Annotated in this window: 50 protein-coding genes, 3 rRNA genes, 1 CRISPR repeat array and 1 riboswitch (2 of these 55 cut by a window edge); of the genes, 36 read left to right on the top strand and 17 right to left on the bottom strand. The window is 62.9% G+C overall.

The window, feature by feature from the left end; all coding sequences use genetic code 11:
• Positions 1–513: the 3' portion of a type I-E CRISPR-associated endonuclease Cas1e gene (cas1e, locus tag BN3001_RS01680; protein ID WP_058270093.1), read on the top strand. The gene continues 456 nt to the left of window position 1, outside the view; 513 of the gene's 969 nt are visible here — the last part of the coding sequence; its start codon lies beyond the left edge, outside the window; its stop codon occupies positions 511–513.
• Complete coding sequence (cas2e, locus tag BN3001_RS01685) at positions 514–927, top strand: type I-E CRISPR-associated endoribonuclease Cas2e (RefSeq protein ID WP_058270094.1); 414 nt, start codon at positions 514–516, stop codon at positions 925–927.
• Positions 928–966: 39 nt separating this feature from the next.
• Positions 967–1,863: direct repeats of the CRISPR family, unit length 28 nt; unit sequence GTGCTCCCCGCACATGCGGGGATGATCC.
• Positions 1,864–2,323: 460 nt separating this feature from the next.
• On the opposite strand, the gene BN3001_RS01690 is transcribed toward cas2e, so the two are convergent.
• On the bottom strand, positions 2,324–3,115 hold the full coding sequence (locus BN3001_RS01690; RefSeq protein WP_058270095.1) for a GntR family transcriptional regulator: 792 nt from the start codon (positions 3,113–3,115) through the stop codon (positions 2,324–2,326).
• Between the two features lie 293 nt (positions 3,116–3,408).
• Between BN3001_RS01690 and BN3001_RS01695 the strand changes: the two genes are divergently transcribed.
• From BN3001_RS01695 to BN3001_RS01750, 12 genes are all read left to right on the top strand, one after another.
• A complete protein-coding gene (locus BN3001_RS01695; RefSeq protein ID WP_197407438.1) occupies positions 3,409–5,319 on the top strand; it encodes a class I mannose-6-phosphate isomerase in 1,911 nt (636 codons plus the stop codon).
• Positions 5,320–5,332: 13 nt separating this feature from the next.
• Positions 5,333–6,112: a glucose-6-phosphate isomerase family protein gene (locus tag BN3001_RS01700; RefSeq protein ID WP_058270096.1), complete on the top strand. Its 780-nt coding sequence runs from the start codon at positions 5,333–5,335 to the stop codon at positions 6,110–6,112.
• Positions 6,113–6,212: 100 nt separating this feature from the next.
• On the top strand, positions 6,213–6,779 hold the full coding sequence (locus BN3001_RS01705) for a glucose-6-phosphate isomerase family protein (RefSeq protein ID WP_058270097.1): 567 nt from the start codon (positions 6,213–6,215) through the stop codon (positions 6,777–6,779).
• Between the two features lie 391 nt (positions 6,780–7,170).
• Positions 7,171–8,061 carry a phosphate ABC transporter substrate-binding protein PstS family protein gene (locus BN3001_RS01710; protein ID WP_235815009.1) on the top strand — a complete coding sequence of 297 codons (891 nt, stop codon included), beginning with the start codon at positions 7,171–7,173 and terminating at the stop codon, positions 8,059–8,061.
• Between the two features lie 18 nt (positions 8,062–8,079).
• On the top strand, positions 8,080–8,973 hold the full coding sequence (gene pstC / locus BN3001_RS01715) for a phosphate ABC transporter permease subunit PstC (protein WP_058270099.1): 894 nt from the start codon (positions 8,080–8,082) through the stop codon (positions 8,971–8,973).
• Complete coding sequence (gene pstA / locus BN3001_RS01720) at positions 8,966–9,865, top strand: phosphate ABC transporter permease PstA (RefSeq protein ID WP_058270100.1); 900 nt, start codon at positions 8,966–8,968, stop codon at positions 9,863–9,865. The genes pstC and pstA overlap by 8 nt, the downstream gene beginning before the upstream one ends.
• Entirely contained in the window at positions 9,862–10,683 is an 822-nt protein-coding gene (pstB, locus tag BN3001_RS01725; protein ID WP_082629907.1) for a phosphate ABC transporter ATP-binding protein PstB, read from the top strand. Before pstA ends, pstB (BN3001_RS01725) begins: the two co-directional genes overlap by 4 nt.
• Positions 10,684–10,694: 11 nt before the next feature.
• Positions 10,695–11,432: a phosphate ABC transporter ATP-binding protein PstB gene (pstB, locus tag BN3001_RS01730; RefSeq protein WP_235815010.1), complete on the top strand. Its 738-nt coding sequence runs from the start codon at positions 10,695–10,697 to the stop codon at positions 11,430–11,432.
• A complete protein-coding gene (gene phoU, locus BN3001_RS01735) occupies positions 11,432–12,103 on the top strand; it encodes a phosphate signaling complex protein PhoU (RefSeq protein ID WP_058270102.1) in 672 nt (223 codons plus the stop codon). Before pstB (BN3001_RS01730) ends, phoU begins: the two co-directional genes overlap by 1 nt.
• Positions 12,104–12,105: 2 nt before the next feature.
• Positions 12,106–12,789 carry a response regulator transcription factor gene (locus tag BN3001_RS01740; RefSeq protein WP_328585280.1) on the top strand — a complete coding sequence of 228 codons (684 nt, stop codon included), beginning with the start codon at positions 12,106–12,108 and terminating at the stop codon, positions 12,787–12,789.
• A gap of 12 nt (positions 12,790–12,801) precedes the next feature.
• On the top strand, positions 12,802–14,310 hold the full coding sequence (locus tag BN3001_RS01745; protein ID WP_082629920.1) for a sensor histidine kinase: 1,509 nt from the start codon (positions 12,802–12,804) through the stop codon (positions 14,308–14,310).
• A gap of 220 nt (positions 14,311–14,530) precedes the next feature.
• Positions 14,531–14,731 (top strand): hypothetical protein, encoded by a 201-nt coding sequence (locus BN3001_RS01750; RefSeq protein ID WP_058270104.1) that lies wholly within the window; start codon positions 14,531–14,533, stop codon positions 14,729–14,731.
• Positions 14,732–14,979: 248 nt separating this feature from the next.
• Here the strand turns inward: BN3001_RS01750 and BN3001_RS01755 are convergent, their stop codons facing one another.
• The 4 genes from BN3001_RS01755 to BN3001_RS01770 form a co-directional block, all read right to left on the bottom strand.
• Positions 14,980–15,819 carry a MetQ/NlpA family ABC transporter substrate-binding protein gene (locus BN3001_RS01755; RefSeq protein WP_058270105.1) on the bottom strand — a complete coding sequence of 280 codons (840 nt, stop codon included), beginning with the start codon at positions 15,817–15,819 and terminating at the stop codon, positions 14,980–14,982.
• Between the two features lie 101 nt (positions 15,820–15,920).
• Positions 15,921–16,595 (bottom strand): methionine ABC transporter permease, encoded by a 675-nt coding sequence (locus BN3001_RS01760; protein WP_058270106.1) that lies wholly within the window; start codon positions 16,593–16,595, stop codon positions 15,921–15,923.
• Complete coding sequence (locus BN3001_RS01765; RefSeq protein ID WP_058270107.1) at positions 16,588–17,337, bottom strand: methionine ABC transporter ATP-binding protein; 750 nt, start codon at positions 17,335–17,337, stop codon at positions 16,588–16,590. The genes BN3001_RS01760 and BN3001_RS01765 overlap by 8 nt, the downstream gene beginning before the upstream one ends.
• A gap of 228 nt (positions 17,338–17,565) precedes the next feature.
• A complete protein-coding gene (locus BN3001_RS01770) occupies positions 17,566–18,525 on the bottom strand; it encodes an AraC family transcriptional regulator (protein WP_082629921.1) in 960 nt (319 codons plus the stop codon).
• Between the two features lie 186 nt (positions 18,526–18,711).
• On the opposite strand from BN3001_RS01770, the gene BN3001_RS01775 reads away from it, so the two are divergent.
• Both BN3001_RS01775 and BN3001_RS01780 read left to right on the top strand, forming a co-directional pair.
• The gene (locus tag BN3001_RS01775) at positions 18,712–20,973 is read left to right on the top strand and encodes a glycogen/starch/alpha-glucan phosphorylase (protein ID WP_058270108.1); all 2,262 of its coding nucleotides are present in this window, start codon (positions 18,712–18,714) and stop codon (positions 20,971–20,973) included.
• 121 nt (positions 20,974–21,094) lie between these two features.
• Positions 21,095–21,667: a nitroreductase family protein gene (locus BN3001_RS01780; RefSeq protein WP_058270109.1), complete on the top strand. Its 573-nt coding sequence runs from the start codon at positions 21,095–21,097 to the stop codon at positions 21,665–21,667.
• A gap of 165 nt (positions 21,668–21,832) precedes the next feature.
• Here the strand turns inward: BN3001_RS01780 and BN3001_RS01785 are convergent, their stop codons facing one another.
• Positions 21,833–23,938 (bottom strand): heavy metal translocating P-type ATPase, encoded by a 2,106-nt coding sequence (locus BN3001_RS01785; RefSeq protein WP_058270110.1) that lies wholly within the window; start codon positions 23,936–23,938, stop codon positions 21,833–21,835.
• A gap of 59 nt (positions 23,939–23,997) precedes the next feature.
• A complete protein-coding gene (locus BN3001_RS01790; protein WP_058270111.1) occupies positions 23,998–24,294 on the bottom strand; it encodes a hypothetical protein in 297 nt (98 codons plus the stop codon).
• A gap of 931 nt (positions 24,295–25,225) precedes the next feature.
• Between BN3001_RS01790 and BN3001_RS01795 the strand changes: the two genes are divergently transcribed.
• The 7 genes from BN3001_RS01795 to BN3001_RS01825 all read left to right on the top strand — a co-directional run bounded on the left by BN3001_RS01795 (position 25,226) and on the right by BN3001_RS01825 (position 33,791).
• Positions 25,226–26,743 (top strand): 16S ribosomal RNA (locus tag BN3001_RS01795).
• Between the two features lie 249 nt (positions 26,744–26,992).
• Positions 26,993–29,928: ribosomal RNA gene (locus tag BN3001_RS01800) — 23S ribosomal RNA — on the top strand.
• A 105-nt stretch (positions 29,929–30,033) separates the two neighbouring features.
• Positions 30,034–30,149: ribosomal RNA gene (rrf, locus tag BN3001_RS01805) — 5S ribosomal RNA — on the top strand.
• The 16S, 23S and 5S rRNA genes sit together here, the layout of an rRNA operon.
• Before the next feature lie 375 nt (positions 30,150–30,524).
• Positions 30,525–30,638, top strand: a riboswitch (TPP riboswitch).
• A gap of 55 nt (positions 30,639–30,693) precedes the next feature.
• Positions 30,694–31,035, top strand: coding sequence for a thiamine-binding protein (locus BN3001_RS01810; protein WP_058270112.1), 342 nt, complete (start codon positions 30,694–30,696; stop codon positions 31,033–31,035).
• A gap of 90 nt (positions 31,036–31,125) precedes the next feature.
• Positions 31,126–31,875, top strand: a complete 750-nt coding sequence (locus BN3001_RS01815) for an ABC transporter permease (RefSeq protein ID WP_058270201.1) — start codon at positions 31,126–31,128, stop codon at positions 31,873–31,875.
• A gap of 5 nt (positions 31,876–31,880) precedes the next feature.
• Positions 31,881–32,939, top strand: coding sequence for an ABC transporter substrate-binding protein (locus BN3001_RS01820; RefSeq protein WP_235815011.1), 1,059 nt, complete (start codon positions 31,881–31,883; stop codon positions 32,937–32,939).
• The gene (locus tag BN3001_RS01825; protein ID WP_082629909.1) at positions 32,940–33,791 is read left to right on the top strand and encodes an ABC transporter ATP-binding protein; all 852 of its coding nucleotides are present in this window, start codon (positions 32,940–32,942) and stop codon (positions 33,789–33,791) included.
• A gap of 111 nt (positions 33,792–33,902) precedes the next feature.
• Here BN3001_RS01825 and BN3001_RS01830 read toward each other — a convergent pair whose 3' ends face one another.
• Positions 33,903–36,131: an LTA synthase family protein gene (locus BN3001_RS01830; protein WP_058270115.1), complete on the bottom strand. Its 2,229-nt coding sequence runs from the start codon at positions 36,129–36,131 to the stop codon at positions 33,903–33,905.
• Positions 36,132–36,414: 283 nt separating this feature from the next.
• Positions 36,415–37,056, bottom strand: a complete 642-nt coding sequence (locus tag BN3001_RS01835) for a hypothetical protein (protein ID WP_058270116.1) — start codon at positions 37,054–37,056, stop codon at positions 36,415–36,417.
• A gap of 244 nt (positions 37,057–37,300) precedes the next feature.
• Between BN3001_RS01835 and fba the strand changes: the two genes are divergently transcribed.
• The 4 genes from fba (at position 37,301) to BN3001_RS08440 (ending at position 40,131) form a co-directional block, all read left to right on the top strand.
• A complete protein-coding gene (gene fba, locus BN3001_RS01840; protein WP_058270117.1) occupies positions 37,301–38,173 on the top strand; it encodes a class II fructose-1,6-bisphosphate aldolase in 873 nt (290 codons plus the stop codon).
• A 138-nt stretch (positions 38,174–38,311) separates the two neighbouring features.
• A complete protein-coding gene (locus BN3001_RS01850; RefSeq protein ID WP_082629910.1) occupies positions 38,312–38,875 on the top strand; it encodes a prepilin peptidase in 564 nt (187 codons plus the stop codon).
• 148 nt (positions 38,876–39,023) lie between these two features.
• Positions 39,024–39,872, top strand: a complete 849-nt coding sequence (locus BN3001_RS01855) for a coiled-coil domain-containing protein (protein ID WP_058270120.1) — start codon at positions 39,024–39,026, stop codon at positions 39,870–39,872.
• Positions 39,832–40,131: a hypothetical protein gene (locus BN3001_RS08440; protein ID WP_058270121.1), complete on the top strand. Its 300-nt coding sequence runs from the start codon at positions 39,832–39,834 to the stop codon at positions 40,129–40,131. The genes BN3001_RS01855 and BN3001_RS08440 overlap by 41 nt, the downstream gene beginning before the upstream one ends.
• Before the next feature lie 38 nt (positions 40,132–40,169).
• On the opposite strand, the gene trhA is transcribed toward BN3001_RS08440, so the two are convergent.
• From trhA to BN3001_RS01875, 3 genes are all read right to left on the bottom strand, one after another.
• Positions 40,170–40,841, bottom strand: a complete 672-nt coding sequence (gene trhA, locus BN3001_RS01865; protein WP_082629911.1) for a PAQR family membrane homeostasis protein TrhA — start codon at positions 40,839–40,841, stop codon at positions 40,170–40,172.
• 52 nt (positions 40,842–40,893) lie between these two features.
• Positions 40,894–42,456 (bottom strand): C69 family dipeptidase, encoded by a 1,563-nt coding sequence (locus BN3001_RS01870; protein WP_058270123.1) that lies wholly within the window; start codon positions 42,454–42,456, stop codon positions 40,894–40,896.
• A gap of 101 nt (positions 42,457–42,557) precedes the next feature.
• Positions 42,558–43,145 carry a TMEM175 family protein gene (locus BN3001_RS01875; RefSeq protein ID WP_058270124.1) on the bottom strand — a complete coding sequence of 196 codons (588 nt, stop codon included), beginning with the start codon at positions 43,143–43,145 and terminating at the stop codon, positions 42,558–42,560.
• 269 nt (positions 43,146–43,414) lie between these two features.
• Here BN3001_RS01875 and BN3001_RS01880 point away from each other — a divergent pair, with 269 nt between their 5' ends.
• Positions 43,415–44,443, top strand: coding sequence for a 3-deoxy-7-phosphoheptulonate synthase (locus BN3001_RS01880; RefSeq protein WP_058270125.1), 1,029 nt, complete (start codon positions 43,415–43,417; stop codon positions 44,441–44,443).
• Positions 44,444–44,570: 127 nt separating this feature from the next.
• On the opposite strand, the gene BN3001_RS01885 is transcribed toward BN3001_RS01880, so the two are convergent.
• The 5 genes from BN3001_RS01885 to BN3001_RS01905 form a co-directional block, all read right to left on the bottom strand.
• Complete coding sequence (locus BN3001_RS01885) at positions 44,571–44,840, bottom strand: gamma carbonic anhydrase family protein (protein WP_058270126.1); 270 nt, start codon at positions 44,838–44,840, stop codon at positions 44,571–44,573.
• 424 nt (positions 44,841–45,264) lie between these two features.
• Complete coding sequence (locus tag BN3001_RS01890) at positions 45,265–45,660, bottom strand: DUF956 family protein (RefSeq protein WP_058270127.1); 396 nt, start codon at positions 45,658–45,660, stop codon at positions 45,265–45,267.
• A 17-nt stretch (positions 45,661–45,677) separates the two neighbouring features.
• Positions 45,678–46,679 carry a sugar kinase gene (locus BN3001_RS01895; RefSeq protein ID WP_058270128.1) on the bottom strand — a complete coding sequence of 334 codons (1,002 nt, stop codon included), beginning with the start codon at positions 46,677–46,679 and terminating at the stop codon, positions 45,678–45,680.
• A 2-nt stretch (positions 46,680–46,681) separates the two neighbouring features.
• Entirely contained in the window at positions 46,682–47,608 is a 927-nt protein-coding gene (locus BN3001_RS01900; RefSeq protein ID WP_058270129.1) for an AEC family transporter, read from the bottom strand.
• 81 nt (positions 47,609–47,689) lie between these two features.
• Positions 47,690–48,253: an STM3941 family protein gene (locus BN3001_RS01905; RefSeq protein WP_058270130.1), complete on the bottom strand. Its 564-nt coding sequence runs from the start codon at positions 48,251–48,253 to the stop codon at positions 47,690–47,692.
• A gap of 357 nt (positions 48,254–48,610) precedes the next feature.
• On the opposite strand from BN3001_RS01905, the gene BN3001_RS01910 reads away from it, so the two are divergent.
• From BN3001_RS01910 to BN3001_RS01945, 8 genes are all read left to right on the top strand, one after another.
• On the top strand, positions 48,611–48,937 hold the full coding sequence (locus BN3001_RS01910; RefSeq protein WP_058270131.1) for a PTS fructose transporter subunit IIB: 327 nt from the start codon (positions 48,611–48,613) through the stop codon (positions 48,935–48,937).
• 2 nt (positions 48,938–48,939) lie between these two features.
• Complete coding sequence (locus BN3001_RS01915) at positions 48,940–50,076, top strand: PTS fructose transporter subunit IIC (RefSeq protein ID WP_058270132.1); 1,137 nt, start codon at positions 48,940–48,942, stop codon at positions 50,074–50,076.
• A gap of 159 nt (positions 50,077–50,235) precedes the next feature.
• The gene (locus BN3001_RS01920) at positions 50,236–51,114 is read left to right on the top strand and encodes a class II fructose-bisphosphate aldolase (protein WP_235815014.1); all 879 of its coding nucleotides are present in this window, start codon (positions 50,236–50,238) and stop codon (positions 51,112–51,114) included.
• A 5-nt stretch (positions 51,115–51,119) separates the two neighbouring features.
• Positions 51,120–52,271, top strand: a complete 1,152-nt coding sequence (locus tag BN3001_RS01925) for a glycerate kinase family protein (RefSeq protein WP_058270134.1) — start codon at positions 51,120–51,122, stop codon at positions 52,269–52,271.
• Between the two features lie 89 nt (positions 52,272–52,360).
• Positions 52,361–53,914, top strand: coding sequence for a class I adenylate-forming enzyme family protein (locus BN3001_RS01930; protein ID WP_268872521.1), 1,554 nt, complete (start codon positions 52,361–52,363; stop codon positions 53,912–53,914).
• Complete coding sequence (locus BN3001_RS01935) at positions 53,904–55,499, top strand: acyl CoA:acetate/3-ketoacid CoA transferase (RefSeq protein ID WP_058270136.1); 1,596 nt, start codon at positions 53,904–53,906, stop codon at positions 55,497–55,499. The genes BN3001_RS01930 and BN3001_RS01935 overlap by 11 nt, the downstream gene beginning before the upstream one ends.
• A 123-nt stretch (positions 55,500–55,622) precedes the next feature.
• Positions 55,623–56,477 (top strand): 3-hydroxyacyl-CoA dehydrogenase family protein, encoded by an 855-nt coding sequence (locus tag BN3001_RS01940; protein ID WP_082629914.1) that lies wholly within the window; start codon positions 55,623–55,625, stop codon positions 56,475–56,477.
• Between the two features lie 74 nt (positions 56,478–56,551).
• Positions 56,552–57,671 carry the 5' portion of a thiolase family protein gene (locus tag BN3001_RS01945; protein ID WP_058270137.1) on the top strand. The gene runs 98 nt beyond the window's last position, so the window shows 1,120 of its 1,218 coding nt (coding positions 1–1,120); the start codon lies at positions 56,552–56,554; the stop codon falls past the right edge of the window.

Below are 57,671 nucleotides of genomic sequence, written 5' to 3' on the forward strand. Positions count from 1 at the left end.
GCGCGGGTTAGGAAGGTCTACCGAAACATGTCCACAGAGACGGGCGTTGAATGGAATCGCCGCGAGTACAATCCCAATGACTTTGATGACGCCTCGGAAATCAACAAGGCGCTGTCTGCGGCCCATGTCTGCCTGTATGCGCTGGCCCATTCCGTCATCGTGTCGCTCGGCTGCTCGCCAGGGCTTGGCTTTGTGCATGTGGGCCATGAGCGCTCGTTCGTCTATGACGTTGCGGACCTGTATAAGACCGAGCTCTCCATCCCTGTCGCGTTTAGGATTGCCGCGCTCAAGCCCGCAAACATTGGGTCTGCGGTGCGGCGGGGCATGAGAGACGCCGTGTATGACCTGTCGATTCTCTCCCGCATGGTCAGGGACGTCAGGTCGCTGCTCATGGGGGACGCCGCGGAGGGGGCCGTCGGGGAGAATGGGGAGGACGTCATTGCCCTTTGGGATGAGTGCGCGGGCGAGGTCCCTTCTGGACGGTCGTATGGCCGAGATTTGGAGGAGGGTTGAATGGTTGTCATAGTGCTGACCGCCTGCCCCGCAGGCCTGCGAGGTGACTTGACGAGATGGCTGCTTGAGATTTCTCCCGGCGTGTACGTGGGGCACCTCTCTGCCCGCGTTCGCGAGGAGCTTTGGAGTCGTGTGACCTCCCTGGTGAGGGAGGGAAGGGCGATGATGGTTCATTCGGCACGGAACGAGCAGCATCTGGCGTTTAGGGTCTTACGACCAGACTGGGAGCCTGTGGACTGTGAGGGTGTGACCCTGGTGTCGCGAAGGCCGGACGATGCGTACCATGGGTTTCAGGGCAAGATGAAACCCGGCTGGAGCCATGCGAGCCAATATAGAAATGCTCACAGGTTTCGTGCTCAAGGAAAGAAGAACTATTTTTTGCCAGACGAGTCAGCGGATGAGAAAGTGAACTGATAATCCGCTACGGCATGCTTGACGTGCAGGAAAATAAGCGTGCTCCCCGCACATGCGGGGATGATCCCTCGGAACTCGTGCTTCTCGTGAAGCCAGAACTTGTGCTCCCCGCACATGCGGGGATGATCCCAAGGTTGACGTGCTTGACTGGCGGTTCGGGTTCGTGCTCCCCGCACATGCGGGGATGATCCCAACAGGGCGGTAGCGAACCTGACGAACGGGTCTTGTGCTCCCCGCACATGCGGGGATGATCCCGGACTTCTACCGCCTGAGGCAGGCGGTGTCGAAGTGCTCCCCGCACATGCGGGGATGATCCTCACCGTCGAGGACGTCATGAAAGACGTGGAAGAGTGCTCCCCGCACATGCGGGGATGATCCCTTCACGCCGAAGGCCTTGGTTCCGCCGTCCATGGTGCTCCCCGCACATGCGGGGATGATCCCCCGTTGGCCGTCTTCAAGCAGACGCGACTCGCAGTGCTCCCCGCACATGCGGGGATGATCCGGCCAAGACGGTCATCATAAGCGGCTCCGACATTGTGCTCCCCGCACATGCGGGGATGATCCTGCCTCGAAGGCGCATGAGGCGACCCCGCAAGAGGTGCTCCCCGCACATGCGGGGATGATCCCCCTCAGGAATGATGCGGTCCATGCAGTCGCCCTGTGCTCCCCGCGCATGCGGGGATGATCCTCCGGGTATCCGGTTTTCAAGGTGCGCAAGGCTTGTGCTCCCCGCGCATGCGGGGATGATCCCGAAAGCTGCCCGAAGGCGATTGTCGAGGACTTCGTGCTCCCCGCGCATGCGGGGATGATCCCCTCGTGCCGGCGTCCCTGGCGCTCCGCCTGCTGGTGCTCCCCGCGCATGCGGGGATGATCCTGAGGGCGAAGCAAAAGCAGACCGAGAAGGCCTCGTGCTCCCCGCGCATGCGGGGATGATCCGCAACGTGAGGCGCTTCATATAGCAATTGAGGCCAATCCCTCCCAAATAGGTGGGTGGGAGTTGGCCTCGCCACCAATATACCCATCAGCGACACGTCGTGTCAACGTGCTCCCCGCGCATGCGGGGATGATCCGGTCGTGGCCAAAGAGCAGGTGACCGCATCCAAGTGCCCTATGATTTCCTTCCGGGCGCTCTCGGTCATGTCAGCCGCGCTGTGCTCCCCGTGTTAAGCGGCCCACCTGTCTGGGTTTCGCCAGATGATGTACGTAGGGGGCGCTTTGACGTTGGCGCCCTGCGCGCCTTTGCCGGGAAGTGGGGCGCCCCATTCATCTTCGCCTCAGCAACTCAGAATGATGTCCGTGGCCAACTGGCAAGTTAGGCGTCGTCAATGCGTATGACTTCGTCAACCAGCGCGGCGACTTCTTCAATCACATGGTGACATCGGCCATCAGAACCATTTCACGCGCTGCCCGCCCTTGCCCTGGGAATGGGACTATCTTTGCCGAAGCCGATGTAATAGCGGTAACTTTTGCCAATGTAGTAGTTCTCCGTGAGTTCGCAATAGCCGGCGCTCGTGTCGCGCGTGAGTCGCGTGCGTTTGAGCACGGGCTCCCGCCGTCCGATGCCAAGGTGCTCGCAGATGATCGCTGGGGCGCAGATGGCCTCGACGCTCTCCTGCACCAGGTGGGGTTCGATGCCTTTCCGTCGAATCATCTCATAGAGTGAGCCTTGGTACGCCTTTGGATCCAAGGTAAAGCGCTCGCACGGGGTGATGCGCGACACCATGTAGGTGAAGGGCTTCCCCGCCGTGCCTCGCAGACGTTCGAGCACCAGCAGGCTCTCGCCCTCGGGAACGTCAAGGACGCAGGAGACCAGACGGTCAGCAGGCTCCGTCCGCACTTTCGCCCAGAACGTCACGGCACTCTCGCCAAGCTCATGCACCTCGTCGGAAAAGCCCTTTACCAGCGTGAAGTGCCCGTCAAGACGACGAGTTCCGGGCCGTTGCACAAAGGTCCCACGGGCGCGGTGTCGCTCGATGAGCCCCTCGCGCACCAAGGCATCGAGCGCCTTGCGCACGGTCGTGCGACTTACGTGGTAGCGTTCGCACAGTTCGAGCTCGGGCGGGATCTGGCTGCCCACCTCCCAGCTCCCGTCTAGGATTTTGCCACGAATGGACTGCTCAACAATGGAGTAGAGCGGCGTGGTGGCTGACGTGTCGATGACGTCTCCATCACGGGGTGCGCGCGTCATGAGGCCTCCCAAATCGCCGTGCCGGTCTTCCAATACCAAACCCCGCCGTTCAAAGTGTACGTTTGAAGCCCTCTTCACAACGCTTATCTGGGCAAACGTAAAAGGTAGCCTTCGCAACGCACGCTTTGTTGCGATGTCTCCTCCAGGTCGCCCCAAGCCGTCCCGGCCATACGGCGCAAAGCCGACCTGCCCTCAGCCGGGCCTTTGTATCCTCCAGAAAGAACAGCGTCGCCCCTCCTAACCATGGGATACTTACATCATCCATTGTAATGACAATACGAAAGGGGCACGTCATGCGCAATGCGCCTCATGGAACCCTCGGCCCGACGACACATGATGCGGCCGACCCCGCCCGGCGCGCACCCAGTTCCTACGTTCAGCGTCCCAGCCTGCGCATCGAGGGGGCGACAGGGGCGGTATGCGGCCCGGGCGCCATCGTCGAGCGGCTGCGGACCCTTATCGAGCAGGCGAGCCTCGCCTCCTCGCCGCGCACCATCCTCGCGCTCGAGTGCTATCCCGGCGTCGACCTCGCCGCTCTGCGCGAGGCCATCGTCCGGCCGCTGTCGCCCGCGCTCGTGATCGACGCGGACGAGCTCATGCAGGATGCCGCCGACATCCAGGAGCGCATCGCCGACTGCGTCACCGATGATCGCGTCTTTGGCGTCATGTCCCATCACGTCATCGACGACTTTCTGGACGAGAGGCGCCTGAGCGCCGCACGCGAGCGCGCCGCCGCCGCTGAGGGCCTCGTCGTCGTGCTGGGGTTTGGCGCTACCTGCCTGGCACGTCCCGACGTCCTCGCCTACGCGGAGCTCACGCGCTGGGAGGTGCAGCTGCGCTGGCGCAGCGGCGCGCCCAACTGGAAGGCCGACAACCCTCACGAGGACCAGCTGCGTAAGTTCAAGCGCGGATACTTCTTCGAGTGGCGGGTCGCCGACCGGCTCAAGCGTCGCATCTTGCCCGACGTCGACCTGCTCATTGACGCCAACGCGCAGGATCCGTCCGGCCTCACGGCCATCCCGGGCGCCGTCTGGCGAGAGGGTCTGCGTCAGTTTGCCAGCAGGCCTTTCCGCCTTGTTCCCTACTTTGACGCGAGTCCCTGGGGCGGCACCTGGATGGAGGACCGCTTTGGCCTTGCCCCCAAAAAGGCCAACTACGGCTGGGCCTTCGACGGCGTGCCCGAGGAGAACAGCGTGATTATGGACGTGGAGGGTACGCCGGTGGAGGTTCCCGCCATGGACGTCGTGCTCTCGCAGCCCGATCTGCTGCTGGGGCCGCTCGTGCGGGCTCGCTTCGGGGCCGAGTTTCCCATTCGCTTTGACTTTTTGGACACCTGGGACGGCGGCAACCTGAGTCTGCAGGTGCATCCGCGCACGGAGTACGCCTTCGACCGCTTTGGCCTGGCCTACACTCAGGACGAGAGCTACTACATCTTTGACGCCCGCGAGGGGTCCACGGTGTACCTGGGCCTCAAGACGGGCGTGAGCAAGGGCGAATTCGTCGCCGCGCTCGAACGAGCCCAAAAGACGGGCGAAAAGCTTGACGTCGAGCGTTACGTCAACGCCATTCCGGTGTCCAGGCATGACCATGTCTCGATACCGGCGGGCACCATACATTGCTCGGGCTCCAACACGGTGGTCCTGGAGATCAGCGCCACTCCCTACATCTTTACGTTCAAGCTCTGGGACTGGGGTCGCCTGGGTCTGGACGGCAAGCCTCGGCCCATCAACATCGAGCGCGGCGCGCAGAACATCGTCGAGGGGCGCGACACCGCCTACTGCAATGAGCGCCTCGTGAACAGGATGGAGCCCGGCGAGGCGGACGCCCAGCTGGCGCCTGGCGCTCAGGGCGCCGCCTCGTTGCACGATGACGAGGGGCCCGGCACGCATACGGGCCTCAGCGAGATGGAGTTCATCGAGACCCGCCGCCTCTGGCTCGCCGACGAGCTCACGCTCGACACGCGGGGCACCGTCAACATGCTCAATCTCGTGGAGGGCAGCGCCGTGGAGGTCATGCCCCTTGGGGACGGCGCACTCTTCGCGAACGGGGCGGACGAACAGTCCCCCAAGGCGGACCCCCTGTGCGCCCACTACGGCGAGACCTTCATCGTGCCCGCGAGCGTCGGTCGCTTCCGCATCCGCAACGTGGGCAGGGGGCGCGCCGCCGTCGTGAGGGCTTGCGTCCGCAACACCGAGACACGCTAGGAGGCGCGCCAGCATGGACTTCTGTCCCGGATTTGACATCCGCCCCGACGAAACCGGCCTTTCCTTTTCCTACGGTCCCGACGTGTTTGGGCCCGTGGCCGAGCGGCGCCACCTTGATGACATCCGCATGAGCCTGCTTGACCCGGCCTGCAAGGGTCCGGTCGTTCCGTACGTCGTGGCGATGGACGTGGGCAAGGTGCGCGACCGCAGCGACCTCGTCGCGCGGAACCTCCTGTACGGCGCCATGACGTACGCGGCGGGGACCTTGGGCAGGGAGCCCGTGAGGAGCCAGGGCCACATCCACGCCGTCTCCGCGTCCTGCGGCATGTCCACGCCCGAGGTGTACGAAATCTGGGAGGGCGAGGCCATCGTTCTCATGCAGGAGACGGCCCATGAGGACCCCGGCCGCTGCCTGGCCGTTCGCGGAGGAGCGGGAGACGTCATCATCGTGCCGCCCGGCTGGGCCCACTACACCGTCAACGCCGATCCCACCCGCCGCATGTCCTTTGGGGCCTGGTGCGTGCGCGACTACGGCTTTGACTATGCCGAGATTCGCTCTCGGGGCGGTCTCGCGTACTTTCCGCTGATTGACGGCGAGGGTCACGTGACGTGGGTGGCAAACGAGCGCTACGCCCCGCGCGGGATCACGGACGTCGCGCCCCACGTCTATGTCGAGCTCGGCCTTGAGGCAGGCGTTCCCATCTATGCCCAGTACGAGCGCGATCACGGTCGCTTTGACTTCGTGGCCCGCCCCTGGCTCGCACAGGAGGTCTGGGCGGCCTTCAGGCCCTGACGCCCGCCCGACCTTCGGTCTTGTCCGCGAGCCTGGCCCACGGACGCCCGCGCCGTCCCGACCGACCGTTTGCATGCGCGCACCAGAAAGGAGATCAACCATGGACATCGTCATGCCCCCCAGCGCCATCCAGCCCCCGGGCGTCGAGCCCCTCATTGGTCCTGACGTCACGTGGAGCGAGAAGCGCGCCGTCGACCTTGCCGGCGTGTATCAGCACCCCGAGGCCCTCAAGGAGTTTGGCCCCGGCTTCGTGGCCTATAGCGTCGCGCATCAGAACTGCCATCCCGGCGACGACGAGCTCGGAAGGCTCGTGTGGGGCACCACCTACGTCAGGCCGTTCACCGTGGCAGGGGAGTGCGCCATGACCCACGGGCACTATCACCTTGACCCTCGCTGCGACGAGTACTACTTTGGCCTTGCGGGCACGGGCTTTTTGCTGCTTTGGGACGGGGCCGACGATCTGCGCGCCGAGGAGATTCGCCCGGGCTCCCTGCACTACATCGCGGGCAGGTATGCGCACCGGATCATCAACGCGGGCGACGAGGTGCTTGCCGTCGCCGCCTGCTACTTGAGCGCCACCCAGCAGGACCACCTGCGCATCGAGCGCGAGCCGTTTCCCTGCCGCTGCTTCCGTCGTGACGGCAGGATAGAGTGGGCGGCATCGTAGGACAAAGGCGGACGGCGCCATCGTAGGCGGGAGGCGGGCGTCATCGTAGGCGCACGATTCCAGGGGTGCCCCTCCGAAGGGGCGCCCCTGGCCCTCTCGGCTCGTCGGCGGGCCGTCCTTGGGGCTCCGAGGCGTCGCCTGGCCTGCGCGCCGTCGCCATCTCGCCCCCGCACGGGGCATACTTTGTAAGACGCGTGTAAGGGATGGTCACTCAACCGTAATGGCCTGCTGACGAGCGCCAAATCACCCTCCTCGGCTCACTAAGCTACAGGGTGAACAGGACCGGTGCGCCGGTCTCATCACCGAGAGGAGAGACATGCCTATCCCTACGAAGAATGCGAACCTTTCTCGCCGCAACTTTTTCCTGTTTGCCGGGTCAGCCGCAGCCGCCTTGTCCGGACTCGGACTGGTGGGTTGCTCGGGTTCGGGCGCCGCGAGCAACGGTGGCTCCACCGGCTCCGCAGACTCCTCGAGCGCCAAGAAGGTGTCGGGCAGCGTGACGGCGGTTGGCTCGACCGCGCTCCAGCCTCTCGTCGAGGCCGCTGCGGAGAAGTTCATGGAGACCAACCCCGACGTCCAGATCACCGTCCAGGGCGGCGGTTCCGGCCAGGGCATCACCCAGATCAGCCAGGGTGCCGTCCAGATCGGCAACTCCGACGTCTTTGCCGAGTCCAAGCTGAGCAACCCCGACGACGCCAAGAAGCTCATCGACAACAAGGTTGCCATCGTCGGCATGGGTCCCGTCGTCCATCCCGAGGTCTCCATCGACGACGTCACGCTTGACCAGCTCAAGGGCATCTTCACGGGCGCCATCACCAACTGGAAGGAAGTCGGCGGCCAGGACCTCGCCATCACGGTGATCAACCGCGCGTCCGGCTCGGGCACCCGTGCCACCTTCGAGGGCGCCGTCCTGGGCGGCGCCAAGGTTCCCGAGAGCTTCAAGCCCCAGGAGCAGGACTCCTCCGGCACCGTCGCAAAGATGGTCGCCGAGACCCCCGGCTCGATCAGCTACCTTGCCTTCTCCTACTTCTCCGACAAGCTCAAGGCCCTCAAGGTCGGCGGCGTCGAGCCCAAGGAGGAGACCGTCGAGACCAACGACTGGACCATCTGGGCCTACGAGCACATGTACACCTCCACCAGCCCCGACGAGGCCACGCAGGCCTTCATCGACTACATGCTCTCCGACGACGTCCAGGGCTCCCTGGTCGAGCAGACGGGCTACATCCCCGTCACGGGCATGAAGGTCACGCGCGACGCCTCTGGTAACGTCACCAAGAAATAGGAGTCATCATTGCCTGCAATGTCCAAACGGGGCATTGAGCGCAGGGGCCGGCTCATCACCGGCTCCTGCATTGCCCTAGTGGTGCTGCTCGTCGTCACGCTCATCTTCATGGTGTTCTCGCGCGGGCTCGACACCTTCTTCAAAGACGGCATCTCGCCATGGTCGTTCCTCTTTGGGACGACCTGGAACCCCCATCAGACGGGCGACGACGGGGCTGCCCTCGTGGGCGCCTTGCCCATGATCGCCGGCTCCTTTGCGGTCACCCTGCTCTCGTGTCTCATCTCCCTGCCGTTTTCGCTCGGGTCCTCGATCTTCGTGGTGGAGATAGCGCCGGGCTTTGGCAGTCGCGTCTTCAGGCCCATGATCGAGCTGCTGACCGGCATCCCCTCCGTCGTCTTTGGCGTCGTGGGCCTGACGGTGGTCGTGCCATGGATTCGTTCCTGGGCGGGCGGCACCGGATACGGCGTCCTCGCGGGCTCCATCGTGCTTGCGTTCATGATTCTGCCCACGGTGACGTCGCTCGCCACGGACGCCATCGCCGCAGTCCCGGACGCCTATCGCGACGGATCCTACGGCCTGGGCTGCACACGCTGGCAGACGATCGTGCACGTGGTGCTCCCCAGCGCCCTGCCGGGCATCCTCACGGCGGTCATCATGGGCATGACCCGCGCGTTTGGCGAGGCCCTGGCCGTGCAGATGGTGGTGGGCAACGCCGTCCAGATGCCCCGGGGGCTCTTCACGCCGGCCGCGACCCTCACGTCGGTCCTCACGATGGGAATGGGCAACGAGGCCATGGGCACCATGTACAACGACGTGCTGTGGTCGCTGGCGCTCGTGCTCCTCTTCATGAGCCTCGTCTTCATCCTCATCGTGCACCTCATCGGCAAGAAGGGGGCGGCCCGTCATGACTAGCACGCAAAGGGCCCGACTGTCCGATCACGTGGCCACGGGCATCCTCACGGCCATCGTCGCCGCCATCCTCGTGGCTCTCGTGGCCATCATCCTCTACATCCTGATCTCGGGCGCCGGCAAGGCGTTTGACATCTCGTTCCTCACGGGACGGCCCCAGCAGTTCAAGGAGGGCGGCGGCATCGGTCCCGAGCTCTTCAACTCCTTCTACCTGCTTGTGCTGACCCTGCTGATCTCGCTGCCCATATCGCTGGGCGGTGCCATCTTCCTCACGCAGTACGCGCCTCCCGGCCCGGTGACCAGCATCGCCAAGACGGCCATCGAGACGCTCTCGAGCCTGCCTTCCATCGTCGTGGGCCTCTTTGGCATGCTCACCTTCGTGCTGTCCATGGGCTGGGGCTTCTCCATCATCTCGGGTGCCCTGGCGCTCACGATGTTCAACGTGCCCATCCTCGTCCGCGTGATCCAGCAGGCGCTCGAGGCGGTCCCGCGCGACCAGCGTGACGCCGCGCTGGCCCTGGGCCTCTCGCGCTGGGAGGCGACGGTCCACATCCTGGTGCCGCGCGCCATGCCCGCCATCATCACAGGTGTGATCCTGTCGGCCGGCCGCGTCTTTGGCGAGGCTGCCGCGCTCATCTACACGGCGGGCCAGTCCGCCCCGGTGCTCGACTTCACCAACTTTGACCTCACGAGCGCCAGCTGCCCTTGGAACGTCTTCCGACCGGCGGAGACCCTCGCGGTGCACATCTGGAAAATCAACTCCGAGGGCGTGGTGCCCGACCTCGCCGCCGTCTCCACCGGCACTGCGGCCGTGCTCATGATTTGTGTTCTCGCCTTCAACATAATCGCGCGCCTTCTGGGCCGTGCCATGGAGAGGAAGGTGACGGCAGAATGACGCTCGATTCGCGCGAGGTGACACCCGAGGCCCCCGCCGCGGCGATGGGGGCCACGACGGCGGAGCCCCTGCTGTGGACCAAGGACGTGACCGTCGACTATTCGGGCAAGCGCGCCCTCAAGGGCACGTCCCTCTCGTTCGAGGCGGGCACCGTCACGGCGCTCATCGGTCCCTCCGGCTGTGGCAAGTCCACCTATCTGCGCTCCATCAACCTGATGAACCGCGAGATCGAGGGTTGCGTCATCGGGGGAGAGGTCCACTATCACGGCATCGAGGTCAACAACGCCGAAACGGACACCTACGCGCTGCGCAAGCAGATCGGCATGGTGTTTCAGCAGCCCAACCCCTTCCGCAAGTCCATCTACGAGAACGTTGCCTTCGCCCCGCGCTGCCACGGCATGACGAGGCGCTCCGAGCTTGACGAGCTCGTTCGCAAGAGTCTGAGCGCCGCCGCCATCTGGGATGAGGTCAAGGACAAGCTGGGCAAGTCCGCCCTCGCGCTGTCGGGCGGCCAGCAGCAGCGCCTCTGCATCGCGCGTACCCTGGCCATGGAGCCCGACGTCGTCCTCATGGACGAGCCATGCTCGGCCCTGGACCCCATCGCCACCTTCGCCATCGAGGAGACCATTCGCGACATGGCGGAGCGCGGCATCTGCGTGGTCATCGTCACGCATAACATGGAGCAGGCGGGTCGCGTGGCCGACCGCACGGCGTTCTTCCTGCTGGGTGACATGATAGAGTGCGGACCTACCGCCGAGCTCTTCGAGAGGCCCAAGGACAAGCGCCTCGAAGACTATCTGACGGGGAGGTTTGGCTAATGGCCGAGAGCATGTCAGTTGAGCATCTCAACCTATGGTATGGGGACAACCAGGCCCTGACGGACGTGAGCCTGGTGGCGCCCGCGAATGAGATCACGGCCTTCATCGGACCGTCCGGCTGCGGCAAGTCCACGCTGCTGCGCTGCCTCAATCGGATGAACGACCGCATCGAGGGCTGTCGGGTGGAGGGCGTCGTGAGGCTGGGCGACGAGGACGTCTCGACCTCCGACGTCTACGCGCTCCGTCGCCGGGTGGGCATGGTCTTCCAGAAGCCCAACCCGTTTCCCCTGTCCATCTATGAGAACGTGGTCTACGGCCTCAGGCGGCAGGGGCACGCCAGAAAGGTCGAGCTCGATGAGGTCGTGGAGCGCACGCTGCAGAGCGTGGGGCTGTGGGACGAGGTCAAGGACAAGCTCGGCAAGTCGGGCCTCTCACTGTCGGGCGGCCAGGCCCAGCGCCTCTGCATAGCCCGCGCCATGGCGGTCAACCCCGACGTCCTGCTCATGGACGAGCCCACGAGCGCCCTCGACCCCATCTCCACCGCCATGGTGGAGGAGCTCGCCACGCAGATCGCCAAGGAGCACACGGTCGTCATTGTCACGCACAACATGCAGCAGGCGACGCGCATCTCACAAAAATGCGCCTTCTTCTACCTGGGCGAGCTCGTCGAGTTTGCCCCGACGGCTCAGCTCTTCTCGGCGCCCAGGGACAAGCGCACGGAAGACTATCTTACGGGAAGGTTTGGCTAATGAGGACCAGGACTTCGTATCTCAAGCAGCTTGACAAGCTCGGGCGTCACGTGTCCGCCCTGGGCAAGGGCGTCGTCGACAGCATTCGCGACACGGGATTTGCCATCTCGGAGGGCAACGAGGAGGCCGCCCAGGAGGTCATCGACGGGCATTCGGTGAGCGAGCATCTGCACCGCTCCATCGAGGACTCCTGCATGAACATCATGCTTCTGCAGTCGCCCATGGCAAGCGACCTGCGCATGGTCACGGCCACGTTCCGCGCCATCAGCGACCTGGCGCGCATCGAGGAGATGGCGTACGAGACGGCCTTGCTCTCGCAGGAGACTGACCTCACGCTCGCTCCCGCGTTTGCCCAACAGCTGGGTGACATGTCACAGCGCGCTGCTACAATGCTCGAAAGGGCAATGGAGGCGTTCAACTCCTCGGACGTCGAGGGCGCCGAATCGGTGTTCCTGATGGATGACGCCGTGGACAAGATCTTTGACGCGGTCCGCGCCGACATCATCACCCTGCTGCGCCAGGGGGATGATGCCGCGACCATCGCGCCGGAGCTGCTCACCATCGCCAAGTACTACGAGCGCATGGGTGATCATGCGCAGAGCATCTGCGACTGGGCCATCTTCCGCGCCACCGGCGAGTATCGCGGAAGGTTCATGGTGGAAGAGGAGTAGCGTTGGCGCTGGTCTATTACGTCGAGGATGACGACAACATTCGTGACCTCTCGATCTACGCGCTGAGGCAGGCCGGCGTCGAGGCGCACGGCTTCACGGACGACGACGAGTTTCGTCGCGCCTGCACCGAGCGCCTGCCTGACGCCGTGCTCCTTGACATCATGCTCCCCGGAACCGACGGCCTCCAGATCTTGGGGCGCATCCGGCAGACTGCGGGCCTCTCCAAGGTCCCGGTGATGATGCTCACCGCCAAGGACACGGAGCTTGACACCGTTCGGGCGCTGGATAACGGCGCGGACGACTACCTGGCCAAGCCCTTTGGCATGATGGAGATGGTCTCGCGGGTCAAAGCCCTGCTCAGACGCTCCGGCGTGAGCCGCACGGAGAAGTCCGCCGAGATGCTCGTCATAGGCCCCATCGTCCTGTGGCCCAGTCGCCGCGAGGCGACGATGGAAGGCAAGGACCTGCAGCTGACCATGCGAGAGTTTGACCTTCTGGAGTTTCTCATGCGCTCGCCCGACGAGGTCTTCACGCGCGAGACGCTGCTGCAGCGCGTGTGGGGCTGGGATTTTGACGGGGGCTCGCGTACCGTTGACGTGCATGTTCAGCAGGTGCGCTCCAAGCTGGGCGACTGTGCGCGCCTCATCGAGACGGTCAGGGGCGTGGGCTATCGGATGCGCGGATAGGCCGTGCGCGGCATGAGGGTGGACACGACGGGTGGGCTGGGCGCGCGCGATCATGCTACGCCCGCCCGCCTGCGCGACTCTGCGGCGCTACTGCTTCCCGTCCGGCGGGCGATCTCGCTCAGGGACCGCATCTTCTGGGCGCTTGCGTCTGTCTCGGTTCTGGCGTCGCTGCTCGTGACCATCGCCTCCGCCTACGTGCTGCAGGCGACGCTGACGATTGACGCCCATGCGACGCTGTCGCGCGAGTGCAGGATCATCGGGTCGGTGCTCGACGACTCGGCCGACGCCGTGCGGACGCTTTCGACGATGATGCTGGGCAACGAGCGTTCCACCCTCATCGCGCCTGACGGCACGGTGCTCTTTGACAGCATGACGGACGCCGCCGACCTGCCTAACCATGCGGGTCGTTCCGAGGTTGCCGACGCCCTTGCGGCGGGCAGCGGATCGTCCGACCGCAAGAGCCAGACGGTGGGCTACGTCTCGATCTACGAGGCGATCAGACTGGCGGACGGCAGCGTCCTGCGCCTGTCAGAAGACCGTGCCGGCGCCATGGCCCTCCTCTGGTCGAGCCTTGCGTGGATCGTCGGCATCCTCGCGGGGCTTGTGACGCTGAGCTGGTTCACGTCGCTGTTCCTCTCACGCCGCCTCATCAGGCCCGTGCTCCGAATCGACCCGGCGCGGCCCGACTGCCAGGCGCCGTATCGGGAGCTCGAGCCCCTGGTGCAGCGCCTGAGCAGCCAGCAGGAGCTTCTCGAGGAGCAGATGGAGCGGCTGCGCGACATCGACAGCATGCGCAGGGAGTTCACGGCAAACGTGACGCATGAGCTCAAGACGCCCATCTCGTCCATCATGGGGGCCTCCGAGCTCATTCGCGACGGCATCGTCCGCCCTGAGGACGTTCGCGGGTTCGCGCGGCGCATCAACAGCGACGCGCAGCGGCTTTCGTCGCTTGTCTCTGACATTTTGACCCTCTCGAAGCTGGACGAGTCGGAGCGGTCGCTGGACCTGACGGCACTGGGCAGCTCCTCTCCCTGCGACCTGTACGAGGTGGCTCGTGACGCGTGTTCCCGCCTGCAGCCAAAGGCGGACGCGGCGCGGGTGTCGCTTTGGCTGGAGGGGGGTCCCACCGTGGTGACAGGCTACCCGCGGCTTGTGGACGAGATGGTCAGCAACCTGGTGGAGAACGCTATCAGGTACAACGTGCCGGGCGGCTCGGTGACCATGCGGGTGGGCATGCGCGGGCATGCCCCCACCGTCAGCGTCAGGGACACGGGTGTGGGCATTGCCCCCGAGAACCAGGAGAAGGTGTTCGAGAGGTTCTTCCGCGTCGATAGGAGCAGGTCGAGGGCGAGCGGCGGCACCGGTCTGGGGCTGGCCATCGTGAAGCACGTTGCCAACGTGCACGGCGCGAAGCTGTCCCTCAAGAGCAGGCCTGGCAAGGGGACCACCATAACGGTCGTCTTTCCTGCGTCGACGGACACCCAGGGCTCGCAAGATGCGCAGGGGGCGCCCGAAGCGTAAGGCACGATGCGGCTCGACCCGACGGTCTCGTTGACTCCTGCGCCGATGGGGGCTTTGCCTGCGTCGGGATGATCGCGGGGCCGTCCCTGCGCGCGCCCACAAGCCGCCCAACAATTCTGACGTGCGCCTTACCAGGACGTAACGTTGGTCCCCTATGGTTAAGGCGTGCAAAAGGCAGGCCTTGATGGGCCGGGCATCGTCGCGCGAAAGGAGGCGTCGCATGTCAGAGACTCAACGTAGCGTCATCTTCGTCGTGGTGTACTTCGTGCTGCTGGCAGGCATCTTTGTGCGTGACTGGCTGTCTGAGAGAAGCCAGGCTGGCGCGCCGTCGCAGACACGGGACCATTCGGCCGGCGAGCAGCGCCGCGTCGCGCGGTCGTCAGGAAGCCACGGTGCGTCGAGCATGATCGCGCTCGGCTAGGCATGCGACAGCCCTCTCGCGGGGCCTAGCTCGCCCGCAGGGTGACGGGTGCCGTCTCAGTGTGTACGTTTGGACGGGTCTTGATAACCGGATCCTGGGCAAACGCAAACGTTAGCCTTCGCAACGTACGCTTTGAGCGGCAGGGGGCACGTAGAGGGGGCGGGGGCGCGCCGGTTTGGCATGCCCCCGCCCCTGTGACATCACTCCGCCCGGAGGTCCGCCTCGTGCGCCGATTGGCGCACGGCGTTCTAGAAGGCGGGCAGGACGTCCTTGTCAAAGGTCTCGGAGAGGTACTTCTTGAAGTCATCCGAGGTCAGCACCGCAACCAGGGCCTTGATGCGCTCGTCGTCCTTGTTGGCGGGCGTGGTGACGAGGTAGTTGGCATACTGCTTGACAGCGACGCCTTCGGCGGACTCCACGACGAGGGCGTCACTCACGTGCAGCCCGGCGTCGATGGCGTAGTTGCCGTTGATGACGGCAAAGTTAACGTCCTGGAGCTGACGCGGCACCGCGGCCGCCTCCACCTCCACAAGCGTCACGTTGTGGGGGTTCTCGGCCACGTCGGCGGCGGTGGACTCCAGGTTGTTGGGGTCCTTGAGCGTGATGATGCCCGCCTGCTGCAGCAGAAGCAGGGCGCGGCCCTCGTTGGTGGGGTCGTTGGGGACGGCAATCTGTGCCCCGTCGGTGATGCCAGCGAGGTCCTTTGACGTGCCGGGGTAGATGCCAAAGGGCTCGTAGTGAATCGCGGCCACGCCCACAAGGTCGGTGCCGTTCTCCTTGTTGTAGTTGTCAAGGTACTTGATGTGCTGGTAGTAGTTGGCGTCCACCTCACCCGATGAGGTCACCTGGTTGGGAATGATGTAGTCCGTGTATTCCTTCACCACAAGCTCGATGTTCTGGTCCTTGAGCCTAGGAGCGGCAAAGGCGGTGAGGATCTCGGCGTGCGGCGAGGGGGAGGCGGCGACCTTGAGCGTCTTCTGCTCCGTGGAGCCGGCAGCGGCAGATGAAGCGCCAGTGCCGCAGGCCGCCAGCGCGCCGGCGGACAGGACGAGGGCGGATGCGGACAGGAAGTTCCTTCTGGAGATCATGACGAATCCTTTCGTGTGAGGGGGCCTCCGGAGACTCCGGTGGCCAAGATGCCTGGTGGGTTGTAAGGGCTGCCGATAAGCGGTGGGTAGGAACCTGGTTCCTAGCGGTGGTCGATGTGCTTCGCGATAAGGTCGCAGCTGCTCTGGATGACCTGAACGACAACGACGAGCAGGACGATGGTGGCAATCATGGCCTGGTCCTCGTAGCGATAGTAGCCGTAGCGGATGGCGATGTCGCCCAGGCCCCCCGCGCCGACTGCGCCGGCGATGGCCGTGTAGCCCAGGACCGAGATGAGGGTGATGGACACCCCGCGCACGATGGAGGGCATGGCCTCGGGCAAAAGCGCAGAGAGCACAATCCTCGGCAGGGAGGCGCCGCAGGCCTCGGCAGCCTCGATGGCGTCACGCGGCACCTCGTTCAGCGACTGCTCGATCATGCGGGCGACGAAGGGGGCGGCCGAGAGGACGAGCGGGAAGATGACGCCGCGCACGCCGATGGTGGTGCCGACGAGAGCCTTGGTCACGGGCATGACCGAGACCAGCAGGATGATGAACGGTATGGAACGGGTCATGTTGACGACCCAGCCGAGCACCGCGTTGACGGCGCGATGGGGGCGCAGGCTTTCCGGCGCCGTCACGTAGAGGATGACGCCGATGACGAGGCCCAACAGGTAGGCGATCGTTGTGGAGAAGAACAGCATGGCGAGGGTGTCCAGGAGGCCCTGACCTAGAAGCGGGCCAAACGTCGCGAAGAGGTTGCCCATGACCTTACTCATCCCAGCTCACCTGCCCCAGAAGCGCCTTGGTCGTCTCGTGCTGCGGGTGGGCAAAGACCTCGTCCACCGTGCCCGCCTCGACGACCGTGCCGCGCACGAGTACCGCGACGTCCTTGCAGATGTCGCGCACCACGCTCATGGAGTGCGTGATCACCACCAGGGTGACGCCCGTCTCTCGGTTGATCTTCTTGAGCAGCGAGAGGACCGATGCCGTGCTGGCGGGGTCCAGGGCGCTCGTCGCCTCGTCGCAGAGGATGTACTCGGGCTCGCAGGCGAGGGCGCGGGCGATGGCGACGCGCTGCTTCTGGCCGCCCGAGAGTTGCGCGGGATAGGACGAGGCCTTGTCGGCCAGACCCACCTCGTCAAGAAGCGCGCGGGCGCGACGACGGTTTTCCTCGGTGACCCTGCCCGTGCCGGCCAGGAAGGGAAAGCACACGTTCTCCAGGGCCGTCTTCTGGGCGAGAAGCCCGAAGCCCTGGAAGATCATCGCGACGCGGCGACGATAGGAGCGCAGGTCGCTGCCCGTGAGCCCCGTCACGTCGATGCCGTCGACCACGACTTTGCCCGACGTGGGGCGCTCAAGGAGGTTGATGCAGCGCACCAGCGTTGACTTGCCGGCGCCGGAGATGCCGATGATGCCAAACACGTCGCCGTTGGGAATGTCCAGCGAGACGTTTGACAGGGCATGGTCGCCACCGCCGTCGGCTCCGTAGACCTTTGTTAGTTGTTGCAGGGAAATCAAGACACGTCTCCGCTCGATACGGCATGGCAGAAGGTCGCCGCCTGCCAGCGGCGACTCAATGGGAACGCCCGGTCCTCCCTTGCGGCGGTCGCCTAAAGGAGGTGCCCGGGCTTGGGCATCTGCATGGCGGCCGTTGCCGTCGCGGGGGCGATATGTCCTCTGATCCAACGCATGCCGTCTACTCTAGCGGGAGCGTAAATTGCGAGTCAATGCATAGCACTACATCTGTTATCGCATGCTGGTTATCGATATAGACGATAATGAACGATCGACCCCGGCCGTGTCGCCCGCGTCGCGTCCGTCGGCCCCGTGGCGCCTATACGCGCCGGGGGAGATGCCAAAGCGCCCCTTGAACCTGCGGATGAAGTACGAGAGGCTCTCGAACCCGCAGCGCGCGGCTATGACGCTTACCGGCTCCTCGGAGCGTCTGAGCAGGTGGCTCGCTGCGGTGAGCCGATACTCCGTGAGATAGCTGACGAACGACTGGCCCGTCTCGTGCCGGAAGCTGCGCATGAGATGCGCCTTGCTGTAACCGGCGACCTTGGCCGCGTCCTCGACGGTGAGACGCTCCCCGTAGCGCTCCCGCACGAGCTCGAGGACGGCACGCATGCGGTCGGCGGAGGCGCGACGCGGGCGTGGGGACGCTGCGCCCCCGTGCAGGTATATGGCGCGGAGCAGCAGCAGCAGCTCGCTCTTGACCACGAGGGAGTAGCCCGGCGCGCACGTTTCGCAGGCGCGGTCGGCGGCGTCGAGAGCGGCGCGGGCCTCGGCTTCGAGGGGGCTTCGCTCGATCAGGGGGCAGGGCAGCCGTATGGTCCCCGCGCGCAGCGGCGCCACGACGTTCTCGGCGAACCACGCGTCATTTGGCCCTCCTCCCAGCATGGACAGGGAGAATATGATGTTCTCGTACTCCATGCGCTGGCCCCGCGCGCCGTCGATGGCGTGAATCTGGCCGGGAGTCACCACGACGATCGAGCCTGCCTGCACGGGATGGCTCTCGAAGTCCACGGAGACGACGCCCGAGCCCCTCTTGACGTAGATGACCTCCATCTGCTCGTGCCAGTGGGGAGCCACGCGCTCGAAGTCAAGCGGGATGGTGCAGAGGTAGGTGTCATAGGGAAAGCCGGGCTGCTCGTGGAGGCGCGTCTCCTGGTACTGGCTGTACTCGTCGAAGCCATCGGCGGCCATGTCGTCTCCCTCCAAAGGGACGTTTTCTTTCCACGGATCGATATTGCTTGTATTGTGCAATATCGCGCCGCTCTGGTGCAAGAAATGTATCCCCTTAAGCTTCTATAGTTCAGTTAACGCATAATCGCTCGAACGCTTGGAGGGACGGCCGCCGCCGGCGCGCCGCCCAAGGGAGGGAACACGACCATGACCAGCCTGCGACTCTCGACGTACACGGATAGGCCCCTGGAATCCTGCACGAACTTGGAGCTCTTCAACGCGCTGCTCAGCCTCACGAAGGACGCCTGCCGCCAGCGGGGCCTCAACGAGGGCAAGAAGAAGCTCTACTACATCTCCGCGGAGTTCCTCATCGGCAAGCTCCTGAGCAACAACCTCATCAACCTGGGCCTGTACGACCAGGTCCGCGACGAGCTCGCCGCGGCGGGAAGGGATCTCGCCGAGCTCGAGGAGTTCGAGCATGAGCCCTCGCTGGGCAACGGCGGCCTCGGTCGCCTTGCCTCCTGCTTCATGGACTCCTGCGCCACGCTGGGGCTTTCCGCGGACGGCGTGGGTCTTGCCTACCACTGCGGGCTCTTCCGTCAGACCTTCGCGCGCAACAAGCAGTGCGAGACGCCTGACACCTGGCTCACCTGGGGCCAAGAGAGCTGGATGGAGAGGAGCGAGCGCCGCTACGTGGTGAGCTTTGGCGGATTCTCGGTCACGTCCACCCTGTATGACGTGGCGGTCACGGGCTATGGTTCGGCGTGCGGGCGCCTGCGCCTCTTTGACGTCGACAGCGTGGACGAGCGACTCATCAAGCAAGGGATCGCCTTTGACAAGAGTGAGGTCAAGAGGGGCCTCACGCTCTTCCTCTATCCCGACGACTCTGACGAGGCCGGCCGCATCCTGCGCGTGTACCAGGAGTACTTCATGGTGAGCAACGCCGCCCAGCTCATGCTCGACGAGTGCGTCGAGCGCGGCAGCAACCTCCACGACCTCGCGCAGTATGCAGCGGTCCAGATCAACGACACCCATCCCACCCTGGTCATCCCCGAGCTCGTGCGCCTGCTGGGCGAGAGGGGCATCGGGCGCGACGAGGCGATCGACATCGTCCGCGACGTGTGCGCCTACACCAACCACACGATCCTGGCCGAGGCGCTCGAAACCTGGCCCCTGTCCTATCTTGAGGAGGTGGTCCCGCAGCTCGTGCCCATCATCAGGGAGCTTGACGCCATTGCCGCCGAGCGTTGCGACGACCCCTTCGTCCGGGTGATCGACGAGGACGGGCGCGTGCACATGGCCAACATCGACATCCACTTCTCGCGCTCCGTCAACGGCGTCGCGGCGCTTCACACCAAGATCCTCGAGGAGTCGGAGCTGGCACCCTTCCACAGGCTGTATCCCGAGAAGTTCAACAACAAGACCAACGGCATCACCTTCCGCCGTTGGATGGTCTCCTGCAACCCCCGCCTGTCCGCGCTCGTCTCGTCCAAGCTGGGCGAGGGATGGAAGCGCGACGCCACCCAGCTCGAGGGCCTGCTGGTCTATCGGGACGACGGGGAGGTCCTGGACGAGCTCACGGCCATCAAGCGGGAGAACAAGCGCCGCTTTGCCGCGTGGATGCTCGCGCACCAGGGAGTCGCCATCGACCCCGAGTCCACCTTCGACGTGCAGTCCAAGCGCCTCCACGAGTACAAGCGCCAGCAGCTCAACCTGCTATGGGCCATCCGGGAGTACCAGCGCATCCTCAGGGGAATCCTTCCCCCGAGAAAGGTGACCCTGATCTTTGGCGCAAAGGCCGCCCCCGCCTACGTCATCGCCAAGGACATCATCCACGCGATTCTCAGCTTTGGCGAGCTTGTGGAGAGCGACCCGCTCGCCAGCCGATACCTGCAGGTCGTGATGATCGAGAACTACAACGTGACGGCGGCGGAGCGGCTGATTCCCGCGGCGGAGCTGTCCGAGCAGATCAGCCTGGCCTCCAAGGAGGCGTCGGGGACGAGCAACATGAAGTTCATGCTCAACGGCGCGGTCACGCTGGGGACGATGGACGGCGCCAACGTCGAGATCGCGGAGCTGGTGGGGGAGGACAACATCTACTGCTTTGGCGAGGGGTCGGACGACGTGATCGCGCGCTACCAGCGGGGAGACTACGACCCTGCGAGCTATCTCAGGAGGCAGAGAGAGCTCAAGGCAGCCGTGGACTTTCTCGTGGGGCCCCAGATGGGCGCCGTGGGAGACGAGGAGAGCCTCTCGCGCCTGCATCACGAGCTCACGACAAAGGACTGGTTCATGACCTTCCCGGACTTCAGGGAGTACTGCTCCGTGAAGGGTCGCATGCTCGCCGACGTGCTCGATGAGCGCGCCTGGGCGCAGAAGGCGCTCGTCAACATCGCAAAGGCGGGGTACTTCTCGTCCGACCGCACCATCGCGCAGTACGACGCCGACATCTGGCACCTGCGGGCCTGAGGGGCATGAGGCGCGAGCGCCCTGCGAAAGGAAACCTGCGCGGCAGGTGCATACGTGCCCATAAGGCTATTAGACGCAGGTGCGCCGCCGTGGGTGGTGCCGTTATCGAGAGGAAGTCGCCATGGGATTGCTCGACGCGCTTACGAAGAGAAGGTCCGTCTATGCCCTGGGCAAGGATCTGCCCGTCTCCGAGGACGAGGTCATCGAGAACGTCTCTCGTGCCGTCGAGCTCGTGCCCGACGCATTTGACATGAAGTCGGCACGCGTGGTCGTTGCCCTGGGGCGGAGGCAGGACGAGCTGTGGGACGCCATCTATGACGCCTTTGGCGGCAAGGTCGCTCGCGAGAAGATCGATGGCTTCAAGGCCGGCGCCGGCACCGTGCTGTACTTCATCGACGAGAGCGTGGTCAGGGACCTGCAGGGGCGGTTTTCGTCGTATGCCGAGAGCTTTCCCGTGTGGGCCGAGCAGGCCAATGGCATGTTGCAGCTGGCCGTGTGGGGCAGGCTCGCCGAGATGGGCATCGGCGCCAACCTGCAGCACTACAACCCGGTCATCGACGAGGCCGTGAGGAAGCTCTTTGACGTGCCCGCGGGGTATGTGCTGCGCGCGCAGATGGTGTTTGGCAACATCCTTGAGGCTCCTGGCCCCAAGGACGCCGAGGACGTCACCAAGCGTGTGAGCGTGAGGCGCTAGCGCCAAGGGCGGCCGCAGGCACGGGACGGGGACAACGCACGCGCATACGGACGAACGTGACTCTTTCGCCATCACAAGCGGCTGGCAGCCTACGGAGGCTGCCAGCCGCGTTCCCGCCCGCCGGTGCATGGCCGTATGTATCAATAGGCACATGGCGCAGCGTGTCTAGCGTCCGCGACCCAGATAGGGGCAGGTGCTCGCCGCCGCCACCGCAAAGGTAGAAAGATTGTGTATATACGCCGCCGTCCCCACGCTCATGAGCCCCAGAACGCCCAAGACCATGAGCGCCGAGTTGCCCGTGATGATTGCCGCATAGTTTGTGCGAATGCGCCGCATGGAACGCTGAGCGAGCGTGCGCATATATACCAGTCCGTCGAGCGAGGTGTTCATGATGCTCACGTCCGCGACGGCGCGGGCTATGTCGCTCGCGTCGCTCATGGCCACCGACACGTGAGCGGTCGCCAAGGCGGGAGAGTCGTTGATGCCGTCGCCGACCATGATGACGACATGCCTTTCGTCGCGCAGGCGCTTGATGTAGGCGCTTTTTTCTTCAGGCGCAACGCGCGCATGAAAAACGTCAATGCCCAAGGCGTCCGCAACGTTCCGAGCGCTTGGCTCGGCGTCGCCGGTAAGCATGACGACGTGTGATATGCCGAGGTCGTGAAGCTCGCGTATGACTCTTTTTGCTTCGGGTCGTATGGCATCGGTGATGCAGAACGCCCCGACGAACTCTCCTCCTATAGACAGATAGATACGAGAGGCATCTGGTGCGACATCGGCAAGAGCTTGATCGAGGTTTGCCGGCTTCTCAACCCCTTCGTCCATGAAGATGAAGTCTTCCGAGCCGATGCAGGCACGCTTGCCATCGATGGTGGTAACGATGCCGTGCGCAACGACATACTCAACGCGTGCATGGAGTTCCTCCTGGTGCACAAGCTCCTGCCTCTTAGCGGCCTCCACTAGCGCCCGAGCCATACTATGCGGAAAATGCTCCTCGATGCAGGCCGCGTAGCGGAGTAGCTCCCCTTCTGACAGATCGGAGAACGGCACGATGTTGGAAAGGGTTGGTTGAGCAAGCGTGAGCGTGCCCGTCTTGTCAAATACGATCGTGTCGGCATACGCAAGCGCCTCAAGATACTTGCCACCCTTTATCGTGCACTTGTTCCTGGCAGCCTCATTCATGGCGCTCATGACGCACATGGGCGTCGAAAGCCTGACGGCGCAGGAATAGTCCACCATGAGCACGACAAGCGCCTTGGTGAGCGTGCGCGTAAGCGCGAGCACGGAGAAGAAGGCCAGGAAGCTATACGGCACAAGGGCATCAGCCATGCGCTCCGCCTTGCTCTGCACCGACGCCTTGAGGGCAGATGATCGAGAGACGAGCGTCACGATCTCATCAATGCGAGCTTTTCCCGGAGGGGAGACGACGCGGACATAGAGCTCACCGTTCTCCAACGCGGTGCCAGCATAGATGGTCGCTCCTTGCGCCTTGTTCACCAGACGGGATTCTCCCGTCAGCGAGGCCTCGTCGACCTCGCCCTCGCCTGCGACGACGGTCCCGTCAACTGGCAGCACCGACCCGCAGAGCAGGTGAAGGACGTCACCCTCTTGAACCTCTTCCATCGCGATCTCAACGTCCGTGCCGTCAACCGTGCGCCATGCCGTCGCCGCGCGCGTGATGATGCCCTCTTCAAGAGCAAGCCGCATGCGCTTTTCGACATGCTCCTGAAGCCGCGCGGAGAGTCCGATGAGCGTCACGATCGAGGCAACCTCTGAAAAAGACCGCTTGAGCAAAAAGGCGCCGACGGCAGCCGCGTCGAGCACGTCAACCGTTATCGACCCATGCACGAGGCGACGCATGCCCCCCATGATGATGGGTACCGCACGTACCAACGTCCAAAGGGCCCCGAGCGGCGCCGGAAGCAGAAGACGTCCGACGGCGCGACCGATGAGAATGTGCCCGACATGCAGCGCAAACTCATTGTTCTCACGGGCAACCTGGAGCTCGAGGGGTATCTCGACGCTTTGCACGTCTTTGACCGGAAGGTCATCCACCTCAAGCGCGTCGAGGATGCCAAGCACCGCATCTCGCGCGCCTGGCACATGCGTGATGACGATGGACCCATTCGCCGGATGTACCTCCGCAAACAGGACGTGCTCATGCTGCATGAGCGCACAGGAAAGGCCGAGGCTCTCTTGGTCGCTAAAGAGCAAGCTTCCGCAGACGAGTCGCAGCCTTCCCGGCATCTCGTGGGCAATGTGATAGTGCATGCGCTTCCAATGCCATTCTTAGCGTGGTTGACGTGTTCACATGTGGGTAGGTCAAACGCCTACGCAGTGGGGTTATCTACCTTTGCGGTGGCCTTCTCGCGCATGCTGGGCTCGATGGCGGCGATTTCGGCCTTTACGAGCGCGTCGATCTTTGCCTTGCGACGAGCCTCGGCGCGCATGTCATTGGCCGCGTCGATGATCGACTGCGTCTCCGCGCTGACCGCATCGCCAACTGCCATGGCGCCCGAGGTGACCGTCACGGCACTTTTGTGCAGCACGCCCGATTTTTGCAAACCTGCGACAACCCCTGCCAGAGCAACGCCGCCGAGGCAACAAAGTCCCTTGTGAAACGACATGTCACGATCCTTTCTCGTTCGGTTTCCACGTACGCATACAATAGTTTGCTTAGTATAACTTATACGCGCGGCGACAGGTACCAAAAAAGCCAAACTAGCGCTTTCTCAGGGATGTGACGTCGTGTCACCTGAAGAGGATTCGCCTGACTGCAGAGGCGGTGGTGGACCACCATACATTTCCTTTTAGTCATGACTGATGGGGCAGGAGGTTCCGGCATGCCCGCCGGGGCCGGTTCGGGCCGCACGGCGCGCCATCGATGCCGCTGCTAGGCTGCCATGGGTAGTTTTGCATATTCCCACTCTAGTTATTAGCCCATTACCTGTGTCCTCCCTCCCAAGTCGGCATTACTCGGGTGTTTGGGCCAAAAATGAGGGAAACCGCCGAGTAGTGCCGACTTTTTGACGTCTCCCGCAAAGAAGGGTGAATGGGCGGGCTGGGTTTTACCATTCTTCGGACTGCCGTGCCGCAAAATCTTGCTTACGGCGGGGGGCACCTTTTAAATGCGGCGCGCTCGGAGGTGTCAGCCAGCGGCAGGCCCCAAGGGCGACGACCATAACGCGTCGTCTTTCCGTTTTACGTTACGTAGCGCGCCATGTAGAAGGCAAAGATGTAACTATATATGTCTTATAGGGGCCGCCATCCCTTCAAAAATATGGACACTCTATGAACTAGTCTTTTCACGGACCCATAAGGCGCACAAGACACGTATAGTTATACCTCGCGCCGCACGGAAGGGCGAGGCCCAAAGGGCGGCGCGGCGAACCTTGAGAACCGGATACTGCGATCGAGAGATCGACAAGAGACAGCGAAGAATGAGCGAAGCTCGAGACGACGCAGAGTCAATTCGAGACCAAGCGAATCCAGATCAGCGGAGCATTCGGCGGGGTCGGCCCCACGCGAGACGACCCCGGGCCCCAGGGCCCGGGAGCTCGAACGGAGAGTTCGATCCTGGCTCAGGATGAACGCTGGCGGCGCGCCTAACACATGCAAGTCGAACGGTAAAGGCTGCCTCGGAAGCGAATAGGGTGGCGAACGGCTGAGTAACACGAGGGCACCCCGCCCCTCGCACCGGGACAGCCTCGGGAAACCGTGGTAAATGCCGGACACTCCGCCGCCCCCGCATGGGGGCGGCGGGAAAGCCCAGACGGCGAGGGATGGGCCCGCGGCCTGTTAGCTCGTTGGCGGGGTGACGGCCCACCAAGGCGATGATGGGTAGCCGGGTTGAGAGACCGACCGGCCAGATTGGGACTGAGACACGGCCCAGACTCCTACGGGAGGCAGCAGTGGGGAATCTTGCACAATGGGCGAAAGCCTGATGCAGCGACGCCGCGTGCGGGAGGAAGGCCCTCGGGTCGTAAACCGCTTTCAGCAGGGACGAGGCCGCAAGGTGACGGTACCTGCAGAAGAAGCCCCGGCTAACTACGTGCCAGCAGCCGCGGTAATACGTAGGGGGCGAGCGTTATCCGGATTCATTGGGCGTAAAGCGCGCGTAGGCGGCCTGTCTGGTCGGGAGTCAAATCCGGGGGCTCAACCCCCGCACGCTCCCGATACCGGCGGGCTTGAGTCTGGTAGGGGAAGGCGGAATTCCCGGTGTAGCGGTGGAATGCGCAGATATCGGGAAGAACACCGGTGGCGAAGGCGGCCTTCTGGGCCACGACTGACGCTGAGGCGCGAGAGCTAGGGGAGCGAACAGGATTAGATACCCTGGTAGTCCTAGCCGTAAACGATGGACACTAGGTGTGGGGGGACGTGCCCTCCGTGCCGCAGCCAACGCATTAAGTGTCCCGCCTGGGGAGTACGGCCGCAAGGCTAAAACTCAAAGGAATTGACGGGGGCCCGCACAAGCAGCGGAGCATGTGGCTTAATTCGAAGCAACGCGAAGAACCTTACCAGGGCTTGACATCACCGTGAAGCGGCGGAGACGCCGTGGCCGAGAGGAGCGGTGACAGGTGGTGCATGGCTGTCGTCAGCTCGTGTCGTGAGATGTTGGGTTAAGTCCCGCAACGAGCGCAACCCCCGTCGCATGTTGCGAGCGGTCGCGGCCGGGAGGCAGCCTGCACCGCCGCAGGCGTCAAGCCGGAGGAAGGCGGGGACGACGTCAAGTCATCATGCCCCTTATGCCCTGGGCTGCACACGTGCTACAATGGCCGGCACAGCGGGTTGCCACCGCGCGAGCGGGAGCGAATCCCCAAAGCCGGCCCCAGTTCGGATCGGAGGCTGCAACCCGCCTCCGTGAAGTCGGAGTTGCTAGTAATCGCGGATCAGCACGCCGCGGTGAATGCGTTCCCGGGCCTTGTACACACCGCCCGTCACACCACCCGAGTCGTCTGCACCCGAAGTCGCCGGCCCAACCCTCGCGGGGGGGAGGCGCCGAAGGTGTGGAGGGCGAGGGGGGTGAAGTCGTAACAAGGTAGCCGTACCGGAAGGTGCGGCTGGATCACCTCCTTTCTAGGGAGACAGACTTCTTGGAAGTAAAGAGAGCCGATGGCCGGCGCCCGCCGGCCCGCAGGTCCTGCCTCTTGCCGCCCCTGCGGGGGCGCAGCGTCCGGTCCCGAGGGCTCGCCCCCGGCGTACCTTGAGAGCCGCATAGCGTGACAAAGACGATATTTTCTTTTTTCTAAGAAGATCGCATCTGATCGCCCGGGGCCGCCAGGCCCCGGAGTGTATGTATGTACGTATGCACCAGGCCGTCGACGAAGAGAAGATGGTACGTGCGCACGGTGGATGCCTAGGCACAGGAAGCCGACGAAGGACGTGACAAGCTGCGATAAGCCGCGGTGAGGGGCACATGCCCGACGACCCGCGGATCTCCGAATGGGCGAACCCGGCGGGGCCCATGCCCCGCCGCCGCCGCCTGAACTCATAGGGCGCGCGGAGGCAACCTGGGGAACTGAAACATCTAAGTACCCAGAGGAAGAGAAATCAACCGAGATTCCCCCAGTAGCGGCGAGCGAACGGGGAGGAGGCCAAACCGGCGGGCGCTTCGGCCCCGCCGGGGTTGTAGGGCCGTGGTCACGAGGTTGGCCGCGACCAGCAGGCGGGTGAACGGTAGGGCCTGGGAAGGCCCGCGAGACAGGGTTAGAGCCCCGTACGCGAACCCCCGCCGGCTGCCGACCGGTCCCTGAGTACCGCCGGACACGTGAAACCCGGTGGGAAGCTGGGGGGACCACCCTCCAAGCCTAAATACTCTCCTGTGACCGATAGTGGACAAGTACCGTGAGGGAAAGGTGAAAAGCACCCCGGGAGGGGAGTGAAATAGTACCTGAAACCGTGCGCGCACAAGCAGTCGGAGCGGCCCCTCGGGGCCGTGACGGCGTGCCTTTTGTAGAATGAGCCAGCGAGTTACGGCGTGTGGCGAGGTCAAGCCACGAAGCGAGCCGCAGCGACAGCGAGTCCCAACCGGGCGCACAGTCGCACGCCGTAGACGCGAAGCCGGGTGAGCTATCCACGGGCAGGCTGAAACGGGGGTAAGACCCCGCGGAGGGCCGAACCCACCTAGGTTGAAAACTGGGGGGATGACCCGCGGATAGGGGTGAAAGGCCTATCAAACCCGGAGATATCTCGTTCTCCCCGAAATAGCTTTAGGGCTAGCCTCGGACGCTTACCTGCGGAGGTAGAGCACCGGATGGGCGCGGGGGCCTCACCGCCTACCAAACCCAACCGAACTCCGAATGCCGCAGGTCCGGAGTCCGGGAGTCAGAGCGCGTGGGCTAAGCCGCGCGCTCGAGAGGGAAACAGCCCAGACCGCCCGCTAAGGTCCCCAAATCCATGCTGAGTGGCAAAGGATGTGCGTTTGCTCAGACAACCAGGATGTTGGCTTAGAAGCAGCCACCCATTCAAAGAGTGCGTAACAGCTCACTGGTCGAGTGGACATGCGCCGACAATATACGGGGCTAAGCATGGTACCGAAGCGGCGGACTGACCTGTCAGTGGTAGGGGAGCTTTCCGTCCGGGGCGAAGCCGCGGGACGACCCGCGGTGGACCGGCCGGAAGTGAGAATGCTGGCATGAGTAGCGAGAGGGGCGTGGGAAACGCCCCCGCCGTAAACCCAAGGTTTCCTGGGCGAGGCTAATCCTCCCAGGGTCAGTCGGGAGCTAAGGCGAGGCCGGAAGGCGTAGCCGATGCGCAGCAGGTGGACATTCCTGCACCTCCGACGCGGCGCTTGACCGACGGGGTGACGAAGAAGGGTAGCTCAGCGGGGTTCTGGACGTCCCCGTGAGGCCGCGTAGGCCGGGGGGTGGCGAAGTGCGCCCCCCGCGAAGGCCGAGGCGGCTGACGACGCGACTGAGCGAAGCGAGTGAGCCCATGCTTCCGAGAAAAACCCCTAGGGAGCCGCTAGGAGCCCGTACCGCAAACCGACACAGGGGGGTGGGTGGAACATACCGAGGCGCGCGGGAGAACTATGGTTAAGGAACTCGGCAAAATCGCCCCGTAACTTCGGGAGAAGGGGCGCCGCCGCAGGTGGAGGGACGCGCTCCCCGAGCCCGCGGCGGCCGCAGCGAAGAGGTCCAAACGACTGTTTACCAAAAACACAGGACTCTGCTGAAGTCGTAAGACGACGTATAGGGTCTGACGCCTGCCCGGTGCCGGAAGGTCACGAGGAGCCGTCAGCGCGAGCGAAGCGGCGAATCCAAGCCCCGGTAAACGGCGGCCGTAACTATAACGGTCCTAAGGTAGCGAAATTCCTTGTCGGGTAAGTTCCGACCTGCACGAAAGGCGTAACGATTTGGACGCTGTCTCAACCATAGACCCGGTGAAATTGCACTAGTCGTGAAGATGCGACTTACCCGCGGAAGGACGGAAAGACCCCGTGAACCTTTACTGCAGCTTGACATTGGCTGCCGGTCCGTCGTGTAGAGGATAGGTGGGAGACTTCGAACCCGGGACGCCAGTCCCGGGGGAGTCGCCCTTGGAATACCACCCTCGACGCTCTGGCATCCTAACCCGCGGCCGTGAGCCGGCGCGGGGACCGTGTCAGGTGGGTAGTTTGACTGGGGCGGTCGCCTCCTAAAGAGTAACGGAGGCGCGCAAAGGTCTGCTCAGCCTGGTCGGCAACCAGGCCCTTGAGTGCAAGAGCGCAAGCAGGCTCGACTGCGAGGCCCACAAGCCGAGCAGGGACGAAAGTCGGCTCTAGTGATCCGGCGGCCCAGAGTGGAATGGCCGTCGCTCAACGGATAAAAGGTACTCCGGGGATAACAGGCTGATCTTCCCCAAGAGTCCACATCGACGGGAAGGTTTGGCACCTCGATGTCGGCTCATCGCATCCTGGGGCTGGAGCAGGTCCCAAGGGTATGGCCGTTCGCCATTTAAAGCGGTACGCGAGCTGGGTTCAGAACGTCGTGAGACAGTTCGGTCCCTATCCTCCGCGGGCGTAGGAGAACTGAGGGAGGCTGCCCCTAGTACGAGAGGACCGGGGTGGACGGACCTCCGGTGAACGGGTTGTCAACCAATGGCACTGCCCGGTAGCTGAGTCCGGTCGGGATAACCGCTGAAGGCATCTAAGCGGGAAGCCCGTCCCGAGATGAGTTCTCCCTCTGGTAAGGCCCCTCGTAGACCACGAGGTGATAGGCCGCAGGTGCAAGGCGCGCGAGCGTCTCAGCCGAGCGGCACTAATCGGCCGAGCTCTTCTGTTCGCGTCCGGCCCGGCGGTCGGTGCGGTCATCTTGGGCGTCGTCGGCGTCGCGCTGTGCGGCCCTCAGGGCACGCGGGAGCGGCCCGAGGGAGAACGCCCCTCGCTGGTCGGCGGCCATGGCAGGGGAGGCACACCCGGTCCCATGCCGAACCCGGAAGTTAAGCCCCCGAGCGCCGATGGTACTGCGGAGCAAGTCCGTGGGAGAGCAGGACGCCGCCGACCAGCGAGGCGCGTTTTCGCGCGATGGAAGGCCCCCGGGGTGACCCCCGGGGGCCTTCTCGCCCTCGCGGCGCCCTGGCGCCTTTTCAGCTCGCGCCCGGCCGGCCTCCCGGGGTTTCACAGGTGGCTTGTTGATTCGTCTTATTTTCCTCAGCTCGCGTGCTGATAGGATCATGCCAAGAGAAGATGGACCGTTCGGGAGTTTCCCGAACGGTCTTTTGTTATGGGCGACGTTGCGCTTGGGGTCGATTGTGGCAATGCCGCTGGTCAAACGGTGGTCCTCATGCGGGGCCTGGTAGTCCTCATGAGGGGCCTTATGGTACCTTACGTGCAAATTTGGGCCTCCAAGCATTAGCGGGCGGAGGAGTGGTAGAGTGTCTCTACAGAAAAGGGAGCTGCGGATACGGCGCGGCTGAGAGGAACGACCGATTCGTTCGACCTTAGAACCTGATCTGGGTAATGCCAGCGTAGGGACCACGGCACGCGCAAAGGCGAGGGTCCCGGACACAGCGGGACCCTTTTTTGTGGCCCGCAGGAGGGAGTGCCGATGAACTGTTCTGTCGCCATCCAATATTTGCCGATGGGGGCGGGCTCCGACGACGAGGTCTGCCGCATCGTCGACGAGGTCATCGCCACCATCGACGCGAGCGGTCTCGACTACTACGTGGGACCGTTTGAGACCACCGTCGAGGGGGAGTTTGACGCCTGCATGACGCTCGTGAGGCGCTGCATAGAGGCGGGCGCCGCCGCAGGTAGCGCCGAGTCTGCGAGCTACGTCAAGATCTTCTACCGTCCTGGCGGCGACGTCATGACCACCGAGCGCAAGATCGGCAAGTACCATCAGACCGATACGGAGTTTGCGCCAGCGTCTGCGGGGTCGGTGGCCTAGGTGGCTCAGGGGTACGACAGCGATCAGCCTGCCATCAAGGCGTCGCGCCGGGCTCCGGCGTCGTCCGCACGCCATGTGCGCCGGCGAGGCCTGCGTCGCGCCGTCGTCCCCGCCGCCACGGTGGCGGGGCTCCTGGCGCTGTGGCAGCTGGCCGTGGTCGCTGGTCTCATTCCCAACTTCCTTTTGCCGAGTCCCGCGCAGGTCGTGTCCGCGCTCGTCGCCGACGCGCCGCTTCTGACGAGCCATGCCGCCACGACGCTGGCAGAGGCGGCCCTGGGACTTCTCATAGGGTGCGCGGTGGGCTTTGCCTTTGCCGTGCTCATGGACCGCTTTGAGATGCTCTACCTGGCCTTCAGCCCCCTCATTACCGTCTCGCAGACCATCCCCACCGTCGCCGTCGCCCCGCTTCTGGTGCTGTGGTTTGGCTACGGCCTGATGCCCAAGGTGGTGCTCATCGTGATCACCACGTTCTTCCCCGTCACCGTGTCGCTCGTCGCGGGCTTCCGCTCGGTCGACCCCGACATGGTGGACCTCATGAGAACCATGAACGCCACGTCTGCCCAGGTGTTCTGGCAGGTCAAGATTCCTGCGGCGGCCGAGCAGTTCTTCAGCGGCCTCAGGATCAGCGCCACCTACGCCATCGTCGGCGCCGTGATCGCAGAGTGGCTGGGGGGCTTCTCGGGGCTGGGCGTCTACATGACCCGGGTTCGCAAGTCATTCTCGTACGACAAGATGTTTGCCGTCATCATGCTCATCTCGGCGCTTTCCTTGGCGCTCATGGGCGTGGTCGGCGTGCTGCAACGTATCTGCATGCCCTGGAAACGGGCAGAGAGGAACTGACGAACATGTCTTCTACCACTTCTAATACCGATTGCTCGATGTGCGCCAACTTGTCCCGTCGGGGCTTTTTGTCGGGCGCCGGCGCCCTGGCCGCCACGGCTGCCCTTGCGGGCTGCGCCTCGTCCACGCCTTCCGCCCCCTCGAGCTCTCCCGCCGCGCCCACCAAGGTCACCTTCTGCCTGGATTACACCCCCAACACGAACCATACGGGCATCTACGTGGCCAAGCGCGAGGGCTACTTTGCCGACGAGGGCATTGACATCCAGATCGTCCAGCCTGCCGAGGACACCGCCGAGACCATGATCGGCTCGGGTCAGGCGCAGCTGGGCGTGAGCTACCAGGACTACATCGCCAACGTCCTCTCCAACGCGCCCGACACGCCCATCGAGGCCGTCGCCGCCATCATCCAGCACAACACCTCGGGCATCATGAGTCGCCAGGCCGACGGCATCACGAGCGCCCGGCACATGGAGGACCACACCTACGCCACCTGGGACATGCCCATAGAGCAGGCCACGATCAAGGACGTAATGGAGGCTGACGGCGGCGACTTCTCCAAGCTGAGGATGGTCCCCTACAACACGGACGACGAGGTCGCGGGCCTCAAGGCCAACATGTTTGACGACGTGTGGGTGTACGAGGGCTGGGCCGTCCAGAACGCGGCCGTCCAGGGCTATCCCGTGAACTACTTCTCGTTCATCTCGATGGACGAGGTCTTCGACTTCTATACGCCGGTCATCGCCGTCAACCCCGACTTTGCCACGAAGAGCCCGGACGTGGTGAAGGCCTTCCTGCGCGCGGCCAAGAGGGGCTATGAGAAGGCCATCAGCGACCCGGAGGGCTCAGCGCGAATCCTCTGCGAGGAGGTGCCGGAGCTTGACGCCGCACTCGTGGCCAAGAGCGCCCAATACCTCGCCGGTCAGTATCAGGCCGAGGCTCCGAGCTGGGGCGTCATAGACAAGGGGCGCTGGGCCCGCTATTTCCAGTGGCTCAACGACAACAAGCTGGTCGAGAACCAGATTGACGTCAACGCCGGCTGGACCATGGACTACCTGGAGCGATAGGTGAGAGCTCCTGCGGACGGCGACGGGAAGAGGGGGGCGGCCGGCCGTGTGCCCGCCGCCCCTGCCGGCGCTGCCTCCTCCGACGTCGCCCCCGCGCTCGAGGCGGAGGCGCTCACGCTCTCCTGGAATGCCGGCGACTCCGTCGTCGTCGAGGACGTCTCGCTCAGCGTGGGCGCGGGCGAGGTCGTCTGTCTGGTGGGACGCTCCGGCTGCGGCAAGACCACCATCATGCACGCGCTCTCGGGCCTGTCCCGGCCGTTGTCGGGGCGCGTGCTCCTGCACGGGCACGACGTCACCGGCACGCCCGGACGGGTGAGTTACATGCTGCAGAAGGACCTGCTCCTTCCCAGCAAGCGCATCCTGGACAACGTGAGCCTGCCGCTGGTGCTGGGGGGCCTCTCGCGCGAGCAGGCGCACGAGAGGGCCCGGCCCCTGTTTGAGCGCTTTGGCCTCAAGGGCACCGAACGCAGCTGGCCCTCGGAGCTCTCGGGCGGCATGCGCCAGCGTGCGGCCTTCCTGAGGACCTACCTCATGGGCAATGACGTGATGCTCCTGGACGAGCCCTTCTCGGCGCTGGACGCCCTCACGCGCTCCGACATGCGCAGCTGGTACTGTGACATGGCCCATGAGCTGGGCATTGCCACGCTTGCCATCACGCATGACGTGGACGAGGCCGTGACCATGGCCCGCCGGGTCTACGTGCTCGCCGGAAATCCCGCCTCCGGCGTGCCGAGCCGGGTGGAGGCCGAGGTCAGGGTGGAAAGGCCGCCCGCCGGCGTCTCGGCGGCGGACTTTGCGCTGACGGAGGGCTTCCTTACGGCCAAGCGAGAGGTGCTCTCGTTCCTGCGCTAGCAGGATGACCGCGCCTGCCGCGGCGTCCATCCTGACGACGTCGGTCCTGGCCGAGCAGCATCGCGCCGGCGGCCGGCGGCCGGCGCCGGACGCCGGATCGGCGGTGCCGGGCTAGGCTCGTGACGCAAGATCTCGGTACCCTATGTCCCTCAGGAGCTTGTAGGCACCGGTTGGCTCACCGCTTCCGTCCGTCGAGTTGACCCAGCGACCTTCGGTGTCTAGATAGCCGTTGAGGGTGACGGCCGGCAGGTCGTCCATGAGCATGAGCGTGGCCTTCTGCGTGTCAGTCAGGGGGAGCCCCATGCGCTCTCCCATCACGGACGCCAGGTAGTTGAGGCTCAGGTCATGGCGCTCGCCCTCTTGGGCGCAGCCGTCCAGCTCGTAGTTTGCCCATATCAGATAGGGCGTCTGAAAGCTCATGCGGGTCTTGGCGGCCTCGCTTTCCTCAGAGTGGCAGGCCTCCACGATCCAGGGGGATATGATGGGCTGGTGGTCGCCAAAGAAGACGAGCACCACGGGCCGGTCAAGCTCGCGCAGCCTCTCGACGAAGTAGCGCAGGTCGTCGTCGGAGGCCTGAACGCACGAGAGGTACTCGTTGAGCTGACGGTTTTGGTCCTCGCCAAACCAGGGGAGCGTGACGTTGGTCAGGCGGTCCTCGGGAATGTTGCCCAGGTCATATCCCATGTGGTTCTGCATGGTCACGTCAAAGATGAACTGCGGCGACTGGTCGGCCTCCAGCAGCTCGAGGATCTTGTCGTACGTCGCGCGGTCGGTGACGCAGCTGTGGAAGAGGGGGGCGCCCGCGAAGTCGTCGATGCTCAGGAACCGGTCAAATCCCATCTGCTTATATACGCGGCTGCGGCTCCAGTTGGAGGAAAGGCTGGGATGCATGGCCGTCGTGACGTATCCCAGGTCGGCAAATTGCCTGGCCAACGAGGGGATATGGCTAAAGTCGCACATGTTGTAGGGGTACTTTCCGGGGCCGACGCAGGCCATGGAGACGCCCGTGAGAAACTCGAACTCTGAGTTGCAGGTTCCGCCCCCGAGCACCGAGGTATAGGCGACGCCCCGCCGCACGGCGTCATGGATGGACAAGGCAAAGCCGGGACCTGCGTATCCCGCCTCCAGGACCTCGGGATATGTGGAGAGGTCGGCGAAGGTCTCGTTCATGACGCCGATGACCGTCGGCCTCATGGCCTCGAACTGGGCGGCTGCGGCCCTATGGGCGTCATCGTCCAGGAGGCTCTCGGCCTGCCTCGCAAGATCGCCCTCGGCCCGTCGGGTCGTCTGGGCGTCATAGCCTGCGGGAGCCTTGATGTCAAGCTCGAGCGCCGCCATGGCGAAGGTGGGCACCGAGCCGTATTGCTGGTAGAACATGGCCGGCAGCCACAGGTTGACGCCCTCGCTCTGGAGGTATGCGTGGCTTGCCACCGCCACGCGACCGAACGCGAGGCAGCTTGCCGCGCATAGCGCGAGGTTGAGGGCGACGCCCGACACCTTCCGCGCGAGCTGCGCCTCGCGGGGTTGCGCGCTGTCCTGGCTCTCGCTTGTGGGCTCATCCCGGCGCGTCCTCCCACCCCAGAGGGGGTCCAGGGCAAGGACAAGAAAGCCGAGCGTGCCTGCCGTCAGGCCGCAGAACAGGTCGGGACCCACTAAAAGCTGCAGCCCGCTCGTGACGGCGGCGGCAGTGCCCAGGGCAAAGACGTCCCCCGGCATGATGACGCCGCCGCGCTGCGTGACCACGAGGAGCTGCGCGACGCCCGCGAGCACGACGGCGCCATGCGCCACGGCCGCCCCTACGATGCGCCTTTGAAAGAGGAAGTAGCCCGCGAGCATGAGGAGCCATATGAAGGCGAGCTCAAAGAACAGGGCCTTGGCCTTGATGTTCGGCAGGGCATGCTGCCAGGGCTCCTCAAGGGCATAGAGCGCAAAGCATCCCGCCACGAGGATGGAGACGAGGTTTCTCAGCGTCATGCGCCCGACGTCGGACGACAGCGCGGCCCGCAGGCGCCCTCGAAGCCCCCCTTCCGCCTTCGGGGCATGCGACGGCATGTGCATGGGGGACGAGGCAAGCTCGTTGCGTCTCTCGCGCAGCAGGCTGAGCGCGGCCGCGCCCGCCATGGTAAGGACGCAGACGCAGGGCATGGTGACGTCCTCGGAATCATACGAGCCGCCAAGGACGATGACGCAGGACGTCGCAAGCAGCAGCATGAAGAGGGAAAACCAGGCATAGGTGCCCCTGCCGGGCGCGCCGCCCCTCTTGAGGGTGACGACGAGCGCCGAGAGGGCTGCGAAGGCGCCCAGCGCAAAGGCCAGGACAAAGACGGGTAGTTGCGTCATGATTGCTGGAAGGACCCCTTGTCGTGCGTGTTTGTTCGCTCCCAGTATAGCAAAGGCGCCGACGTCACGACGCTAGCTTGAGGCGCCGACCTTCGATCCCTTCGCGCCCGCACCGCCGCTCCCGGCGCCCGTCGTCGAGTCGGCGGCACCGTTCGGGGCGGTCGTCGTGGGCGAGGAGGTGTCCGACGACCGCCCGTTGGCTGCACCGTTCGCAGTGCCTGACGTCGCGTCGCCGGCCACAGCGCCTTCTTCAACGTGCTGTCCAAGATGACTCAGGACGACATCATCGGTCGTACGGAGCAAACCCTGTAGACTGGTGGGTAGCAGAGACGCCGGGCGCGTCGGGCGTCTGGCTGCTGGCTGTGGGGGCAGCGCTCGACTGGGGTGCCGAAGACCTAGGAAAGGAGAGGGGCGTCTCGGTGCTGCCGATGCCCTGCCCCGAAGTGGCAAGGCTCACGATGGCGGCGTAGACGAGCACGGCCAGCACCGCCACGACGGCGGTGAAGACCAGCGCCGTCTTGACGCGTCGTTTTGATCTGCGCCTTGCGACGGCGCGGCGTATGCGTACGGGGGCCATGCGACGCTCGCTCACGGCCTGGCCAGGTCGCGGGCGCACGACGGTGTCGCTCGTCACGTCAGTCGGGTCGCAGTCGGGCGCCTCCTCGTCGACCCCCAGGTTGTCCCGGATCCTCGTGGCCGAGGTGCGCAGCAGCCACTTATAGACCTGAGAGGCAAGCGCCGAGGCCGCCGCCGCGACGCCCACGCCGATGAGCGACCCGGCAAGGCCGATCTTTGACTGCAGCAGAAACGAGGTGATAGCGGCCAGGGCGCTCGCTATGATGGTCGAGAAGGAGACCTCCTCGGCGAGCTTGCCTGCGCCCGAGCGATCATCGTCCTGTTGGGGGGTCCTGCCGTCGGCTGTCAAGGGGCCTCTCCCTTCCTGTGTCATGCGTGACATGCGTCATGGGTTGCGTTCCATGGTAGTACCCGCTTCGGCCTGTCGCCCCCGCCGCGGGCGCGCCTTCACGATTCCTACCCCATGCGGGCACGGCGTCTCCGCGGCGCGCGGAGCCCCTGCCTGCGCCCGCTCCCAACGTTGCGTCGCGAGGTGCGAGCAAGGGGTATGATAGGCATGCAAGCATTACACATGCCGTCCGTTGGAGGTACGTATGCTCGTCAACGCATGCACCATGCTCAGGAACGCCGAGAAGGGTCACTACGGTCTGGGTGCGTTCAACACCAACAACCTCGAGTGGGCAAGTGCCATCCTTGACGCCGCAGAGGAGCTGCAGTCGCCTCTCATCATCCAGTGCACCGGCGGCGCGGCAAAGTGGCAGACCTCATTCAGGGTCGTCGCGGACATCGTCAAGAACCTCGTCGAGGATAAGGACATCACCGTTCCCGTTGCCCTGCACCTTGACCACGGCTCCTATGAGCAGGTCTTCCAGTGCATCAAGGCCGGCTTCACCTCCGTCATGTACGACGGCTCGCACGAGGCCGACTTCGAGACCAACCTCAAGCGCACGGAGGAGGTCGTCAAGGCGGCCCACGCCAAGGGCATCTCGGTCGAGGCCGAGGTCGGCGGCATCGGCGGCACCGAAGACGGCGTGACCTCCTCCGGCGAGCTGGCCGACCCTCAGGAGTGCAAGCGCATCGCCGACCTGGGCGTGGACTTCCTCGCCTGCGGCATCGGCAACATCCACGGCATCTATCCCGAGAACTGGGCGGGCCTCTCCTTTGACCGCCTTGCCCAGATCAAGGCGCTCACCGGCGATCTGCCCCTCGTGCTGCACGGCGGCACCGGCATTCCGGTCGACCAGGTCAGGAGGGCCATTTCCGAGGGCATCAGCAAGATCAACGTCAACACCGACCTTCAGCTCGCCTTTGCGGCGGCCACGAGGAAGTACGTCGAGTCCGGCGCCGACACCACGGGCAAGGGCTACGACCCCCGCAAGCTCCTGAAGCCGGGCCGCGACGCCATCACCGCTCGCACCAAGGAGCTCATCGTCGAGTTCGGCTCTGACGGCAAGGGTTGGAACTAGGCGTCGCGCATGACGCCGAGCTGGCGTTGACGGGGGCCGGCCTCGGGCCGGCCCCTGTTCTTTGGGGCGGCGCGCCGCACGAGGGGTCGCGGGGGCGTGCGCCGTTGACGACGCCCGCGACCGGACTGGAGCCGTCGCATGGGGCTGACGGAGGTCTCCTTGGGCATGCAGGCCGCCGAGCCGGTGGTCATCCTCGTGCCCCTCGCATGGCTGAGCGTTGCCGACCTGCGCCGCCGCGTCATCCCAAACGCCTGCGTGGTCTCCCTGTTTGCGATACACGTGCTTCTTGCGGGTGGCGGGATGCTCGTGGGAGGGTCGGGGCCAGTGGGCGTGCTGCTGACGCTTGCGTCCTCGCTCATTCAGTCCGTGGCGTCAGTGGGCGTGCTTGTGGCGCTCGCCCTGGTCATGGACCGCGTGCTGGGAAGGCCGAGCGTGGGCGGCGGTGACGTCAAGCTGCTCGGGGCCGTCACGTTCTGCGTCGGATGGGAGGCTGGCCTTCTGGTGCTGGCGCTGGGCTGCCTGCTCGGCCTTGCGTTCGTGGGGGCCCGCGCGCTGCTCGCGGGGAGGTCTCGTCGGGCGCGGCGCGACCTCGAGGGGCATCCGGCCGGGACCTTTGCCTGGGGACCCTGGCTCTCTCTCGCCTTCGCGCTGGTCATGCCCCTTACCAACCGGGCGCTCGCGCTGCTTTTGCGCGGCTGGTGAGGAGGTGCCTTTGGGCTGCGACCCATCGGGCCGGCCGCTATCATTTTGCGGCGCGTCTTGCTAGACTCTCCCCGAAGGGCGCCTCACGCCCCGTGTCACGAACCGAGTCTTCGCACGCAACGACGCATAAACGAACGAGGGGACCTCCTTGAAGACGAACCATCTCACACGCAGGCAGGCGCTTGGGCTCATGATGGCCGCCACCACGGCGGCGCTCGCCCCCCAGACCGCCCGTGCCGACACCGCCTCGGACCTCGCCCGGACCGAGTCCGACCTCAGGGACGCGCAGGCGGAGCTTGATGCGGTCCAGGCGCGTCTTGACGAGCTTGCCGCCGAATACCAGGACCTTGCCAGGGCGCAATCGGACACGCTCGCCCAGGTGGAGTCCACCCAGGGCCAGATTGACGACACGCAAACCCAGATCGATGCCCGGCAGCGAGAGCTGGACGAGAAGCGCAGGCGCCTGGCCCAGCGCGTGTCGGGCTCCTACAAGAGCGATGACGGCAACATCCTGTCGGTACTCATGAGCTCCACGAGCTTGGAGGACCTTGCCTCCAACGTCTACTACTTTGGCAAGATCTCCGAAAACGACCGGCGGATGATTCAGGAGGTCAAGGATGTCAGGGCACAGCTTGACCAGCAGAAGGCGGAGCTTGAGGACCAGAAGGCCCGGCTCGAGGAGCTGAGCCGGACGCAGCGGGAGCGGATGCAGGAGATGCGGTCTCGGCAGGACGAGGTGCGCTCGACTTTGGACGGCATGTCCGACCAGGTCAAGCAGCTCCTCTCCCAGCGCGATGACCAACTTCAGCAGATGGCCGAGCAGCGGGCGGCCCAGGAGCGGGCCGCGCGGGAGGCCGCCGCGGCACGGGGGCGCGTCAGGCGCCGCCGCGCGCGTGGTCGACGCCTGTCATGCGACGCCCTCGCCCGGCGGCGGCTACTGCGCGATGTGGGTCAGCATGGTCTTTCAGAACGCCGGCCTGGGCTATCCTGCGGGTGACGCCTGCGACATGTACGACAACTGGTGCGTGAGCTCGGACAGGGGCACGCTCAGGCCGGGCATGATCGTGGCGGTGTCCACCCACAGCCATACGAGCGCCGGGCGCATCTACGGTCACATCGGTATCTACGTCGGCGGCGGCACGATGATGGACAACATTGGCTACATCCGTACGATCGGCCTGAACGAGTGGGTCTCCTACTACGGCACCAGCGTGACGCCGCGCTGGGGCTGGGTCTTTGGCCGGGCCCTGGGATAGCGTCGGCGCCTGCGGCGCGCGTCAAGCCCCCCGCGCCGTCATACCACAAACAGCAACGCCGAGAGCGTGACGCACGTGGCGCCCGCGAGCACCCAGAGGTGCCAGACAAAGTGCAGGTACGGCACCCTCTTTGCCACGTAGAAGCCCACGCCGACCGTGTAGCAGACGCCGCCGGCGACCAGCAGCCAGAAGCCCGCGCGCGGCATGAGCTCCCAGATGTCCATGAAGCGCACGACGATGAGCCAGCCCATCGCCACGTAGATCAGGGCCGAGACAAACGCGGGCTGCCGCTCCCTGAGCGCCACCTCGGCGACGATGCCGGCCGCCGCGACGCCCCAGACCAACAGCGCGAGCTCCAGGCCCCCGCGACCTGCCAGCGTGACGAGCGCGAAGGGCGCGTAGCTGCCGGCTATGAGCAGGTAGATGGCGCTGTGGTCCAGGGTCCTGAAGACGGACTTCGCCGACGGCGGCACCAGCGCATGATAGAGCGTCGAGAGGAGGAACTCGAGGATGAGGCCGCCGCCCATGAGCAGCGCGGCAAGAAGGCGGACGCCTCCGCCGTGCGCGACCGCCCGCATGACGAGCAGCACGAGCGCAGCGATGGAGAGCAGCACCCCAACGCCATGTGACACGGCGTTGGCGACCTCCTCTCCCGTGGAGTACTGCCGCCGCGGCCGCCTGGCCCGCTCCACCCCCGTCCGTCCGCTCACACGCCTCGCCTCCTGGATGTCCCGACGCTCGTCGCGCCCATGCCGGCCACGCCTAGCCGTCGCTGCGCGAAAAGGCGTTGCGCATGCCCTCGCTGGTGGTGAAGAGCACGGCGGCGAGGGCCTTGTCGGTCTCCTCGCGTAGCATGGCCGCGATCCGCTCGTTGGCCTTCGTGAGCGCGCGGGCGGCGTCCTTGCGCGAGAGGCCCTTGGCGTCGCGGTCGCCGTCGGCGACGAGGGCGTGGCCCCGAGAGCCCACCGCCAGCTGATAGCGCTCGATGGCGGGCTGGTTGGCGGCAAACTGAGCGTCCGCCAGGGCGGCGATGAGGCGGCTTGACCAGTAGAAGCTCTCGGTGGTCACCTGCCCGGCGTCCGTGTTCGAGAGGTAGGCGGGCGTTGCGTCCACGTTGGCGAAGAGCGGCACGAGGGCGTTGAAGACGTTGGAGCCGTAGGCCATCCACTGCAAGGCGCGTGCGCCCTCGGGCGCATGGGGCCTCAGCTGCAGGACCGCGAGCTCGCAGTTGCGATTGATGCCGATGGGACGGTACATGCCGCGCGTCGCGCTCGTGCCCAGGCGACCGTAGGGGTCATAGGGCGTCCCCTGGAAGTGCAGGGAGAGCGCGTACTTGACGTCCTCGACGGTGAGCCTGCGCTCGGGAGCCAGGCACCAGGGAAGGTCGTCCGCCTCAGGACCACGGGCCAAGGAGAGGTCGTCCCAGCCCTCGTGAGGCGTCAGGAAGCGATGCATGTCCCAGGCGCGCGGCGTGTTGTACACGTGGTCGGCGTCGGAGTGACTGCCGAAGGCATCGCGGGGGTTGAAGACGCGTGCCACGGGGACGCCCGCGCCCCGCTCGCCCTCCTCCGTCGCCTCGTCGTCGGCGAGGGCGCACGGCAGCGTGAGGTCAAGGTGGTTTTGGGCCATCCAGCCCTCGAGGTCCGCCGAGCACATGAACTCCTCCTGCGCGCCCAAGGCGTCCGCAAGGTCAAACTCGTCGATGCCCAGCTGATTGGGCATGGTCACGTAGCAGTCGTCCGGCACGCGCCGGGCGATCCAATGATGCCCGCCCACGGTCTCGAGCCACCAGATCTCGTTGACGTCCGAGAAGGCGATGCCGTTCATCTCGTAGGTGCCGTGGCGCTCGAGGAGCGCGCCCAGGCGCAGGACGCCCTCGCGCGCCGAGCGGATGTAGGGGAGCACGAGCGTGACCATGTCCTCCTCGCCGATGCCGCCCGGGACCTCGGGAACGTAATCGGCCTCGCCCGCGCGCCCGCGGGCAGGTACGAGCTGCACGAGGGGGTCCGCCCCCAGCACGCGCTCGTTGGACGTGAGGGTCTCGGTGGCGGTCATGGCGACGTCGGCCGCGTTGACGCCGGCGGCGGCCCAGACGCCCTCGGCGTCGTCGGCGTCGGGCACGCTCGTGTAGCGCAGGGGGTCGTCGGGCAGGTCGAGCTGTACGTGACTGATCTTGGAGCGGTAGTGGCGGGGCTGGTCGGCGGGAAGCACCACCCGCATGCGCTTTACGTTGAAGAGCCCGGAGGGGCTGTCCTCGTTGCGCGCGATGATGGTTGACCCGTCATGGCTGGCATTCTTGCCAACGAGCATGGTCGTGCAGGGCATGGCGCTCCTTGCGTCGCGATGGTCGTACCCGCACATCATAGCGCAGGGTCAGACGGCCCGATGCGCCGGGAGGCGCGCGGCGGCTCGTTGGCGCCGGCGCCCTAGTCTATGAGGCGCGAGCTTCGATGCTGTATGAGCAGGTGGCCCAGCACGACGCCTGCGGCAATGATGACCGAGATGGACGCGGCGGGCGGCCAGAAGACGAGGGAGACGACGAGCCCGCAGGCCTTGATCGCAAAGTCGACGGGCATGATGCTGCGGTTGAACTTGGTGAAGTGACGCAGGGTCCCGTTGTCCTTGTCGGCCTTGATGAGGCTGCTGTAGAGGAACATGTTGGTGGCTGCGGTCATCACGATCACCATCCCATAGAACGCCTGCGGGAAGGGGTCGTAGAAGCTGTTGGAGAGGAGGCTCGTGGCATAGGGCACGAGCGAGGTGAAAAACAGGAACACCAGCACCCACCACACCACGCGGCGGTCGATGACCCTGACGTAGTCCCACTCCGCGTTGTTGGACGACCACAGCGCGCTCAGCCAGAAGAACGAGGCGACGTAGGCAAACAGGTCGCCGCGGATGGCCCAGAGCCCCTCCCAGCTTATGGGGTCGGGCTTCTTGAGCTCCAGCACCAGAACGGTCATGATGATTGCGAGCAAGGCGTCAAAGAACGCGATCAGGCGGTCCTTCTCCACGGGGCGTCCCTTCACTTGGGAATCTACGGTTACCGTCCAGCATACTCCTGAACGGGGGTACCAGCAGCGTCGATGGCATGTCGAACGTGACATGGCGCACGATGGGCCCCGTCGTGCGTTTTGCCAGGTGTCGCGAGCGTCTGTGGAGGGCATCTTGCGACTGCGGGGAGAGGCGCCCTGCGCCCGCGTGCTAGGATGGGACCGCCATAACGGCGAGGGAGACCACGGACCGGACGCCCGACGCGGGCGCCCCTGCGGGAAGGACCACCATGCCCATGAGATTCAAGCGCCACCTGCCCATACCGCAGGAGATTCGCGACGAGATGCCCCTCTCGGCCGACCTCGCGGCGCGCAAGGAGACGTTTGACGCAGAGCTTTCGGCCATCATCCGCGGGGAGTCCCCACGGCGCCTCCTCATCATCGGGCCCTGCTCGGCGGACCGCGAGGACTCGGTGCTCGACTACATGGAGAGGCTCGCCGCGCTCGCGCAGGAGGTCAAGGACAAGCTCCTCGTCGTCCCGCGCGTGTACACCAACAAGCCGCGCACCAAGGGAACGGGCTACAAGGGGCTCCTGCACAACCCCGACCCCATGGGGGCGCCCGACCTTCTTGAGGGCGTGAAGGCCATCCGTCACATGCATCTGGCGGTCATCGAGCGCACGGGCATGTTCCCGGCCGACGAGATGCTCTATCCCGAGAACTACCAGTATCTCGTCGACCTGCTCTCCTATGTGGCGGTGGGCGCGCGCTCCGTGGAGAACCAGCAGCATCGCCTGGTGGCGAGCGGCGTGCGCGGCGCGGTGGGCATGAAGAACCCCACCGGCGGCTCCATGGCCGTGATGCTCAACTCCATCAGCGCCGCCCAGGCGCCCCAGACCTTCATCTATCGCAACTGGGAGGTGGAGACTGCGGGCAACCCCCTGGCGCACGCGCTGCTTCGCGGCTACCAGGGCATGGACGGCGTCACCTATCCCAACTACCACTACGAGCACCTCGAGCGCCTGGCCATGCGGTACGCCTCGGGCGCCTACGAGAACCCGGCGGTCATCATCGACTGCAACCACGACAACTCGGGCAAGCGCCCGCTGGAGCAGCTGCGCATTGCCAACGAGGTGCTCGACAGCGTGCGCCGCAGCGCGGACGTCGCGGGCATCTTCAGGGGCTTCATGGTGGAGTCCTACCTCGAGGACGGCAGCCAGCCAGTGGACGGCGGGGTGTACGGAAAGTCCATCACGGACGCCTGCCTGGGCTGGGAGCGCACGGCCGCGCTGGTGCGGGACCTGGCCGAGCGAATCTAGGCACGGGGTCCGCCCGGGCGGGAGCCCGGCGAGCCGGGTCGGGGCCGGGCGGCGTCGCGCGGCGCCTAGTCCAGCTGCTCGCGGGCCATCTCTCGGTGCGCCGGCGCCGTCAGAGGACGTCGCAGCCCTAGTCCAGCTGCTCGCGGGCCATCCGCACGTATTCCTCGGCGTTTTCCGCATTCGCCGCGACCTCTGCGGGCGTCAGCCTTCGCCTGACGCGGGCGGGGCTTCCCAGCGCGAGGCTGCCGTCGGGTATCACCGCGCCCTGGGTGACGAGCGAACCGGCCCCTATGATGCAGTCGCCGCCCACCTTGGCGCCGTTGAGCACGATGGCTCCCATGCCGATGACGGTGTTGTCGCCCACGTCGCAGCCGTGAACGACGGCGTTGTGCCCCACGGTCACCCCCTCGCGCTTACAGTTTGCGAGGGTGAGAAGATCATCCTCATTGGGGCCACTCGGACTCAGGTAAGTCCACGCTCATCTGCTCCATCAACTGACTCGAGGAATTCTCGAGTGCCTCCATGCGCGCGGGCGGTGAGCTCATGCCCCGCAAGAATCACCTGGAGGTCACACTTGTAGGCACACCTTCGTGATTTTTTAGCAGTTCAACCTACCTATCAAGTGGAATAGCATGCGCGAATTCAATCTAAGGATTGACGTGGCGGGAGATTTTGATACCTCCGGCGACTTCAAGCACCTCGACTAGGCTCGATGATTCGCTCGGTCGACGTGGCCTTCCATCCAAGGCCTTTTACTACCTTGATATCCTAAATCTGGTCGAGCGCTCCTTAAAATGAGGCTTTCGTGCGGCGGCATGAGGCTACGGAGGAGATTGCCTCCCGCTCTCCCGGCAACGGAGGCGGTCGCGAAGTTTCTCTAGGGGGTTTAGCTCCTCCGTCGCGACCTCATCCATTGCAACAAAGGTGTCGCGGCCAAGATGGGACCCCATGGCCCTAACGAGTGCTGCGCCATCATTGGGCACAAGGGTAATGACCTGACCGACATCGGTATGCACAGCGAGCTCACGAACATCTCCACGGAATACTTCGACCCTAACAAGCGCGATTTCGTTCCAAGCGATACATAGTTGACGCGCGCCATTAATCCCCTCAAACTCGATGCCGGCGTCTCCGCAAAGAATCATTCCCGGCTTTGGAATAAACCCGCCGGTCAGAACGTTACAGTCGATTTGTGCCTCAATAATGTCGTTAAACACTATCAGTTCTTACTCCTCTACTGTCTGATGCTCGGTTTCACGCCAGAGGCGAGAAGCGATGCGATTTCGGTTTCGGTCGCGTTTGAAAGATCGCCCAAGACGGTTGCCTTGAAGGCTGATGACATTGTGGCGAAGTCAACGAGGAACTGGGATTCCCAACGGCTTGCCTCACCATGGAGGATGGCTGCAGCAAAGACACTACCGCAACTGGAAATATCGGCTAAGGACACTTGCTGGGGTAGCGAGAGGAATGTTTTTTCCCGTGTGACTTTAGCACCGCGAATAAGTGCAATGTCATAGCGGTCAATCTGTCGCACGACAAAGCAGAGAGAGCGCAGTGAGTAGTCGTTAAGCATTCCATGCGCCCAGTTGAGGCAGAAGTCGAAGAGCTCGGGTTCCTCTACGCTCGCGTGCTCGATAGAGATGATGTCGTCCTCAGAGGCGATGAGCTCATCGATTAAGGGCATGAGCTTGCCGATTTTTAAGAGTGCGTCCTCGTGAGACCACATGGTTTCCCGATAGTTAAGATCAATAACGGTTTTTATGCCGCGACCTTTGCAAGCGCGCAACGCGTCAATGCAAACGTGGAACATCTCGTCCGAAATTGCGGGCACGACACCCGAGAAGAAGAACACCTCGATGCCGTTCAGGATGTGGTCCCAGTCAAAGCTCGCTCTTTTTGCGTTGGCCATAGAAGTGTCGGATCGGTCGTAGGTAACAACGGTCGGACGAATAGAACGCCCCCGCTCAGAGTAATAAAGGCCCATGCGATGATTGGAGCGGAGGATTTTCGAGGTGCCAATTCCATAGCGCGCGAGGTTCATAATCGCGTTTGTACCGAGACGATTCTCGGGGATTACGCTCATGAAGGCGACATTTTGACCAAGCTGCGCTAGCGTGGTTGCAACAACAACCTCAGCGCCGCCGTACGATATTTCGACGCTTCTGGCGTTGTCAAGACGCTCGTGCGCAACAGTAGAAAGTCTGATTAGTGGCTCACCGAAGCAGAGGATAACCATAGCTATACTCCTAAGAAAAGCACTAGCGAGGTCATCATGATGATGCCTGCAAGGATGGTTAACGCGTTCGCCATTCCGGCTAGCCCTTTGTCGCCGCCAGCCCACAGAGTGTAAACCGGTCCCGTCGAGGGCGCTGGCGCCCAGGCAAGAATGGCAACTACCTTGCGGATAATGGGGTCAAAGGGCAGCAAAAACAGCGCGGCCAGCGAGAGAACAGCTGCAAAGGCAAATCGCCAGCTTATCAGGCGAATTAGTTTTGCGGCTTTAGTCTTGTTAACCGTGAACCTAATTATAAGCCCGATCATGAACATTGCTAAAAAGGAATTTGCGTTGGCAATGGGATCGATAAGAGTGATGGCTTCTGGGGGAATCCGCAAGTCAAAGAGTCCCATGAAGATAAGGACCACATAGCAGTCGAAAGACGCGGACGAGAAGAGCGAACGGGCAAACAATGTGGCTTTGTCACGCATACACTGATAGTCAGTGTCAAGCACAAGCGCACGAATGAGTGCCCAGGTGCCTCCCGTGCACATAAGAGAGTTTCCGGCATCAAACAGACATGTTGCGATGGCCGCTTGAGCAGGGAAAAAAGCTTGTACAAAGGCGAATGCAAAGCACCCAATATTGAAGCCTGCGACGTTGGACTGTTGAAGAATTCGCTCATCCTGTGGCTTGCCAGCGTATACAACCAGCGAGAGGAAGAATGGCGTGACGTTCGCAGCGAAACCGAGGGCGATGAGGCACAGAAGTGATTGGTCGAATTTGGATGCCCCAAACGCACGGATTATGGCGCAGGGAAGTGTCAGGTTAAATACGATTTTGGAGATTAGTCGGTCGGCACCTTCCCCAAACTTTCCACTGTGACCGGCAGCAACGCCTATGAGGATGACAACGACGAAGGATGAAACTTTAGCTAAGACATTAAACATAACGGGTGTGGCTCCAAATATGACGGTTGAGCAAAAGAAAGGGCCGGCTGGCACCGGCCCTTGAAGGAAAGGTGTCTGTAATTAATATTTGGGCTTCTGGATGCGGCTTACCTTCTCGGGGTGGAAGCGCTTGACTGCGGCAAGCCCATCCCGCGCATCAATGTGGTCGCCCGCCTTTTTAAACTGAATACGGATAGGTGAGAAGCCCATATCGATGTTGGCTTGTGCAAGACGGGCTTGCCGGCGATTGCGAATCTTGACCCATTCGTCATAGTTGGTGGGAACCGCGCATAGGAAGGTGTCGTCCTTGAGTTTAAGAAGATGTACGTCTGAAATCTGATTCCAGGGAGTAAAGCCTGAGCCCATCGAGTCGGTGTTGTCGGTAATCCCCTTTTCGTCGATGACAATGACGCTGTGGCGATGGATGAGCTTTACGATGTTGGATCCAATAATGAAGACTGAGATGGGGAGCATAATCCAGCCCATGCAAATCTTCATAATAAGGAGATTCTCTGCGTAGGGCAGTGGCTGTGTGAGCACGATGATTGACCCGGAGAGCAGGCAAGCTCCCATAAACAAATAAGATACGAGAAGGACGGCGTTCGCATTGATGGCGAGTTTCTCACCTTCATTGGTACGGGACATCCGAAATCCTTCCTTTGTGCGCGTAATTCATGCGAATAATTGTGCTAGTTGAATCATAGGCAATCTATTGGTTTAGCTTGACGAGCATCACCTAAATATGAAGAAATAATGTGTATAAATACACGAAGAATCTCTTATCAGTAGAATTTTTAATAAAAACGAACAAGAAAAAGAACACAATATGTAATATATATGAATTAACAGCAGAAATATCAACTTCATTCCAAAGATTCTGTGTTGGAAATATGATTGATTTCATCGAACCTCCAATGAAAAGAACTTGCGAGGATGGAGGTGCTGGCCAGAATAGGTACATATGTTCTATACGTTGAAAGAAAAAGAGAGAGGAGAAAACGGATGGCAGGCAAGAAGTTCATCGTTGGTGTTACTGCGTGTCAAATCGGCATTGCACATACGTTTATGGCTGCCGAGTCTCTGCAGCGAGCTATCGAAGCACGTGGATGCGAGGCAAAAATTGAGACCCAGGGTGCGACGGGTGCCGAGAACGTTATCACCGATGAGGATCTTGCTCGTGCCGATGCTGCGATAATCGCGGCTGATGTCAAAATCAAGCACGGCGAGCGCTTTGATCCCATTCCCACGCTTAACTGCAAAACCAATGAGGTCATGACGGCCGAGACGGCTCTTAGCGTTGTCGATGAGGTTCTGGAGGCGATTGAGTAACTATGGCAGAGATTAAGCGTAAGAACGTAAAGAAAAAGACCGCAGGCCGCCAAGCTTGGGATGCGGTTCTTACAGGCATCTCCTACATGATTCCGTTCATCGTCGGTGGTGGCGTGCTCTGGGGTATCGCTAAGGCCATGGGCGGCTATAACATCGCGGGCGACATGAAGTCCCTGATTGCCGCTGGAGGCAGCTACAAGGACTACACCCTTGCCATGGTGATTTACTCCATAGGCTCCGCAATCTTTGATGTGTGCGTGCCCATTATCGGCGCCTATACAGCTTATGCTCTCTCCGATAAACCCGGTCTCGCCCCTGGTTTTGCCGTTGGTGTCATCTCTAACACTATCAAAGCCGGTTTTCTCGGCGCTGTCATCGGCGGCATCATTGCTGGCTACATCGTAATCTTTCTCAAGGATGCTTCCAAGAAGGTTCCGAGCTCAATCCAGTCCGTTTTCCCGATTCTGATTATTCCGGTCGTTGGTACCGCGATAACCTCCCTGCTCATGTGGTATATCATTGGTGTTCCCATCGGCTGGTTCATGATAGCCATCACCTCACTGCTAACCAATCTCCAGGGCATCGGTGGCGCCGTCTTCGGCGCGGCCATTGGTGTCGGCATGTCCATTGACCAGGGTGGTCCAATTTCCAAGGCAGTTGCGCTTGTTGCTAATGGCCTCAATGCTGACGGTATCCTTGGGCCTGCAGCTTGCAAGATGTGCGGTGGAATGCAAAACCCACTCGGCGTCTGCTTTGCTCAGATTATCGACCGCTTTGCCGGCAAGAAGAAGTTTACCGAGAAGGAGCGCTCGACCACTGTATCCGGTCTTGTTCTTGCCTGCTGCTACATCCAGGAGTACGTTATCCCGTTCCTAGTCCAGGATACCTGGCGTTGCATCATTCCCTGCATGGTCGGCGGGGCTATCTCCGGTGGTCTTTGCGGCTACTTTGCCCTTGAGTCTGCTGCTGTCCACGGTGGTGTCTTTGTTATTCCAATGATGAGCAATCCGCTTCAGTTCATTCTGTTCTGGTTCGTCGGTGCGGCTATTAACGGCACCCTCTACTTTCTCCTTCGTAAGCCCGTCGGGGCTGAGGGCGACATGGCCGGTAACGGTGTTCTAGATCAGCTCCTCGCCTAGCCTTTCGTTCGTTTGTTTTGTCGGGCGGGGAGGTTTACGGCGTATCTCCCCGCCCCTTTCTATCACGTCGTGCTTACGACCATTTTTTGGTCAAAACAGTTCCCACCAACGAGTCGGGCACAGAAGCAAGAAAGGAAAGGCCCAGGCATGTATGCCTCAATGAAAGAAATTCTCCAGCACGCAAGCGTCAACCATTATGCGGTACCTGCGCCGAATTGCCCTGGCTATAACATGGTCAAGGCAGCCTGTATGGCCGCTGAGGCAAAGAAGTCTGCGGTCATCATTGACCTTTCTCCCCGTCAGTTCAAGACAAACGCCACCCCTGAGGTCTGGGCCCCTATGGTCAAGGCAATCGCAGAGCCTCTGGACGTCCCCGTGGCGCTTAACCTCGATCACGGTACGGAGATTGAGGACATCTGCCGCTGCATTAAGGCCGGCTTCTCGAGTGTCATGTGTGACGCCTCCAGCCTGCCCTTTGAGGAGAATGTCCGCCGCGTCCAGCAGGTTGTGGTCTGTGCTCATGCCCACGGCGTTTCGGTTGAGGCCGAACTCGGCCGCGTCGGTCAGGCCGCCGAAGGTGATGGTCGCTTTGATGACATGTACACCAATGTTGATATGGCCGTCGAGTTTGTCAAGCGAACCGGTTGCGACTGCCTGGCCGTCGCCATCGGAACCGCTCACGGAAAATATCCCGCCGACTATGTGCCCCGTCTCGACTTTGAGCGCCTCGCCGAGATTAAAGCCGCTCTCGGTCAGAACTACCCGCTTGTGCTCCACGGTGGCTCCGGCTCTGGTGACAAGAACTTCCAGAAGGCTGTCGCTGGCGGCATCAACAAAATCAACCTATGGACTGACTACTCCCGCACCTATATCAGCGCCGTCCGAGAGTTCCTCGCGGTCAACGAGAGTCCGGACTACATTTTTGTGGCCACTGATGCTGAGGAGAAGGCGTCTAAGTGGCTCGAGCGTTACATGGACCTCTTCGGCTCTGCAGGACGTTTTCAGTTCTCCAAACATAAGATGCAGGAGATGGACTAACGCCCATGCTAAGGTTTCTCTTCGCATGCGATTCATTCAAAGGCACCATTTCTTCGGCCCGCTCCGCTGAGCTGCTGGTCGAGGAGGCCCTACCCTTCTTTCCGGACGCAACCTTCTCGTCCTTGGAGGTTGCCGACGGTGGGGAGGGGACGGTGGATGCCCTGGTTTCTGCTCTCGGCGGTGAGCGTGTGAGGCTTTCCGTTGCTAATCCGCTGGGCCGTTCGGTTGAGGCGTGCTACGGCCTTCTTCCCGGCGGCACGGCAGTCATCGAGACGGCCTCTGCCTCCGGTTTGCCTCTGCTTTCACTTGCGGATAGAAATCCACTTATTACCAGTACTTACGGCACCGGTGAGCTGATTGCCGACGCTATTGCTCGCGGGGCGTCTGATATCATGCTCGCTATCGGTGGGTCAGCTACCAACGACTGTGGCATGGGCGCCGTGCGCGCGCTTGGCGTGCGTCTTCTCGATGAAAAGGGCGTTGAGCTCAAAGGCATGGGCTCTGACCTCGCGCGTGTGGCCCGTATCGACCTTTCTGGCATGGATAAGCACGTAGCAAAGACGAACTTTCATGTGATGTGCGATGTCAACAACCCGTTAATTGGACCCCGCGGCGCTACACATACTTTCGGTCCTCAAAAGGGCGCTGACCCCACCTGCGTCGATGAATTAGAGGCCGGTATGGTGAGCTATTCCTCTATTCTTGCCGAGACCTTTGGCTTAGACGTTTCGACAGAGCCAGGCATGGGGGCCGCTGGGGGCCTCGGTGCTGCAGCGCGCCTCTTTTTCAATGCCGAGATTGTGGCTGGTGTTGATTGCGTGCTCGATCTTGTCGGCTTCGACGAGGCACTCGCCGGCTGCGACCTTTGCGTGACGGGCGAAGGCCATGCTGACTCCCAGTCCGCTCACGGCAAGGTCGTTTCGGGTATTGCCGCACGATGTCGCGCTGCTGATGTTCCATGTGTTGCCGTCGTGGGTGGCATGAACGCCGACGCGATAACGCTGTTTGACTGTGGTGTTAATGCGCTTGTGCCTACGGTGATTGATACCTCCTCCATCGAGGATGCGCTCGCTGCAGCGGAAGACAACTTTCGCCTTGCGGCCCAACGCATGTTCGCGCTTTTGTCTATTGGCAAGAAACTGGGGGTAACGCAGTGATTAGCGGCGCTTCTTGCTGGAACCTTTCGATTCAGCAGGGGATGTCCCATCTGGACGTCTCTGGTCGTGACGTGTACACCTTCTCGTCCATGAAGCCTACGCTCTACGCGCAGCTTGCTGCCACCGTAGCAAGGACGCCCGATGCCGTGGCCATTGTTGATGACTGGGGACATCATATTACGTTCGCTCAGCTCATGCACCGTGTTGACGATCTGGCTGGCTACATATGCACAAATCCTAGCGTGCATCAGGGTGACCGCATCGGCCTCCTTATGCACGCCGACTCCGAGTTTGTCGTCGCTTTGTACGCCATTTCGAAGATGGGCGGCACTTGCGTGCCTATCCCGACCAAGTACCGCAAGCCGGAGGTGACCTCCATTGCACTTGCGGCCGACCTGAAAGCTCTTGTCATTGGCGAGGAGTTCGAGGCGTGGTGTGGGAGCCTTCCCGTACGCCCTTCCGAGATCATCGTCGCAACCAACTGTAAGAAAGGCTTTGGATTTCCACAGGCCCAAGGCTTTGCCCCTGCGTGCGAGACTCGCGGTGCTCTTGATGATGCCGCAATTATGATATTCACAAGCGGAACTACATCGAACGCCAAGGGCGTTGTGCTTTCGAACCGCAATGTAATTCATGCCACGATGGTCTACCAGCGACTTATGAGTACTGTGCCTGACGATCGCTGTCTCATCCCGATTCCCATATATCACGTTACAGGCCTCATCGCTCTACTTGCTCAGTTTGTGTATGTGGGCGCGAGAACCTACCTCCATCGTTTCTTTGATGCGAGGCGTGTATTGAGCTCTGTGCGTGATGACCAGATTACTTACCTCCATGGGTCACCGACTTCCTTCGCCGAGCTATTGCCTCTGCGCGACGAGTTTCCATTTCTACCCTCAGTGCGCTGTATGCTGTCGGGTTCAAGTTACGAGCCTGTGTCTACAATGCGGCGCTTTCATGAGTGGATGCCTACGGCAACGTTTCAGGTGGTTTACGGCATGACCGAGACTGCCAGCCCGGCGCTCCTCTTTCCGCTTGACTCGCCGACATCTGTTTATGCTGGAGCCACTGGCAAACCAGTTCCTGGCGTTGATGCGAAGATTATGGATGAGGGTGGCTCAGAAGTCCCCTGCGGTCAGACCGGTGAGCTCCTCTTGCGCGGCGCTTGCGTAACGAGCAGTTACTTTCGCTATGACGGCGGTGAGATTGAGCCGGATGGCTGGCTACACACCGGAGACCTCGCTCACGCGAACGAGGAGGGCATGGTCTGGGTTGTCGACCGCAAGAAGGACATGATTAACCGCGGAGGCGAGAAGGTCTGGTGCTCGGAGCTCGAGGAGGTCCTCTGCGAGCTCGACGGTGTTTCGGAAGCCTGCGTGTCTGGCATCTCAGACAAGCTCTATGGTGAGGTTCCTGTCGCCGCCGTCGTGCGCACCGCTGGCTTCCAGATTTCGGCTGCAGACATCCAAGCTGCGCTTGTATCCAGGATTGCCCACTTTAAGATCCCCGTTTCCATCGTCTTTGTAGACAAGATTCCCCAGACGAGGGGCGACAAACCCAACAGGTCCGCTGTCCGTGACGTGGTTCTTGCGGCTTCCGGCAAGAGATCGTCCCAGGAAGGAAACCAAGAGCATGGCAGGTAAGTTCCTCAAAGCAAACTTTGTCACTCCGCGTCAGGTTGCTGCGGGTATCGAGGATGGGCAGACCATCTGCACCGTCGGCATGACGCTTGTGTCAGCCTCCGAGTCCAATCTCAAGGCTATCGAGGAGCGCTTTCTTTCTACCGGTCACCCCCGCAACCTTACGCTGCTGCACTCCTGCGGCCAATCTGACCGCAAGCGTGGCATTCAGCACCTCGCCCACGAGGGCCTCGTCACTCGCATCATCGGCTCCCACTGGGGCCTCCAGCCTCGCTGGATGGACATGATTGCCAATAACCAGGTCGAAGCATATTGCCTGCCTCAGGGCCAGATTGCGCAACTCTACCGCTCCATGGCCTGCGGCCTCCCCGGCAAGATGAGCAAGGTTGGCCTGGGCACCTTTATTGACCCGCGTGTTGAGGGCGGAAAGATGAACGACCGCACCAAGCCCCTGCCCGACATCTCCGAGATCATCGAGATTCACGGCGAAGAGTACATGTTTTATCACGAGGTGCCGATTGACGTCTGTCTTATCCGCGGTACCGTCTGCGATGAGATGGGTAATCTCACCACTACCGACGAGGCCATGAAGCTCGAGGTCTTCAACGCGGTTCTCGCCACAAAGCGCTATGGCGGAAAGGTCGTCGCTCAGGTCCGCGAGGTCGCTGAGACTGGCACCGTTAATCCCAAGGACGTTACCGTTCCGGGTGTCTTCATCGATGAGGTCGTGATTTGCCCCAACCCGCAGGAGGACCATCGCATGACCTCTTCAATCTACTTCGACCCCTCCTATGTGGGCAAGCTTCGCGTCCCCCAGTCCGCCGTTGAGCCTGCTCCCTTCAATGAGCGCAAACTTATTGCTCGCCGTGGCTGTGAGGAGCTCTATCCGGGCTGCGTCGTCAACCTAGGCACCGGCATCCCCAACGACATGGTCGGCCGTGTCTGCGCGGAGGAGGGCCTCTCGGACAAGGTTATGATCACCGTCGAGAGCGGCATCTATGGCGGTGTTCAGCTGGGCGGCATCGACTTCGGCATCGGACAGAACCTCCTTGCCATGGTCAGCCACCCTGAGCAGTTCGACTACTACAATGGCGCGGGCGTTGATGTGACCTACATGGGTATGGGCGAGCTTGACGGCGATGGCAATGTTAATTCCACCAAGATGGGTCCTCGCTGCGCCGGAGCAGGCGGTTTCGTTGACATCACGCAGAACGCCAAGACTGTCGTCTTTCTCGGCACCTTCACGGCCAAGGGCGCTAAGTACTCCTTCGAGGATGGTAAGCTCACCATCCTGCGGGAGGGTGCCGTCAGAAAGATGATCTCCCATGTAGGCCAGCTCTCGTTCAATGGCCCAGCCGCTCGCAAGAAGGGTCAGCGCGTGGTCGTTGTCACCGAGCGCGCTGTTTTCGAGCTCGTGCCCGAGGGCGTCATGCTGGTTGAGATTGCGCCTGGTATCGATCTCCAGACGCAGGTCCTCGACATGATGGACTTCGCGCCCATTGTCTCCGACGACCTCAAGCTCATGGACGCGTCTCTCTTTAACCAGGACGGCCCCTCCGGTCTTCTTTCCGGCTTTGAGGTCAAGTAGGGCGGCGAAACAGTCCTGCCCCTGTTCCAGGCAGATTACCTCGGGTCCGACAAGAAGCTCCGGAATCTGTGTTGCTTGTTTAAACCAAGAGCAGTTTAGGCACATCGTTCGAAAGGAATCAAAGTGGACGCAATCAAGGTAGCGGTCATCGGCAGTGGTCTTATGGGCGGCGGTATCGCCCAAGCCTGCGCGCAGTCTGGCTTTACCGTAGTCAACATCGACATCGCTCAGGACCCGCTCGACAAGGCTAAGGCCCTCGTCGGTAAGCTTCTCCAGAAGAAAGTCGATAAGGGTAAGATGAGCGTTGAGGACTGCCAGACCATTCGCGACCGTCTCTCCTACAGCACCGATTACTCCGAGGTCGCCGGCGCCAAGTTTGTGATTGAGGCTGTCCCCGAGCGCCTCGACTTCAAGCAGTCAACCTTCCAGAAAATCGATGAGTACGCCGATGCTGACGCCGTGCTACTTACCAATACCTCTGGCATTGACATCGACGAGATCGCCGTCTCCACCAGGCGCCCCGAGTCCGTCCTCGGCCTACACTTCTTCTATCCCGCCCCGGTTATGAAGCTCGTTGAGATTATTTGCGGCGAGAAGACCTCCGACGAGGCTGCGGCTAAGACCCACGAGTTCGCCCGCGCTCTCGGCAAGGTCTCGGTCGATGCCCCCAATACCCCAGGCTTCATCGTCAACCGCATCATCAACCCCTACGAGAACATGGGCGCCTGGCTCGTCTCCGAAGGCGTTTCGGCTAAGGATGTCGATACGGCTATGAAGCTCGCCTGTAATCACCCCATGGGTCCCTGCGAGCTTATGGACTTCGCTGGCATCGACGTCGTCTACGCCTCGCTGATGAACCTTTATGAGGGCTACGACCACGACGACCTGTATCGCCCGGCTCCCGTGTTCAAGGAGCTTATTGACGCCGGTAGCCTCGGCCGCAAGACCGGCAAGGGCTTCTACGACTACTTCGAGTAGCTTCGTTCCCGAACATCTGAGCACTGTGCAACATTCCGCGCCAGTATCTAACAATTCTGAAAAGGAGCATTGCCATGAGCAACCGCAAGTTCGAGAACAGCCCCGATGACATCGTTATTGTCTCGGGCGCCCGAACCGCCGTCGCCAAGTTTGGCGGCAGCCTGAAGACCCTTTCGGCCATTGATATGGGCTCCATCGTCGTTGCCGAGGCCGTTAAACGCGCCGGTATAGATCCCGCCGTCGTTGACGAGTGCATTATCGGCCAGGTAGGTTCCTGGGGTGCTAACGGCTTTGTCGCCCGCGCCATCAGCCTGAAGGCCGGCCTGCCCAACGAGACCTGCGCCTACTCCGTCAATCGCCAGTGCGGTTCCGGCCTGCAGTCTATCGCCGATGGCATCATGGAAATCAAGTGCGGCCAGTCCGAGGTCGTTGTGGCTGGCGGCTCCGAGTCCCTCTCGCAGCTTCCGTACTACGTGCCCTCCGCCCGCTGGGGAGCTCGCATGGGTCACAAGCAGTTTGAGGACGGTGTGGTCGACATCCTCACTTGGCCGCTCGACATGTGCCACAATGGTGTCACTGCCGAGAACGTGGCAAAGAAGTTCAACGTCTCCCGTGAGGAGCAGGACGCCTTCGCCGCTCAGTCCCAGCAGCGCGCCTGCAAAGCCGTCGTTGGAGGCGTTTTCAGGGACGAGATTATCCCCGTCGAGATTCACGGTCGCAAGGGCGCCGTCACCGTTTTCGACACCGATGAGAACCCCCGCGAGGGCGTGACCGCCGAAGGGCTCGCTCACTTGAAGCCGTGCTTCGTTACCGACGGTTCCGGCACCGTCACCGCTGCCAACTCCTCCTCGCTTAACGACGCCGCCGCAGCTGTAGTCCTCATGACCCGCGCCAAGGCTGAAGAGCTCAGCTGTACCCCGATGGTCTGCATCCGCGACTTCGCCGTCGCCGGCTACGAGGCGTCCCTTATGGGCTACTCACCGTATTTCTCATCTAAGAAGCTCGCCGAGAAGCTTGACATAAACCTCACCGCTATCGACTTCTTCGAGATTAACGAGGCCTTCGCGTCCCAGGCTTTCGCGGTCTCCCGCGATCTTGGCCTCGACCCCGAAAAGGTCAACATCTACGGCGGCGGCATCTCCATTGGTCACCCAATCGGTGCCACCGGCACCATCCTGGCCATCAAGTGCGCCT

The sequence above is a fragment of the Olsenella massiliensis genome, from assembly GCF_001457795.1.
Taxonomy (GTDB): domain Bacteria; phylum Actinomycetota; class Coriobacteriia; order Coriobacteriales; family Atopobiaceae; genus Olsenella_F; species Olsenella_F massiliensis.

Excerpts from the sequence above, each read along its gene's own strand:
- cas2e (WP_058270094.1), top strand. The coding sequence starts at position 514 with ATGGTTGTCATAGTGCTGACCGCCTGCCCCGCAGGCCTGCGAGGTGAC.
- BN3001_RS01690 (WP_058270095.1), bottom strand. The coding sequence starts at position 3,115 with ATGACGCGCGCACCCCGTGATGGAGACGTCATCGACACGTCAGCCACC.
- BN3001_RS01695 (WP_197407438.1), top strand. The coding sequence starts at position 3,409 with ATGCGCAATGCGCCTCATGGAACCCTCGGCCCGACGACACATGATGCG.
- BN3001_RS01700 (WP_058270096.1), top strand. The coding sequence starts at position 5,333 with ATGGACTTCTGTCCCGGATTTGACATCCGCCCCGACGAAACCGGCCTT.
- BN3001_RS01705 (WP_058270097.1), top strand. The coding sequence starts at position 6,213 with ATGGACATCGTCATGCCCCCCAGCGCCATCCAGCCCCCGGGCGTCGAG.
- pstC (WP_058270099.1), top strand. The coding sequence starts at position 8,080 with ATGTCCAAACGGGGCATTGAGCGCAGGGGCCGGCTCATCACCGGCTCC.
- pstA (WP_058270100.1), top strand. The coding sequence starts at position 8,966 with ATGACTAGCACGCAAAGGGCCCGACTGTCCGATCACGTGGCCACGGGC.
- pstB (WP_082629907.1), top strand. The coding sequence starts at position 9,862 with ATGACGCTCGATTCGCGCGAGGTGACACCCGAGGCCCCCGCCGCGGCG.
- pstB (WP_235815010.1), top strand. The coding sequence starts at position 10,695 with ATGTCAGTTGAGCATCTCAACCTATGGTATGGGGACAACCAGGCCCTG.
- phoU (WP_058270102.1), top strand. The coding sequence starts at position 11,432 with ATGAGGACCAGGACTTCGTATCTCAAGCAGCTTGACAAGCTCGGGCGT.
- BN3001_RS01745 (WP_082629920.1), top strand. The coding sequence starts at position 12,802 with ATGAGGGTGGACACGACGGGTGGGCTGGGCGCGCGCGATCATGCTACG.
- BN3001_RS01750 (WP_058270104.1), top strand. The coding sequence starts at position 14,531 with ATGTCAGAGACTCAACGTAGCGTCATCTTCGTCGTGGTGTACTTCGTG.
- BN3001_RS01755 (WP_058270105.1), bottom strand. The coding sequence starts at position 15,819 with ATGATCTCCAGAAGGAACTTCCTGTCCGCATCCGCCCTCGTCCTGTCC.
- BN3001_RS01760 (WP_058270106.1), bottom strand. The coding sequence starts at position 16,595 with ATGAGTAAGGTCATGGGCAACCTCTTCGCGACGTTTGGCCCGCTTCTA.
- BN3001_RS01770 (WP_082629921.1), bottom strand. The coding sequence starts at position 18,525 with ATGGCCGCCGATGGCTTCGACGAGTACAGCCAGTACCAGGAGACGCGC.
- BN3001_RS01775 (WP_058270108.1), top strand. The coding sequence starts at position 18,712 with ATGACCAGCCTGCGACTCTCGACGTACACGGATAGGCCCCTGGAATCC.
- BN3001_RS01780 (WP_058270109.1), top strand. The coding sequence starts at position 21,095 with ATGGGATTGCTCGACGCGCTTACGAAGAGAAGGTCCGTCTATGCCCTG.
- BN3001_RS01785 (WP_058270110.1), bottom strand. The coding sequence starts at position 23,938 with ATGCACTATCACATTGCCCACGAGATGCCGGGAAGGCTGCGACTCGTC.
- BN3001_RS01790 (WP_058270111.1), bottom strand. The coding sequence starts at position 24,294 with ATGTCGTTTCACAAGGGACTTTGTTGCCTCGGCGGCGTTGCTCTGGCA.
- BN3001_RS01810 (WP_058270112.1), top strand. The coding sequence starts at position 30,694 with ATGAACTGTTCTGTCGCCATCCAATATTTGCCGATGGGGGCGGGCTCC.
- BN3001_RS01820 (WP_235815011.1), top strand. The coding sequence starts at position 31,881 with ATGTCTTCTACCACTTCTAATACCGATTGCTCGATGTGCGCCAACTTG.
- BN3001_RS01830 (WP_058270115.1), bottom strand. The coding sequence starts at position 36,131 with ATGACGCAACTACCCGTCTTTGTCCTGGCCTTTGCGCTGGGCGCCTTC.
- fba (WP_058270117.1), top strand. The coding sequence starts at position 37,301 with ATGCTCGTCAACGCATGCACCATGCTCAGGAACGCCGAGAAGGGTCAC.
- BN3001_RS01850 (WP_082629910.1), top strand. The coding sequence starts at position 38,312 with ATGGGGCTGACGGAGGTCTCCTTGGGCATGCAGGCCGCCGAGCCGGTG.
- BN3001_RS08440 (WP_058270121.1), top strand. The coding sequence starts at position 39,832 with ATGGTCTTTCAGAACGCCGGCCTGGGCTATCCTGCGGGTGACGCCTGC.
- BN3001_RS01870 (WP_058270123.1), bottom strand. The coding sequence starts at position 42,456 with ATGCCCTGCACGACCATGCTCGTTGGCAAGAATGCCAGCCATGACGGG.
- BN3001_RS01880 (WP_058270125.1), top strand. The coding sequence starts at position 43,415 with ATGCCCATGAGATTCAAGCGCCACCTGCCCATACCGCAGGAGATTCGC.
- BN3001_RS01895 (WP_058270128.1), bottom strand. The coding sequence starts at position 46,679 with ATGGTTATCCTCTGCTTCGGTGAGCCACTAATCAGACTTTCTACTGTT.
- BN3001_RS01900 (WP_058270129.1), bottom strand. The coding sequence starts at position 47,608 with ATGTTTAATGTCTTAGCTAAAGTTTCATCCTTCGTCGTTGTCATCCTC.
- BN3001_RS01905 (WP_058270130.1), bottom strand. The coding sequence starts at position 48,253 with ATGTCCCGTACCAATGAAGGTGAGAAACTCGCCATCAATGCGAACGCC.
- BN3001_RS01910 (WP_058270131.1), top strand. The coding sequence starts at position 48,611 with ATGGCAGGCAAGAAGTTCATCGTTGGTGTTACTGCGTGTCAAATCGGC.
- BN3001_RS01915 (WP_058270132.1), top strand. The coding sequence starts at position 48,940 with ATGGCAGAGATTAAGCGTAAGAACGTAAAGAAAAAGACCGCAGGCCGC.
- BN3001_RS01920 (WP_235815014.1), top strand. The coding sequence starts at position 50,236 with ATGAAAGAAATTCTCCAGCACGCAAGCGTCAACCATTATGCGGTACCT.
- BN3001_RS01925 (WP_058270134.1), top strand. The coding sequence starts at position 51,120 with ATGCTAAGGTTTCTCTTCGCATGCGATTCATTCAAAGGCACCATTTCT.
- BN3001_RS01930 (WP_268872521.1), top strand. The coding sequence starts at position 52,361 with ATGAAGCCTACGCTCTACGCGCAGCTTGCTGCCACCGTAGCAAGGACG.
- BN3001_RS01935 (WP_058270136.1), top strand. The coding sequence starts at position 53,904 with ATGGCAGGTAAGTTCCTCAAAGCAAACTTTGTCACTCCGCGTCAGGTT.